Raw genomic sequence first — 56,264 nt, 5'->3', positions numbered from 1 at the left:
TGTCGCCGAACAAGAAGGTCGCGATGCTGCCGATCCGGTTCGCCTCGGAGAACGCCTTCGGCGACGCCGAGGTCACCGAGGGCGTCAAGACGATCCGCGACGAGCTGGGCAGGGTCCAGGGCGATCTGAAGACCTACGTGACGGGCGACGCGGCGGTCAACTCCGACTCCGAGGAGTCGTTCAAGAAGAGCGACTCCGTGACGCTCACGGCGACCGCGATCGTCATCGTCATCCTGCTGCTGCTCACCTTCCGCGCGGTCATCGCGGCGCTGCTGCCGCTCGTGACGGTCGGCCTGGTGATGATGGTCGCGTTCGCGCTCATCGGCACCGTCAACAAGATCTTCGATCTGAAGGCCGACAACACCACGCAGTCGCTGATGCCGATCGTCCTGCTGGGCATCGGGACGGACTACATCCTGTTCCTGCTCTTCCGCTACCGGGAACGGCTGCGCGCCGGCGAGGACTCCAAGACCGCGATGGTCAACGCCGTCCACAAGGTCGGCGAGGTCATCACCAGCGCCGCCGCCGCGGTCATCATCGCCTTCCTCGCGCTCCTGCTGGCCTCCCTGGGCATGCTGAAGTCGCTCGGGCCCTCGATGTCCATCGGCATCGCCACGACGCTCGTGGCGGCGCTCACGCTCATCCCCGCGGTGGTGTCGCTGCTGGGGCCGAAGGTGTTCTGGCCGTCCAAGAACTGGATGCGCGAGCCCGAGGGCAGGACGGCCGGGCGGATCGGCGCGGTCATCGGCCGCCGTCCCGGCGTGGTCGCGCTGGTGTCGGGACTGGTGCTGGCGGCCTTCGCCGTGCTGGCGTCCGGCTACCAGCCGAACTTCGACCTGGCCTCCGCGCCGAAGGGGACCGAGTCCGCGGACGGTCTCGTCGCGCTGGGCAAGGGCTTCCCGCCGGGCGCCCAGCAGGTGACCCAGCTCTACGTCACCGCGCCGCAGCCGCTCGACCCCGCCGAGGTCACCAGGGTGAGCGACGCGGCCGAGAAGGTGCCCGGCATCGGCGCGGTCGGCGAGCCGGTCTACAGCGCCGACAAGAAGACCGCGCTGGTCGAGGTCCAGCTCGCCACCAACCCGCTGTCGACCGCCGCGATGGACACGATCGAGCCGCTGCGCGATGCCGTCGACGGCGCGACGCCCGCGGGGAAGCAGGCCTTCGTCGGCGGCGCCACGGCCATCTTCACCGACCTCCAGTCGGCCATGAACCGCGACTACGCCATCATCTTCCCCGTCGCGGGACTGCTCATCGCGATCGTCCTGGGGCTGCTGCTGCGCAGCATGGTCGCGCCCGTCTACCTGATCCTCGCGGTCGTGCTGAGCTTCCTCGGCACCATCGGGGCGTCCGTGCTGGTGTTCCAGCACATCCTGGGGCACAGCGGCGTCATCTTCATGCTGCCGCTGCTGGTGTACCTGTTCGTGGTGGCCCTCGGCACCGACTACAACATCCTCATGATCGCCAGGCTCCGCGAGGAGGCGCGGGCGGGCCATCCGCCGCGCGAGGGCGTGGTCAACGCCTTCCGGCAGGCGGCCCCGACCATCGCCTCGGCCGGGCTGATCCTCGCGGGCAGCTTCGGGACGTTCCTGCTGGCCAGCTCCGACGCCATGCAGGAGATCGGCACCTCGGTCGCGATGGGCGTGCTGCTGTCGGCGTTCGTGATGTCGCTGTTCCTCGTGCCCGCGATCACGGTGCTGCTCGGCCACAAGGCCTGGTGGCCGGGGCACGGCGACGCCCCCGTCCACGACGCTCCCCTGGTCGAGGCCAAGACCATGCCCGAGCAGGAACGGTCCCGGCGAGAGGGGACCTGACACTCCCCAGAGTCGGGGACCGCTCACTCCGGGTTGATCAGATCGAGAACCAAAAGTGAATATCTCCGGGCCGATTCGGGCCCATCGTGCGACTCTCGGCCGGTGAGCAGACACGCAGCGTCGCGCCCGTCCCCCCAGCGCAGGAGGCTGGCCCTGTCGGCCTTCGTCCCCGTCCTCGCCGTGACGGCCTGGGCCGCGAGCGGGACCCTCGGCCGCGGACCGTCCGTGACGCCGCCGCTGGAGTACGCCCAGGCGGCCCCTGACCCCTACGCGACCGCCGCACCCGAGCCGCCGGCGCCGTCCTCCTCGCCGCCGCGCGATCTGCGCATCCCGACCCCGGTGAGCCCGGGTCCCGCGACCCCGGCTCCGGCTCCGGCCGTCCCCTACTCCGCCGACACGGCACCGCTCGTCCCGGGACGGCCGGGCCCCTCCCCCGCGCAGCCCGCACCCGCGCAGCCCGCACCCGCGCAGCCCGCACCCGACGGCCATGACCCGCACGTCCCCGATCCTGCCCTGGACCCCGCCCCGGCCACCACCACTCCGCAGCCGCGCCCCGAGCCCGCCCACCAGAGCGCGCCCCAGGCGGCCCCGTCCCCGGCACCCGAGCAGGCGGCGCCCTCGCCGAAGCCCCACCCGCACCGCCCGCCGCGCCCAGGCCCTTCCACGGCCCCGTCCCAGGACGCGCCGGACCCGTGCCCCGGCATCCTCACCAGGCTCCTGGGCTGCCTGCTCCCCAAGCTGCTCGGCTAGCCGCGGTAGTCGTCGATGAGCTGGGTGAGGACGGCCGTGTAGTGGACGAGGATGCGGTCCAGCTCGGCGGCGTCGGCCATGTCGAGGAGGTCGCGCTCGAGGAGCACGAAGTCGCAGCGGGTCTCCCAGTCGCGGATCCGCGCCGTGTCGGGGCAGGGCTTCAGACGCTCGCGGCCGGCCTCCCCGAGGTACCAGCACGCGACGTCCCGAAGCAGCCTGCTCGCGGCGTCGACCATGCCCGTTTAGGTATCCAGGCGATCACTGTGCGAAACCCCGATCATGGCAAGATCGGCGTCAACATGCGGTCATGCGCCGTAGTGCTCGGCGACGGCGTCCCACTTGGCCGAGCGCCGTTCGAGGGCGACGATCCGCCGCAGGAGCTCCCGGTCGCCGTAGTAGGCGCGCAGCGACTCCGCGACCGTGACGCCCCCATCCGGGCGGTCGACGATCTCGACGGAGTCCCCCGCGCCGATCGTCCCCGTCTCGAGCACCCGGAAGTAGGCGCCGGGCCGCCCCTCGGCCGCGAACCGCTTCACCCAGCCGCGCTCGTCCAGCCAGGCCTTGAACTTGCCGCAGGGGACGCGCGGCGACCGGACCTCCAGCAGCGCTCCGCCGACCCGCCAGCGCTCGCCGAGCAGGGCGCCGTTCACGTCGACGCCGCGCAGCGTCAGGTTCTCCCCGAACCTCCCGTCGCGCAGTTCGCGCCCCAGCTCGCCCTCGAAGTGGTCGAGATCCTCCCGCGCGTAGGCGTAGACCGCCTGATCCGGCCCCCCGTGGTTCCGCCGGTCGGCCTGCTCGTCCCCGTCGAGCCCCAGCTCATTGATGGCCACCGGCCCCGCAACCGGCCTCTTGTCGATCGCCGAAGGCCCCCATTCGACGTCCCTGACCCGCCCCACGTTCACCGAAACGACGATTCCCATACCGCCGACCCTAGGGGCTGTTTCAAAGTCGGCGCCCGTGGCGAGCGGCGTCCAGGTGCGTGCCTGGGCGCCGCGCAGTAGGGCAGTTGACTTTGAAACAGCCCCTAAGCGCCGTGGGAGCGGGCCGAGGGGCCCTACCGTGGACGCATGGACGACACGGGGCCGCGGACCGCGGACGGCAAGGTTCTCTGGCACTTCACGATGTCCCTGGACGGATACGTCGCCGGTCCCGGGCACTCCATGGACTGGATGACCGGCATGACGTTCCGGCCCGGGCTCGTCGCGGAGTACACCGCGACGACCGGGGCCGTCCTCGGCGGCCGCGACGGCTGGGACGTCATCAACGGGGCCCGCCCCTACGGAGGCTCCTGGGAGGGGCCCATCTTCGTCCTCACCCATCATCCCGAGGACGCCGAGCCCGCGCCGGGCGTCACGTTCCTGGACTGCGACGTCGCCGAGGCCGCCCGGATCGGCCTCGAGGCGGCGAAGGGAAAGAACCTCGAGGTCTTCTCGCCGAGCATCGGCGGCCAGCTGCTGGAACGCGGGCTCATCGACGAGATCGATCTGCACATCGCGCCCGTCCTGCTCGGCGACGGCATCCGCCTGCACCACGCTCCGGGCGGCCCGCCGATCCGGCTCCAGCACGTGGAGGGCGACGAGCCGACCGCAGCGGTCAACGTCCGCTATCGCCCGGTCTAGAGGCGTTCGAGGACGGTGGCGTTGGCGAGGCCGCCGGCCTCGCACATGGTCTGGAGGGCGTAGCGTGCGCCGCGTTCCTCCATCGCGTTGACGAGCGTGGTCATGATGCGGGCGCCGCTCGCGCCGAGGGGGTGGCCGAGCGCGATGGCGCCGCCCTTGACGTTGACCTTGGCCGGGTCGGCGCCGGTGTCGCGCAGCCATGCCAGGACGACGCTCGCGAACGCCTCGTTGACCTCGAACAGGTCGATGTCGCCGAGCGACAGCCCGGCCCGCCGCAGGACCTTCTCCGTCGCCGGGACGACGCCCGTCAGCATCAGCAGCGGGTCGGAGCCGGTGACGGCGAAGCTGTGCAGCCGGGCCCTGGGGGTGAGGCCGAGCCGGGCCGCGTACTCGGAGGTGGTGATGAGCAGCGCCGCCGCCCCGTCGTTGATCGGGCTGCTGTTGCCGGCCGTCACCGACCAGCGGATCTCGGGGAACCGCTCGGCGTAGAAGGGCCGCTCGAACGCCGGCCGGAGCGCGGCGAGCGCCTCCAGGCTGGTCGAGGGCCGCACCGACCCGTCGACCGAGACGCCGTCGATCGGCACGATCTCCTTGGCGAACGACGCCGCGGCGGCCTTCTGGTGCGAGGACAGCGCGAACAGGTCCTGCTCCTCGCGGCTCAGGCCCCACCGGGCGGCGATCAGCTCGGCGCTGACGCCCTGCGGCACCAGCCCGTCGGGGTAGCGAGCCGCGAGCGTCGGCCCGAAGGGGTCGCTCCCGGCCAGGACGTTCGACCCCATCGGCACCCGGCTCATGGACTCGAGCCCGCTCGCCACCACCAGGTCGTAGGCGCCGGAGATGACGCCCTGCGCCGCGAAGTGGACGGCCTGCTGGGACGACCCGCACTGCCGGTCGATCGTGGTGGCGGGCACCGACTCCGGCAGGCCCGCGCCGAGCCAGGCGTAACGCGTGGTGTTCGCGGCCTGCTCGGCGACCTGGGAGACGGTTCCGCTGATGACGTCGTCGATCAGCGCGGGGTCGACACCGGAACGCTCGATCAGCGCCCGGAACGTGCGCCCCAGCAGGTCGACGGGGTGGATGCCGTGCAGGGCCCCATCGGGCCTGCCCTTGCCGACCGGGGTTCGTACGGCTTCGACGATCACTGCGTCCCGCATGACGGGCCTCCTCATGGGCTACTTGCCAGTACGAACGATCGTACTATTTGTGGTCACGGTTGATAAGGGTGAGGTAAACCACACGTGCTGATTCGTCTTATCTGCTGGACAGGGGGCGCGTGATCAGTTCGTCCTGTCTAGGATCGTCGCGTCCTGAACGGGCTTCGCTATCGGGGGTTGCGATGGGCAGATCGTGGGCCGGGCGGCAGGTTTTGAGGCCGCGCTGGCGCTGCACGCACGAGCGGACACCGCTCGGCGACACCTATGATCCTGACGTTTTCCGGCTGGTGCCCGCCGAGCCGTCCCTCACGCTGGAACAGCTCGCCGCCGCGGCCGATCCGCAGGGCGGCGTGGCCTGGCGGTCCGTCGCCGGCGTCGTGTGGAACCGCGAGGAGTTCCTCGACCTGCAGTGGGTCACCGACTGGGTGGCCGACTGGGAGGAGGGCGAGCGCTACGCCTGGTCGATCCTGGAGCGCTACGGCGACTTCATCCCGGCCGACCTGGCCGTCATCGAGGCCGTCTCCGCCGACTTCCAGGGCATCGAGACCTTCGGCCACGAGGCGACCTTCGTCCACGAGTGCCACGTCCACGCCTTCGCGGAGATCGACGATCTTCATCTGGCGCTGCTGGCCCTCTACCGGGACGGCTGGATCGTTCCGCTCGACGACGGCACCGTCGTCTCGCCCCGCCTGGTCCTCGCCCCCGCGTTCCTCTGACGCGGGCGGCCCCGGGCCGGGCGCGGGCGCCCGGCCCACCGCGCGGAACGCGTCCGGGACAATACCGCTCATGTCCCAACGCGAACTGGTCGTCCTGGGCACCGCCAGCGCGGTTCCCACCCGCCGCCGCAACCACAACGGCTACCTCCTGCGCTGGGACGGCCACGGCCTGCTCTTCGACCCCGGAGAGGGCACGCAGCGGCAGATGTCGTTCGCCGGTGCCGCCGCCAACGACCTCGACTGGCTGTGCATCACCCACATGCACGGCGACCACTGCCTCGGAGCGCCCGGCATCGTCCAGCGGCTCGGCCGCGACGGCGTCGCCCATCCCGTCACGGTGACCTATCCCGCCAGCGGCCACGCGTACTGGGAGCGGCTGCGCGACGCCACCCCCTACTGGGGCAGGCCCGACCTCGTCGAACGCCCCCTCGAAGGCGACCTCGTGACGTTCGACGGCCCCGGCTTCACCCTGTCGGCCCGCCCGCTGGAGCACGGCCTCGACGCCTACGGCTACCGCCTCGAGGAGCCCGACTCCCGCGCCTTCCTCCCCGCGAAGCTCCGCGAGCACGGCATCCACGGGCCCGCGGTCCGCGAGCTGACCGGACCGCTCCTGGAGGAGGTCACGACCGTCCGGCGCGGCCAGAAGTTCGCCTTCGTCATGGACACCCGCCTGTGCGACAACGTCTACGAGCTCGCCAGGGACGCCGACCTGCTCGTCATCGAGTCCACCTACCTGGACTCCGAGACCGCCGAGGCGCACGACCGCGGCCATCTCACCGCCCGCCAGGCGGGCGAGGTCGCCCGCGCCTGCGGGGTCCGCCGGCTGCTCCTCACCCACTTCTCCGAGCGCTACACCGCGGCCGACGACCCGCTCTTCCTGGAACAGGCCGGTTTCGACGACACCGTCCTGGCCACCGACCTCCTCCGGGTCCCCGTACCGAGGAGAAGGACCGGCTGAGACCGGGTTTTCCCATAGAGGGACCCTTCCGTTAACAGCGCCGCGTTGATCCTCCGCACCAGTGTCATTACTTTCGGTGACAATCTAAGGGGGCTCAGCTCACATGAAGGCGTTGTTGCTGACGGTCGGGTCGCAGGGCGACGTCCAGCCGTTCGTGGCGCTGGCGGACCGGCTCAGGAAGGGCGGGCACGAGGTTCTGCTCGCCGCCCCGCAGCTCTTCCAGGGGCTCGCCGAGGCGCATGAGATCCCCTTCGCGCCGCTCGGCCTGGACATGCTCAAGGTCTCCGACGCGATCGAGGACGCCCACGGCGTCCGGCAGTTCCTGCGGTTCGCCCGCGCTCTCGGCCGGATCGCGCCCGACGCCCTCGACGCCGCCCACGCGGCCGCCCGGGGCGAGTTCGACGTGGTCGTCCACCATCCGCTGCTGCCCATCGGCCACCACCTGGCCGAGTTCGCGGGGGCCAGGTCCGTGGTCGCGCTGCCGACGCCCGCGGCGCTGCCCACCCGCGCCTTTCCCTCGCCGGTGTGGGCGATGCCCGTGCCGTTCCCGCGGGCGTCCTACCGGATGGCCTCGCGGCTGGTCCGCTCCCAGTGGGGCGGCGACCTGGACCGCTGGCGGCACGAGACGCTCGACCTGCCGCGCAGGCCCGGCTGGCGGGACCCGCTGCTGCGGCCCGGCGGAGAGCCCGCGACGGTCCTGCACGCGTTCAGCGCGCACGTGCTGCCCCGCCCGAACGACTGGCCGGCGGCGGCGCACATCACCGGCTACTGGAACCTCGGGGCCAGGGAGCACCTGCCCGGACGCCGTCTGCGCGAGTTCCTCGACGCCGGAGAGCCCCCGATCTTCATCGGCTTCGGCAGCACCCCCCTCAAGGACCCGCAGGGCACGGCCGCGGCCGTCGCCGAGGCGGCCGGGCGGGTCGGGGCCCGGGCCCTGATCTCCGGCGGCTACAAGGGGATGCGCGGGATCACCAGCACCGACCGGCTGCACGTCATCCGGTCCGTCCCGCACGACTGGCTCTTCCCGCGGTGCGCGGCCGTCGTCCACCACGGCGGCGCCGGCACCACGGGCACCGCCGCCACGTGCGGGATCCCGCAGGTCATCACCCCCGTGGGCATCGACCAGCCGTTCTGGGCCCGGCGCATGCGCGACCTCGGGGTCGCGCCGAAGGCACCGAGGCTGCGGGCGATCTCCGCGCGCACCCTCGCGCCCGCGCTCGACCAGGTGCTGCACGACGAGGAGATCCGCTACCGCGCCCAGGACCTGGGCCGCCGGATCCGCCTCGAGGACGGCACCGGCCGCGCCGTCGCCCTCCTGACCGAGCTCCTTCAGCCGAAACTGGCGGTCCAGCGATGATCCTGCCCCTGCCCGGCACCTTCGAACGGCACACGCTGCGCACCCGGCGCGGGACCGTCAAGGCCCTCCACCACCCGGCCGTGAACACCCGGGCCACGGTCGTCATGACATGCGGCTACTTCGGGACGAAGGAGGACTACCGGCTGGTCATGCCGGAGCTCGCCGCCGCCGGATACGACTGCTGGGCCTACGACTACGTCGACCAGTTCGGCGGCGACGGCCTGAGCTCCGCGTCCGACTACGAGATCGCCCTTCTCGCCGACGACCTCGCCGAGCTCGTGGACGGGCGGCGCGTCCACTACGTCGGCCACTGCCTGGGCGGTCTGGTCGCCCGGCACGCCGTCCTGGACGCCCCCGGGCAGGCGCTCAGCCTGACCCTGCTGTGCACCGGCCCGCACCTGCGGGAGCTGCGGCACAAGGCCATGTGGCTCGCCGTCGACAAGATGCTCTCCGACGGCGGCCTGATGAACCTGTGGCCGACCGTCCGGCGGCTGCTTCCCAAGGACGACGTGATCCTCGGCGAGTTCTGGCAGAACAAGCTCGCCACCATGAACCACGCGTTCGTGCAGGGGACGTCGCTGTCCATGCGGGCCGCCCCCGACCTCACCGAAGCCCTGCGCGACAGCGGAGTGCCGGTGCTGACGGCCTACGGCTCCCGCGACCGGCGCCTGTGGTCGCAGGACACCTACCACGCCATGGCCGAGCGGCTCGGCTCGCGGGAGGTGGTCTTCAAGGGCGCGGCGCACAGCCCGAGCCTGGAGACGCCCGCCGAGACCATCGCCGCGCTCCTGGAGCTGTGGTCGAGCGTGGAGGTCCCGGCATGACCGTCCTGGCCCCGGAGAACCTGTCCCAGGAAGCACTGCGGATCTTCCTCAGGATGATCCGGCCGCGTCCGCTCGCCGACCCCTACCCGATGTACCGGCGGCTGCGCGAGATCGCGCCGTTCCACACGATCCGGCTGCCCGGGCTCGCCGCCACCTATGTCGCGGCCACCCACGCCGAGGTCTCGGAACTGCTGCGGCGCAAGGAGTTCGGCCCGCTGACCCCCGGCCACCTCGACCTGCTGTCGCCCGGCTGGCACGGCCACCGCTTCACCCGCGTCATGTACACCTCGATGGCGTTCAAGCACGGCGCGGACCACCGGACGCGCCGGGACCTGGTCTTCAAGGACTTCACCCCGCGCCGCACCGAGGGCCACCGCGCCGCGATCGAGCGGGCCGCCGACGCGATCCTGGACAGGCTGGGCGGCGAGGTCGACCTCGAGGAGGCGCTGGCGCTGCCGTTCACCGCCCTGACGATCGGCGAGGCCCTCGGCATGCCCGGCTCCGTCGCCCTGGAACTGGGCCGGCTGGCCCGCGCCGCGGGGACGGTCTTCGAGCCGATGGCCTCCGCCCGGCAGCGCGCCGCCGAGATCGAAGCCGGGACGGGCCTCGTCGACGGGTTCGCCGCGCTCCTCGACGAGCGCCGCAGGAAGCCGGAGCGCGACCTCCTGACGTTCCTGGTGAAGCACCACGGCGAGGACGAGGAGGAGGCGCTCGTCCAGGCGGTCCTGCTGTTCGGGGCCGGATTCGACTCGCCCGTCAGCATGGTCGGGCTCGGCAGCCGCCTGTTCATCGAGCACCCCGACCAGGCGTGGCTGGTGCGCGAGGACCCCTCGCTGGCCAGGAGCGCGGCCGAGGAGATCCTGCGGTACGAGTCGCCGGTGCAGCTCGTCGTCAGGGCCGCCTACGCCGACACCGAGCTCGCCGGGACGCCCGTCCCGGACGGCGGGGTCGTGTTCGGCCTGCTCGCGGCCGGGAACCGGGATCCCCTGGTCTGCCCCGACCCGGAGCGGTTCGACGTGGCCCGCGCCCCGATCCAGACCCTCAGCTTCGCGGCGGGCGCCCACTACTGCCTGGGCGCCCCGCTGGCCAGGCTCCAGGCGGAGATCCTCTTCCCGAGGCTGCTGCGCCGCTTCCCCGACATGCGCCTGACCGGGGAGCCGCGCTACCGGTCCCCCGGCTCGATGCTGCGGGGCCTGGAGTACCTGCCCGTCCATCTGTCCTGAGACCGCCGACGTCAGAGGCGTTCGGGCGTCAGAGGAGGTCGAGGGCGCCGGGCTGGGCGGCGAGCCGCGAGGCCAGCTCGGAGAGCTTGATGTTGAGATGCTGCGAGGCCCTGCTGAGCAGCGCGAACGCCTCGTCCGCCGAGACCCCGCGGCGTTCCATCAGGATGCCCTTGACCTGGCCGATGAGGTCGCGGGCCTCGATCGCCTGGTGGAACTGGTCCGCGATCCGGGTCGCGGCGACGGCCAGCGACGCGTGCGTGGCCAGGAGCAGGGCGATGTCCCGGGAGCGTCCGTCGAGGCCGTACCTGCGCCGTCCGTAGATCGTGAGGGCGCCGCCGAGACCGAGCCGGGGCGGCGCGGGCAGCAGCGACGCCGACAGCACCGAGGCGTATCCGTACCGGTAGGTCGCGGCCGAGAACGCGGGCCAGCTCCGCTCGGCCGACAGGTCCCCCGACATCCGGTAGCCGCAGCCGGGGGCGCGCGCCGCCTCGACGCTCGGCCCGTCGTCGTGGTCGTACTGGACCTGGTCGAGGGCCGCGGCGACCGGGCTGGTCCGCGCGGGCGTGTACAGGTGGCCGTCGCGCTCGCGCAGCGTCACGCTGACGAGATCGGCGCCGGGCACCATTTCGTGGGCCGCCTCGGTGACCGTGCCGAGGACGGCCGTCATATCGTCTTCGTCCAGGAGCGCCAGGGTCAGCTCCCGGAACTCGCGGAGCGGAACGGCTGTCATGTCCTCTCCTCTTTCAGGGGGTTCTTCCCCTACCCTGAAAAACGAGAACCGTGCGGTCCAGAGAAGCGGCCGTCCCTTGAAGCGACCCCGGGGGACAGCGATGACCGGCACCTTGAGCATTCGCGACCGGCGTCTCGGCGGCTGCCATCTGGTGGTGCTGGACGGTGAGATCGACCTCGGCAGCGCGCCCGTCCTGCGCTCCAGGCTCTCCGCCACGATCGCGCTCGCCGAGGAGCCCGTGCTGCTGGACGTCTCGGGGGTCGGGTTCTGCGACGCCGCCGGGCTGAACGTCTTCGCCGTCGCCATCAAGGACGCCGCCGCCCGGCCCGTCCCCCTTCACCTCGTCGGGTTGCGGGGGCGGCTCGCCAACGTGTTCACGCTGACCGGGCTCGATCAGGCTCTTCCCGCCCATCCCGATCTGCGGCGGGCACTGCGAGCACTACGGGCTGGAGCAGACGGACCTCACGGGGCGGCGGTTCGGCCCGAGGACGGTCGTCCAGTGCCAGGGTGAGCAGCCGGGCCAGGAGCTCGGAGACCACCGAGGGGTACCAGCCGGACGGCGGCGTCTCCACCGCGCCCAGCTCGTGCTCCCACCGCGCCACCTCGGAGTCGGGGTAGGGCCAGGCGGGCAGGTTCGTCCGCAGCCGCACCTCGCGGACCGTCGCGGCGATCTCGGCGGCCCGCCGGTGGTCGTACCGGGCCAGGTCCAGCGTCAGGAACGCCAGCCGGGTGCCGGTCAGCACGTCCTGCTGCTCGACGCAGCGGCGCAGCCCGCGCAGGGTGTGCGACCAGGCCTCGTCGAGGTCGCCGCCGAGCCGGGCCGCGTGCGCGAACGCCTCCTGGAAGTCGGGCAGCACGGCCAGCGTCTGGGAGCGGCGGATCCGGTCCTCGCCCCGGTGCAGCGCCGCCCGGGCGCCCGGCAGATCGCCCTGGACCATCAGCGCCCAGCCCTCCGCGAGCAGGGCCTGGGCGCCCACGAGGCCGCCGCGGCCGGTCAGCGCGGCCGTGCGGGCGAGGGTCTCGGCGGGCCGGCCGGTGCGCAGGTACACGAAGGCCGCGTGCTCCGGATGGGCCAGCCGCCCCGCCGCCTCGGCCTCGCCCACCAGCGCCAGAGCCTGCTCGTCACGGCCCAGCCAGGCGAAGGCCAGGGCGAGGAAGGGCAGGCTCCCGGTCAGCGCGCGGACGTCGCCGGAGGCCCGCGCCTCGGCGGCCGCGCTCGTCACGAGGACCTCGATGCTCGGATGGGCCTCGGTCAGATCGAGCGCGACCAGATGGCGCAGCACCTCGGCCCGGCGGCGCAGCCCCTCGGCGCCGAGGTCGAACAGGGTCACCGCCCGGTCGAAGTGCGGGCGGGCCTTGGCAGGGCGTCCCATCCGCATCTGGAGGCGGCCGGCCCGCAGGTTGAGCAGGCCGCACAGGTGGGTCGGCAGCCCGGCCGGATGGTCCAGGGCGCGCAGGGTCCAGGCCAGGACGGGCTCCGCCCCGGCCTCGCCGTCGGTGAACACCCGCCAGCCCGCGTCGATCAGCTCGGCCCCCGCCTGGACGGCCGCGGGCCCGCTGCCGGGCCGCAGCGCCCATGACAGCGCCGTCAGCGCGTCGGTGGTGGAGGAGGTCCGCCCGTTGAAGGCGCCGACCAGGCAGTGCGCGAGATGCCGGTCCTTCATGGTCGCCAGGTCGTCGGCGCGGGCCGCGCACAGGTCGCGCAGGCCCGCCCGCACACCGCCGTCGGGCCCGATCAGCCGGCCCTCGGCGAGGGTGGTGAGCAGCCCGGGGATCTCCTCCGCGGTCAGCGGGGGATGCGAGCAGACCTCCCGGACGGCCTCCCGCCCGGCGCCGCCGGGGAAGACCGTCAGCCTGCTCAGCAGCAGCCGCTCCCGTCCGGGCAGCAGATCGGGCACCCAGTCGAGGGTCGGCCAGGGCAGGCCGAACGCCTCGTGCAGGTCACGCCGCCGGACCAGGTGGTCGCGGATCCGCTCGGCGGGCAGGTCGCGCAGCATCGCCCCCGCCAGCTCGATCGCGAGCGGCAGCCCGCCGAGCGCGTCGACGAGCTCGGCCATGACCGGTGTCTCCACGACGTTCGGGCGTCCGTGGAGCAGCTCGACCGCGGCGTTCGTGGCCAGGGTCGGGACCCGCCAGACCTGCTCTCCCGGCGTGCCCAGCGGCACCCGCGAGGTGATCACGACATGGGCGGACTCGCCGGCGTTGGCGTGCGCGGTCCTGACCGTCCGCACGATCTCCTCGACGACCTGGCGCGCTCCCCCGGTGAGGTGCTCAGCGTTGTCCAGCACGAGCAGCACGTCGCCGGTCCGCAGCGCGCGCAGCACGGCGGGCAGCGCGCCGTCCCGGTCGCGTTCGACGCCCAATGCCGTCCTGACCAGTTCGGCGGCGGTGTCGAGCGAGGCGTCGGGCGGCAGCGGGCCGAGTTCGACCAGCAGCACGCTCCGGTAGCCGGCGCCGAGCCGCGCCGCCAGCTCGCGCGACAGCGCGGTCTTGCCGACGCCGCCGGGGCCCACCAGCGTGACCGCCCCCCACGAGGGGACGATCTCCGCCAGGTACCGCAGGTCGACGTCGCGCCCGACCAGGGCGGCGTCCAGCTCGCGCAGCCGCGCGGTGAGCCGGTCGAAGGTCTCCCTCAGCTCCACGTCGAGGCGCCCGGCCTCGGGCCAGGCCGTGAGGTCGAGGCCCTCCAGCAGGGTGCCGCGCCGCTGCGCCAGCGCCTCGATGAGAAGCAGCCGCTCGCGGCCCGCGTCGGCCCTGCGGCGGGCGTCGGCGGCCTGCTCGGCGAGGGCGCCCAGCGCCGCGAGATCGGACCTTCCCGCGCGCAGCGCGTAGCCGCCGTCGGCGTTCACCAGCAGCCGGGACGTCCCACGCGGCGGGAGGCCCGGTTCCAGGAGCCGCCGCAGCCGCCCGACGTATCCGTGGACGGCCTTGTGCGCGCTCAGCGGGGCGCCGCCGGGCCACAGCGCCGCGATCAGCGACTCTCGGGCGACGGTCTCCCCACCGGCCATCAGCAGCCGGGCCAGGACCTGCCGCTGCTTGGGCGGGCCCAGCGGGATCGCCTCGTCACCGCGCCATGCCTGGAGCGGACCCAGCACGCAAAATCGCAGATCGGTGTCCACGGATCACCCTCCACTGGTCGGTCCCGGCCGGTACCCCACACGTCCCGCTTTTCACATTATGGACAAGGGTCACGCCAGGCACCGAGCTCCAGGCGCTTGCGCATCGAACTGAAGCCCTTCCTCCCGCAGAACCTCCCGAGGGGCAGGGCGTACTCCACGTGCAGCACGGCCTTCCCCGCGGTCACAAAGGGCTCCAGACGCTCACATTCACCGTACTCCGCGCACTCCTCATTGACCGCGAAATCGAAGTACCGGACGAGCTCCTTTATCTGGTCGAGATCATTCTTCAGCCCCACCGACAAGCCGCGCAAATGGGCCAATTTTGCGATCATTCGGTTGTATTTGAGTTGGTCGGCGGCGGTGAGCGGGAAGCCCGTCTTGTTGACGTAGGCGTCGGTGAGATCGGGCTCGACGGCGTCGAATCCCTTGTCACGGCACATGTCGAACCGCCGGGCCATGATCGGCTTCAGCACGTCGACGCGGCGGATGTCGAGCCAGCGCTCGCCCTCCCACCCGTTGGACTCGCCCATGACCTCCGGCGGGAAGGCCTTGTAGTCGGGGCGGAAATTCTCGGCCGAACCGACCGAGATGTAGCAGATCACCTTTCGGCCGCGTTCGTGCAGGGCGTCCACGACGGCGGCGGAGTTCTCGAAGCCGTCGATGTCGTAGACCGGGACGTCCACGCTCCGGTCGACCGGGACGTCGAGCTGCCACTGCCAGGCCGTGCCCGGCTCGGGGCTCCAGCGCTCCCGGTGCTCCCCCTTCTTCTCGGCGGGCGGGCCCGCGTGCTTGGGCAAAAGCGGCGGAGGCGGAGGTTCCGCCGCCCCCTCAGGAATGCAGGAGGCCGTCCCCGTGGCAAGGAGGACGGCCGTGAGCAGGCTTCGGATCACAGGGTGAGCAGCCTCGGGAAGTAGGACGGCAAGCCGCCGTAGGGATTGGATCCGGTGTGGTCGGTGACGTAGACGACACCGGTGTTGCGCCGGCGGGCCAGGGTGAGGACGGCGTCGACCTCGGGTTCGGCGACGCCGTAGACCAGGTGGCAGAAGCGCTGGCGCGGACCGGTCATGGTCCACGCCGGCGGCTGGACCGCCGGGTAGCTCGCGAGCGGGCCCTCGAAGGTGACGAGGAGGTCCGCCAGCGCGCCGTAGCCGGGATCGGGGTAGACGCCGTGGTTGAAGGCGATGAACTCCGCGTCCGCCCCCCGGAGCCGGTCGCTGACCTGCTGCATGATCGGCAGCATGTCGGGTCCGGCCGGCACCTGGTCGCAGAAGATGTCGGCGACGTGGTACCAGCTCCGGTAGCGCCGGACGTCGGCCTCGATGAGAGCGGGATCACGCCTCCCGTAGCCGACGTCGACATAGCCCGCGACCGTCCCGCCGCGCTCCTCGATCCGGCGGACGGCCGCGGCGAACACCGGGTTCGGCGCGTCACCCGGGCCGTTCGCCACGTTGAGGATCACCGCGTAGATCCGCGGATCGGCCAGCAGCTCCCACTCGGCCGGGAAGTAGTCGGGGCCGAAGTAGGCCGGGACGATCGCCGCGTCCGGGCGGGCGGCCCGCGGCGAGGCCATCCCCAACGCCGCCGAGATCGCCCCCGCGCGGAGCACCGTGCGCCGGCTCAGCATCCTTCCTCCTCGCACCAGGAGCGCCACAGGTCGCCGACGCTGGCCGTCCTCGGGTAGAGCGGCTTCCAGCCGAGCGCGGCGGTCGCGGCCGTGATGTCGGCCCGGTGCCAGGGCACCGCCGCCGAACGCTCCGAACCGGACCTGACCTCGGCCAGGGTCCGTCCGGGGACGAGCGAGACGAGATCGGTGACCAGGTCGCGGGAGAGCGTGGCGGTGCCGCTGCCGATGTTGAGCACGCCCGTGACCTCGGCCTCGGCCGCCGCGATGGCGGCGTCGGCGACGTCTCGGACGTCCACGTAGTCACGGACCGCGCCGAGGTCCCCGGTCCTGATCTCGGTCTCGCCGGAGCCGAGCTGAGTGGCGACCTCGCCCATCAGCGAGGTCCGCGGCGAACCGGGCCCGAACGGGTTGAACACCCGCAGGACCACCCCGTTCGGCAGCCGGCGGGCCAGCGCGGTGCCCGCCAGCTTGGTGACCCCGTAGGCGCCCACGGGCTGGGGCTCGTCCCGCTCGGTGATCGGGACGCCCTCGGTGACCCTGCCGTACTCGGCGGACGAGCCGAGATGCACCACCCGGGTGTCCCCGACGACCTCCGCCAGGGTGGCGACGGTCGTCACGTTGCCCTCGACGAGGCAGGAGACCGAGCCGGCGACCGCCCCCGCGCAGTTGATGACCGCGTGCGGGCGGACGACGCGCAGCGCCTCGCGCAGCGCGTCGCCGTCGAGCAGATCGAGACGGAGGTCGGCCGCGCCGGGCCGCCGGGAGGTCGTGACGACCTCCCGGTCACCGGCCCGGGAGGCCACGTGCCGTCCGATGAATCCGGTCGCTCCGAGAACGAGCAGGGGCTTCAAAGGGTCACTCCGGAAGCAGGACGGGACGCAGGGCGTCGAACTCGGCGTTGGCACGGTCATAGTCGTCGGGACGGCCGATGTCCAGCCAGTAGCCGTCGAAGGCATAGTCCAGCGGCCAGGTGCCGTCGGCGAGCAGATCCAGGACCAGCTCGTCGAAGCCCAGCGGCAGCCCGGGGGTGTACCGGGACAGAACCTTCCTGTTCAGGGCGTACACGCCCATGCTGACCCGGTAGTCGAGGGTCGGTTTCTCCGCGAACTCCCGGATCCTTCCGCCGGTCGTCGTCAGCACCCCGAAGTCGATCTTCACTTCGCGGCGGTAGGTCGCGACCGACAGCGGGGCCCCGGCCGCGCGGTGCGTGGCGAGCAGCTCGCCGAAGCACAGATCGGTCAGGATGTCGCCGTTCATGACCAGGAAGTCCTCGGGGAGATCCTCCAGGGAGAGCAGCGGGCCCATCGTGCCGAGCGGGCTCTCCTCCGTCCGGTAGTCGATCTCCAGGCCCCAGCGGGAGCCGTCGCCGACGTAGGAGCGGATGAGGTGGCCGAGATGGCCGATCGCCAGGGTGACGGTCGTGAAGCCCTGGCTGCTGAGCTGCTTGAGGACGATCTCCAGGATCGAGTACTGGTCGCCGATCGGGACCAGCGGCTTGGGCAGCGTGGAGGTGTAGGGGCGCAGGCGCACGCCCTTGCCGCCCGCGAGGATCACAGCGTGCATGGGAGTCGTCCTCTCAGACGGCGTAGACGCCGGGGCGGTAGCGGTCGAGGTTGCCGGTCAGCCAGGTGATGGTCTCGGCGAGACCGTCCTCGAGGGTGTGGGCGGGCTTCCAGCCGGTCGCCGCCTGGAACTTCGAGCTGTCGCAGACCAGCCGCAGGACCTCGGAGCCGGCCGGGCGCCGCCGCTGGGTCTCGGAGACGAACTCGACGTCGCGCCCCATGGTCGCCGCGATCGTCTCGGCGAGCTCGCCCATCGAGACCTCGCCGCCGACGCCCGCGTTGAACAGCCCGCCCTCGATGCCGTCCGTGGTGGCCGCGGCGTAGAAGGCGGCGGCGGTGTCCTTGACGAAGGTGAAGTCGCGGGTCGGTTCGAGCGAGCCGACCTTGACGGTCGTGGCGCCCGCCGCGATCTGGGAGATGACGGTCGGGATGAACGCCCGCGCCGACTGCCGCGGCCCGAAGGTGTTGAACGGCCGCAGCGTCACCACGGGCAGCCCGAACGACAGGTGGTAGGACTCGGCGAGCTTGTCGCCCCCGGCCTTGGACGCCGCGTAGGGCGACTGGGTCTGGAGCGGGTGGGTCTCGGCGATCGGCACGGTGAGGGCCGTCCCGTAGGTCTCCGAGGTGGAGGTGTGGACGATCCGCGGCGTCTCCGCGTCCCGGCAGGCCTCCAGCACGTTCATGGTGCCGAGCACGTTGGTCTCCACGTAGGAGCGCGGCGCCTGGTAGGAGTACGGGATCGCGATGAGCGCCGCGAGATGGTGGACCGCCTGCGCGCCGTCCACGAGGGCGCGCATCGACCCGGGATCGCGGACGTCGCCGAGCTGCACCTCCACCTGCGCCATCACCTCGGGATCGAGGGTGTCGAGCCAGCCCCATGACCCGAACGAGTTGTACTGGGCGAGCGCCCTGACCCGATGGCCCCGCTGCACGAGCAGTTCCACGAGATGGGAGCCGATGAACCCGTCGGCCCCCGTGACCGCGACGAGTGATTCCATTGCCGAACTCCTTAACGATGGGCCGTGGCGCGTCCGAGGACGGTCACGGTGTGGACGAGCAGGACCGTGAACAGCACCACGGCCCCGGTGAGCTGGACCTTTGACGGGTCCGGTCGCGCGACGAGGAGAACGCCCGCCTCGAGCGCGAGAGTGGCGGCGCAGACGCCCAGCGAGACGGCGTTGCGGCCGCAGGACTGCAGCATCAGCGCGATCACCAGGGCCCCGCCGAGCAGCAGGTAGCAGACGAACGGGCCGATGCTGGAGTCCGGAAGGTCGGCGACGACGATCGCGCCGCCGATGAGGACGGCCAGCGCCGCCATGAAGCGCCCCATCAGATCGATGAGGGTGAGCCTGACCCGGAACCGGAACTCCCGCACGCTCCGGCTGGCCACGAGGAGTTCGTGGCCGCGCGCCCGGAAGGCGTACAGCACCCATTCGGCGGGTCCCATGGACGCCGAGAGGGCGACCATGGCGGCGCTCGTGGCCTCGGGCGGGGCTCCGTACCCGCCGTAGGCCGAGACGATGGTGAAGGTGAGCAGACCTCCCGCGACCAGCCCGAAGAGGGCGTTCGGGGTGATGGTCCACACCGCGATCCAGGAGATCCCGCCGTTCGCGGTGCGGTGCGCCTTCGGCACACGCGTCCGGTCGACGGCGATCAGGAGCACGCCGAGCCCGGTGACGGCCCAGCCGACGATCAGGAGCTGGCCCGGCAGCCCCGCGAAGGTCGCGACGACGCCCGGCAGCAGCGCGAGCAGCAGCAGGAGCTCGCCGCCCGTCACCAGCGCCGCCGACGCGCTGAGCAGGTAGAAGCTCTGCGCGCAGGCCACCACGACCACCGCGGCCGACGCCCCGTGCCAGAACCCGATCCCGACACTGACCACGATCATGAACGGCAGCCCGTAGACCAGCCCGAGCCGCAGCACGCGCTTGGTGTCCTCGAACTCCCGCCGCGAGTAGGCCAGCGCCGCCACGCCCTGGCTGACCGGCCAGCACAGCACCAGCGAGAGGGTGAGGACCAGACCGGCCGACCGCTGCCCGAGCAGGCCGTGCACGGCCAGGTATCCGGCGCCGGGCAGGCCGAACAGCAGCCCGCGCAGCGCGTACCTGCCGGCGTCGTGCAGCACCCCGGTCCCGTTGACCCAGGGGTTGGCCGCCTTCTTCGCCCGCGACGGCCGCCGTACGCTGCCCTCGTACAGCCGCTCCGCGAGCAGGAACACATCGTCGTATCCGTACAGCCGGGCCGCTCTGTCCCCGATGCCCTCCGCTTCGAGCCCCGCTGTCACCTCCAGCACGTCCACCGCCGAGGCGAGAAGATCCGCCATCTTCTCGGCCAGTTCGCCGACGTCTCGCGTCAGCGGCCTGACCAGTACTTCCGTCATGCTTTAACGACCCCCGATGCCAGGTTCGAATAGATCTCCCGGAAGGACGCCACCGCCTGGTCGACGGTGAAGAACTCCAGGGCCTTGCGACGGGCGACGGTGCCCATCCACGCTCGTTCCTCCGGATCGCGCAGCAGCCGCACGGCCGCCGCGGCCATGGCCTCGGGGTCGCGCGGCGGCACGACCAGGCCGCACTCGCCGTCCTCCGGCGAGTTGGGATTGGGGGCGACGGCCTCGGTGACGCCGCCCACATCGGTGGAGACGGTGGCCCGCCCGCAGGTCATCGCCTCGATGAGGGTGTAGGGAAAGCCCTCGGAGATGCTGGAGAGCATCACCACGGTCCCCGCGACATAGGCGTCGCGGATCTCCTCGACCCGGCCCTCGAACGTCACGTGGCCGGTGACGTCCAGGTCGGCGGCGAGTTTCAGGCACTTCTCGCGGTACTCCGCGTTGCCGCCCCCGAACAGGCGCAGGACCGCCTCGGGAACGTCGTCGCGGACGATCGCGAACGCCTTGATGAGCGTCTCGAGGTCCTTGATCGGATCGATGCGGCCCGCCCAGGACAGCGTCGGGCGATCCGGCTCCCCGGCCGCCTCCGGGAACTCGTGCGGGTTGACGCCGTTGTAGACGGTCTGGATCAGCCCGGGATCCGCGCCGCATCGTGTCTCCCACCGCTGGTTGTAGCGGTTGCCCGGGGTCACGAGGTCGGCGGCCTGGTATCCGGCGGCGCACAGCATCCGCAGGAACGCCAGGATGAGCGCCTTCACCGGCCAGGAGTAGCCCTTGCCATAGCCGAGATAGCGTTCTCGCAGGTAGATACCGTGTTCGGTGAGGCAGAACGGGGTGCCGTGGGTCCACTTCGCGGCGAGCGCCGGAAGCACCGTCACCCCGTTGGACACCGCGTGCGTCAGGTCGGCCCGCGGCACGTGCCTGGCCAGCGGCCGCAGCGCGTGCTCGAGCAGGCTGATCGCCGTCAGCGCGTCGTGGACGGTCGGCTCGACCCCCTCCGGGAGGTCACGCCCCTCCCACGCCGCCATCAGCCACTCGACCGGCCCCTCCCCGGCGAGCAGCTCCGACAGCCCGCCGAGGTCGTAGAGGCCCCGCAGGACCGAGGGGAACAGCTCGCCCGCCGACGGCGTCCCACCCGTCAGGCAGAGGTCGAGCAGCACCCGGAACAGGCCCTCGAACTCGCGGGAGGCACCGCCCCGCCCCGGGGGCCGCGGCCCCCAGAGCGGAACGGGCTCGACCGTGACATTTCCCGGCGGCTCCCAGGCCAGCGCCTCCGTGCCGGTGCCCGTGAGCGCCACCACGTGGAAGTCGTGCTCCGGCATGCCCCGCACCAGCTGGTCGCACCAGACGCTCACCCCGCCGTAGGCGTGGGGATACGTCCCTTCGGTGACCAGAGTGATGTTCATACCGTCTGAGCACCCACCTGGAAGGTCAGGTTGCCGGTCTTGTAGTCCGACACCTCACCCGCGTAGGACGTGCCGAACGGGCTGGTCATCGTGATGAGGCCGAGCAGGTTCAGGACGATCTGGTCGGTGCCCGCCGGCAGCGTGATCGGCACGTGGACGCTGGCGCCGCCGCCGCTGATCGTGACCCGGCCGTCCTGCAGGTAGGCGGTGACCGCACCCTGGGTGGTCTTCCAGGACGCCTGGCGCTTCAGCTCGGCGCCGTTGGCCGCCATCCGCTGGTTGACCAGCGGGGAGTTCTCCGCGAAGACCGACCGGTAGTCACCGAGGACCCTGTCGAGCAGCGGGTAGAGGATGCGGTCCTCGGCCATGTTCGACTGGTGGACGTAGTGCGGCCGCGGGTCGTTCTTGATGATGTGCGACATCTCGATCCGCGCGTCCAGCGGGACGATGTGGTTCTGGTAGCCCGTGGCCGGGTCCAGCGGCTGGATGCAGGTGACCGTGAGGGGGTTGTCCTCGCAGATGCCCGAGCCGCCGTCGGCGCGGCTGGTGTAGATCCAGTTGTACTCGTCGACCATCTCGGCGACGGTGGCCGTGTTGAAGTAGTTGGCCATCGGGTAGCGCGGCACGGTCAGCGCGTTGTTGACGGCCCGCTGGTCGAAGTCGCGGGAGGCGTCGGAGCCGAGCCACTTGGTGCCGGTGTCGTTGACCGCGAGGCCGAGGTTCGGGTTGTCCTGCGGCTGCTGCGGCAGGATCTTCAGCCCCGAGTGCTCGCCGGTCACCAGCTCGGTGGTGTCCTGGCCGAAGCCCTTGGCGTTGCCCCAGTTGCGGTTGTCGGTGATCTCGTTGCGGATGTAGGGCCGCGTCTCCCACAGCGTGTTGTTGTTCGCGTCCTTCTTGCAGACCCAGGGGATGACCGTGACGTCCTGCTGGCAGCCCAGGTAGGTGTGCTGGAAGGTGTGGTTGGCGAAGCGGAACTTCGCCTTGTTCGCCTGCACCGCGGTGAGCAGCGGGTCGGAGCCGTTCTGCTCGACGGCCTCGTCGCTGCCGAAGCCGTTGAAGTACATGTCGAACGTGAAGTCGTTCTGGGTCGACCAGTTCGCCGCCGCGGTGACGTCGTCCGCGGTCATCCGGATGTCCGGGGTGGTCACGTTCGGGTCGGTGCAGCCCTCGCCCGGGGTGCAGTTCGCCGTCGTGGACCAGCGCGCGTCCGGCAGGAACAGGTCGTCGACGTGGACGCTGAAGTACTGGCGGTTGTAACCGAGGTGGACGCCCTTGGTCAGCCAGGTGATCAGGCCGTGCCCGATGAGCCGGAACTGGCTCTGGAAGTGGTTGGCCGCGAAGGTCATGACCATCTCGGTGCGGCCGTCGTGGGTGTAGGCGCCGGCCAGGACGCCGCCGTCCTTGGTGAGGTACGGCTCGAAGTGCGTCGCGGGGGTGGTGCCGGCCGCGGGAACGTCCGGGAGCGGCGTCGAGAGGTAGCCGTAGGACTCGTTCGGGGCGTTCGGGTCGTTGTCCTCGAACGCGACGTCGCCCTTGAGGTAGCGGAACGCGCCGGCCTTGGCCGAGGGCGTCAGGGTGCCGGTGATGCCGTCGAGCTGCCCGGCGTAGGTCGGGTAGTTCAGGCCGGCCTCGGGGGTCGGGTAGATGTAGGAGCTGAGCTGGCGGATGCCGAACTGCTTCTCGAAGGCGACGATCGCGGCCATCTCGGCCGAGCCGGTGCCGAACGGGTTGGTGTTCGGCAGCACGACGGCCTGGTACTTGGCGCGGGGCGCGCCCGACACGGTGTCCTGAAGGAACGCCGTGGTGATGGTGGGACGCGCGGCGTCGGCGAGGTTGACCAGCTTGTACGGGACGCCCTCGGTCTTGAGCTGCTCTGTGACGGCGACGACGTTGGCGCCGCCGTCAGTCACGACGAGGACCTTCAGGTCGATTCTTGGCCCTGCTGCATGCGCTGCGGTCGGCAGGCCGACGAGGCCGGCCGTGAGCGCGAATACCGACAGGGTCCTGATGACAGGACCTTTCAAGAGTGAACTCCCCTGGTTCTGCGTTCAAACGCGTGAGGTTGCGGCGGAATCGCCGTCGCCAGCGTCTGCCATTGAACGCTCAACCGGAGGGGAAACCAGGGCCTGACATTACAAATGGGCCGGTCCTAGGACCCACCACAGAAAATTAATCGACGATCGGATGTTTAGTGGAAAAATCGTTGATTTCACGCCATCTCTGGACAGCATGGTCGCGACTGTCCGCCTTGAGCCGCCGATAGATCTGATGGACGTGGTTCTTCACTGTCTTCTCGGATATGAACAGCTGTGATGCGATCCTGCGGTTACTGTGGCCCTCGGCGATCAATTGCATGATCTCCACCTCGCGCGGTGTGAGCTCGTGCGCGAAAGACCGAGTGCGATTCGGTCTCGTACTGGCGGTCCCGTGGAGCCAGCCGACCAGAGCCGTCACCACCGGCGGTGAGAGATAGGCCTGGCCGATCGTGGCCGACTTGATGGCCCGCTCCAGCTCAGCGCCTCCGAAGTGGCCATAGACGAGACACGCGAAGGCACCCGCCGAGAGCGCTTTCACATAGAGCGCCGGGCTTTCCAGCGCCGTGAGGACGACTATCCGTCCGGTGAGTTTGAGCCGCTCGATTTCCTGGAACGCGCCATGATCCGCCACCCCGATCACGATCACTTCGGGGTCCTTCTCGTCAAGCACAATTTCGGACATATCACTCAGTAGCGAGGTGATCCCCAGGAGCAGTACGGGGTTGTGCTCCACCACTCGGACTCTTGTCACGAAATATAGACACCTTCCCCGCCCATGCGGTTTACCTCCTGTCACCTTGGGTTCATCTGATCTCACCAGAGAGCAACTCATAGTGCCTCAGGAAGGACGCTTCGGTCGGCCCGTTGGCCGAACGAGGTCGGACTCGACCGGCGAAGCTAGAGAACCTCACCGTGCAAAATGTCCTGATTAGCAGAGAATGACAGAAATGCCCGTTGATTTGAGCGCCTCGACCATTGCGGGGTCGGCGGCCGCGTCCGTGACCAGGGTCGTGATCGCCTCGGCGGGACAGATCCGGGCGAAGGCCCGGGTGCCGAGCTTCGAGGCGTCGGCGACGACGATCACCCGCGCGGCCCGGTCCGCCATGAGGTGGTTGATCTCCGCCTCGCCCTCGTGGTGGGCGGAGGCGCCGAAGACCGGGTCGAGGGCGTCGACGCCGAGGATCACCTCGTCCAGCGCGAGGCTCCGCAGCGTCGCGGCGGCCAGCGGGCCGATCAGCTCGTAGGAGTTGGGACGGGCCGCTCCCCCGGTCATCACGGTCTTGATCTGCGGCCGGACGGTCAGTTCGGCCGCGATGTTCACGGCGTTGGTGACGATCGTGAGGTCGGTGCGGCCGGCCAGCTCCCGCGCGACCTCCGAGGTGGTGGTGCCGCCGTTGAGCCCGACCACCCGTCCCCGGCCGACCAGCGCGGCGGCCGTGGCGGCGATGCGCTGCTTCTCGTTCGCGGCACGGGCGGCCTTGTAGCGCAGCGGCAGGTCGTAGGCGACCTCGGCGGCCACGGCCCCGCCCCTGGTGCGCCGGACGAGCTGCTGATGGGCCAGGCGGTCGAGATCGCGGCGGATGGTGGCGGGCGAGACGTCCAACGCGGCGGCGGCCTCTTCGACGTCCAGGGAGCCCCGCTCGGCGAGCAGGTCGAGGAGCCGGGTGTGCCGGAGATGAGAGGAGGCCATGTCCGCATTCTTGCACCTATCTGCTCATTCTTGTACGTTGATGATTGATATCGAGCATTTTTAAACATCTGGAGTAGGGCATGACGTTCGTCGCCGAGGAGATCGCCAGCCAGCCGCGGTGCTGGGAGCGCGCCGTCGAGCTGGCCCGCACGGCCCGGAACCTGCCCGTCGCCGGGGAGCGGGTGGCCGTGGTCGGCTGCGGGACGTCCCTGTTCATCGCCCAGTCCTACGCGGCGCTGCGCGAGTCGGCCGGGCTCGGGGAGACCGACGCCTTCCCCGCCTCGGAGTTCCCGCACACCAGGAAGTACGACCGGGTGGTCGCGATCTGCCGCTCCGGCACCACGACCGAGGTCCTCGACCTGCTGCGGGCGACCGAGCTGCCGACCGTCGCGGTGATCGGCGACCCGGACACCCCGATCACCGGCCTGACCCCCGTGGTCGTGCTGGACTTCGCCGACGAGCGGTCGGTGGTGCAGACCCGCTTCGCCACCACCGCGCTGACGCTGCTGCGGGCCCACCTCGCCCTCGACCGGCCGGGCCTGCTCCCAGCCGACCTGATCGCCCAGTGCGAGCGGGCCGTTTCCGAGGCGCTGCCCGCCGGGGCCGTCGAGCGGACCCAGTTCACCTTCCTCGGCGCGGGCTGGACCAACGGGATCGCCCACGAGGCGGCGCTGAAGGTGCGCGAGGCGTCGGGGTCCTGGACGGAGTCCTACCCGGCGATGGAGTACCGGCACGGGCCGATCAGCGTGACCGACTCCAGCAGCGTGACCTGGTTCTTCGGCGGTGCCCCCGAGGGCCTGGCCGGCCAGGTCGAGAAGGCCGGGGCGATCGTGTCGGTGTCCGACCTCGACCCGGTGGCCGACCTGGTGCGGGCGCAGCGGCTCGCCGTCGCCGTGGCCGAGGCGAAGAACCTCAACCCCGACGAACCCAGGAACCTCACCCGATCCATCATTCTTGACGCATGAGCACCTATACGAACGCACGGCTGGTCACCCCCACCGGAGTGATCGGCAACGGCTGGCTGACGACCGAGGACGGCCGGATCACCGGCCTCGGCGAGGGCCCCCGCGAGGGCGGCCGCGACCTCGAAGGCGCCTTCCTGGCCCCCGGTTTCGTCGACATCCACGTCCACGGCGGCGGCGGCCACTCCGCGATGACGTCCAAGGACTCCATCCGCGAGGCGGTGGCCTACCACCGCACCCGCGGCACCACCACGATGCTGATCAGCCTGGTGACGGCCCCCCTCGACCACATGGAGAGGGCGGCGGGCTGGATCGCCGACCTCACCGAGGAGGGCCTGATCGCGGGCGGCCATTTCGAGGGCCCCTTCCTCTCCCACGCCCGCTGCGGCGCCCAGGACCCCGACGCCCTGCGCCTGCCGGACGTCGCCGAGCTGCGCCGCCTCCTGGACGCCGGACGCAGGACCATCCGCCAGGTGACGATCGCGCCCGAGCTGGTCGGCCCCTCCGGTGACACCGGGCTCGACCTGATCAGGGAGTGCGTGTCCCGCAACGTGGTCGCGGCGATCGGGCACACCGACGCCACCTACGAGCAGGCCGCCGCGGGATTCGAGGCGGGCGCCCGGCTGGTCACCCACACCTTCAACGGGATGCGCGGGCTGCACCACCGCGACCCGGCCGTCGTGCTGGCCGCCGCCGAGCGTCCCGACGTGATCCTTGAAGTGATCAACGACGGGGTGCACCTGCACCCGTCGGTGGTCGCGATGCTCGACCGGATCGCCGCCCGCAGGCTCGCCCTCATCACCGACGCGATCGACGCCACCGGCATCGGCGACGGCGAGTACCGGCTGGGCGCGATGTCGGTCGTGGTGAAGGACGGGGAGGCGCGGCTCGCGACGAACGGCTCGCTCGCCGGTTCCACCCTCACCATGGACGTCGCGTTCAAGCGGGCCGTGCAGGCGGTCGGGGTGCCGATCGAGATCGCCTCCTTTTACGCCTCGGCGATCCCCGCCCAGGTCCTCGGGCTCACCGACCGCGGCCTGCTCGCCGAGGGCCAGCGCGCCGACCTGGTCGTCCTCGACGACGCGCTCGACCTGGTCGAGGTCCTCTAGATGATCCTCACGGTCACGCTCAACCTCGCCCTGGACGTCACCTACGAGGTCCCCGCCCTGGTCCCGCACTCCACCCACCGGGTCTCGGCCGTGCTCAAGCGGGCCGGCGGCAAGGGGATCAACGTCAGCCGGGTCCTGCGCGCGCTCGGCGAGGAGACCCTCGCCACCGGGCTGCGCGGCGGGCCGACCGGGGACCTGGTCCTCGCCGACCTCACGGCGGGCGGGGTGCCGCACGACTTCGCGCCCGTGCGCGGGGAGACGCGGCGGGTCGTGGCCGTGGTCGCCGGTGACGCGACCGTCTTCGCCGAGCCCGGTCCCGTCGTGAACGCCGAGGAGTGGGCGGTCTTCCAGCGCCACTTCACCCAGAACGCGAGGGCCGCCTCCGTCGTGGTGCTGTCGGGCAGCCTGCCGCAGGGCGTCCCCGAGGACGCCTACGCGGTCCTGACCCGGCTCGCCCACGAGGCCGGGGCGAAGGTCCTGCTCGACACCAGCGGCCCCGCGCTCACCGCGGGCGTCCTCGCGGGCCCCGACCTGGTGAAGCCGAACCTCGGAGAGCTGCGCGAGGCCGGGCTCGACCCCGCCGCGCTGCCCGGCGCCCTGGTCGTCTCCCGCGGTGCCGAGGGACTGCTCGCCGCGGTCGGCGGCCGGTACTTCGAGGCCCTGCCGCCCGAGGTGCTGCACGGCAACCCGACCGGCGCGGGCGACGCCGCCGCCGCGGCCCTCGCCGTCGCCCTGCGCGACGGCGCCCCGTGGGAGAGCGCGCTGGCCGAGGCCGTCGCGCTGTCCGGGGCCGCCGTCGTGACGCCCGTGGCGGGCGAGGTCGATCTCGGCCTCCACCGCAGGCTCCGCCCCCTCGTGAACGTGAAGGAAGTCCCATGCCCCTGGTGAAGACCGCCGACCTCGTGACCCCCGGCACGGGGATCGCCGCGTTCAACGTGATCACCCTCGAGCACGCGGAGGCGATCATCGCAGGCGCGGAGGCGGCCGGACGCCCGGTCATCTGCCAGATCAGCGAGAACGCGGTGCGCTTCCACGGCGGCAGGCCCGGCCCGATCGCCGCCGCCACCGCCGCCGTCGCGCAGGGGTCGTCGGCGCGGGTCGCGCTCCACCTCGACCACGTGATGGACACCGGCCTGCTGTACCAGGCCGCCGACCACGGCTTCGGCTCGGCCATGTACGACGGCTCGCACCACCCCTACGAGGAGAACGTCGCCCTGACGGCCGCTGCCGCCGAGTGGGCGCACTCCCGCGGGCTGTGGCTGGAGGCCGAGCTCGGCGAGGTCGGCGGCAAGGACGGAGCCCACGCGCCCGGAGTGCGGACCGACCCGGACGAGGCCGTGGCGTTCGTCAAGGCCACCGGGGTGGACGCGCTGGCCGTGGCGGTCGGCAGCTCACACGCCATGACCGACCGGACCGCGGCCCTCGACCACGACCTCATCGTGCGACTGCGCGACGCCCTCGCGGTGCCGCTGGTGCTGCACGGCTCCTCCGGCGTCCCCGACGCCGAGCTCCGCCGCGCCGTCGCCAACGGCATGGTGAAGATCAACATCGGGACCGCGCTCAACATCGCCTTCACCGGCGCCGTCCGCGAGGCCCTCGGCACCTCCGTCGACCCGCGCAAGTACCTGGCCCCGGCCCGCGACGCCATGGCCGAGACCGTCAGGCACCTGCTGACGGTCATCGCCTGACGGTCGCGGGCTGACGGTCATCGGCTGACGCCGCCGTTCAGCGGGTGAAGAACTCCTCGTCGGGACGGGTGCCGATGGCGATGGTCAGCCGGTTGGTGTAGTTGAAGAACGAGATCACCTCGATGATCTCGACGATCTGCTCGTCGGTCAGGCCGAACTCGCGCAGGCCCAACTCGCGCAGGCCCAGGACGTCGGCGTCGCCCACGTGCGAGGGCTCGCGGGTCAGCTTGACGGCCAGGTCCACGATGGCCTGCTCGCGCGGGGCGAACCCGATGATGTGGTGGTCGTCGGCGATCCGGTGGGACAGCTCCCCGTCCTTGGTGACGGCGGCCAGGCCGGCCGCGGCCGGGCTGCTCGGCATCGCGGTGCCGCGCGAGCACGGTGGCGGCGGGGTGCGGCCGAGCACCGTCGGCGAGGTGTTCCGGCTGCTGGCCGTCGGCGACCCGGCCGTCGCCCAGCTCCTGCTGGCGCACTTCGTGCTGCTGGAGATCCTCGGCGCGGCCGCGACCGGCGCGCGGCGGGAGTTCTTCTACGGGGAGGCCGTGCGGGGCGTCCGGTTCGGCAACGCCACCGCCGAGCGCGGCGGCGTCCCTGGCCGTCGCCGAGGCCAAGGCCTTCGCCCAGGAGGACGCGGTCGGGATCGCCTCCGACGTCATCGAGCTGGCCGGGACCAGCTCCGCGGACGCCGCGCACGGCCTGGACCGGCACTGGCGCAACGCCCGCGTGCACACCCTGCACGACCCGGCCCGCTGGAAGTACCACCACATCGGCGACCCGGCCAGGGCCCTTCACGCCTAGGGGCTGTTTCAAAGTCGGCGCCCGTGGCGAGCGGCGTCCAGGTGCGTGCCTCGCGGGGGCGGAGGAGGGAGTCGACCTGGTTGGGTCGGCGACCGACGACAACCTCGCGAGGTGCGTGCCTGGGCGCCGCGCAGTAGGGCAGTTGACTTTGAAACAGCCCCTAGTCCGCCCGGCCCTCGGCGTTCAGGGTGAGCCAGACGCGGAGGGACATCTCGAAGGCCATGCGGGTGTCCGGGTCGTACAGGGCCTCGCCGAACAGCTCCTCGAGCTGGTGGAGCCGGTAGCGGACGGTCTGGGGGTGGACGTGCAGGCGTGCGGCCACCTCGGTGGCGTTGAAGCCGTTCTGGAGGCAGGCCAGCAGGGTGCGGGCCAGCCGGTCGCGGTGGCGGGCCCGGATGTCGAGCAGCGGGGCCAGCCGGGATTTCGCAACGGTCCAGACCAGCTCCTCGTCCTTGAAGATGACGAGGCTGGGCATATGGTCCACGCAGCGGATCAGGCCCTCGTCGGCGACGACGCCGCGCTGGGCCAGGCCGAGGACCTCGCGGGCCCACCGCAGGGAGCGGCCGACCTCGGTGATCTCGACGGTCGGGCCGACGGCGGCCGACCAGTCGCGCAGGGCGTGCTCGAGGACCTGGCGGCGGCCGGGGCCGTCGGGGTCGGGGACGATCAGGCAGGGCTCGTGCCTGCTGAGGTCCATCAGGACGTCGGGCGGGAGCGCGGGCTGCAGGAACTCCTCGGTCCTGCGCTCCTGGAGGGCGATCGCGGCGACCGTCTTGGGGATGCGCCACTCGGCGTTGCGGGCCGCCTCGGCGACGGCGCCCTGGCTGGCGGCTGGCTCGGCGAGCAGCAGGTCCAGCAGCCGGCGACGGCGGCGGCTCTGCTCGCCCGCGACCTGCTCGCTGGCGGTGTGGTAGCCGGCGGCGGCCGAGGCCGCCAGCTCGTCGAGGAACAGCAGGATCGCCTCGGCGAGCTCGCCGAGGGCCGAGCGCGGCAGGTCGTGGCGCTCGGACTCCACCGTGATGCGGCGCAGCGCGACCCGCGCGCCCAGCCGCATGGCGATCTGGAGGTTGTCGAGGCTGCGGCCCTCGCGGGCCTCGCCCCAGCCGATGAAGCGGTAGACCTCCGTCAGCTTCTCGAGCGAGGTCTCGGAGTCGTCGAGGAGGTTGACGAAGTGGCTGACCGCCCCTTCGACCGCCTCGCGCATGTTGGCGATGTAGGCGGGATCGACGCGGGAGTACTCGGGGACCTTCGCCTTGATCTCGTCGATCATCTCTTCGACGAGGCTGGGAAGGAACGGCTCGAAGAAACCGGATCTGATCGACGGTGTGTCCATCGCGATGGACATGCGACCTCCCGGGGTGGTTTCGGCGCTTGGTAACGAAAGTTACCCGCGCGACACTCACCCGGTCCCCTAGCTGGGCGACAAAAGTTACCGGGGCGTTGTCACGATGATGACAAAACTCAGCGCTCTCCGACGATCAAGCGCGCCGCAGTACGCACCATCGCCATGACCTCCTCCTTCGGCCGGGCCAGCGCGGTGAGGCTGACGAGGGCCGCCAGCACCATGTGACCGATCACGCTCTCGACGTCCTCCATCGACACCCCGGAGACCGAACGGGTGGTCTCCTCGGGGTCGATGGCCGCGCCGAACTGCTGCCGGACGTAGCGGAACAGCTCGGTGCGGGCGTCCTCGACCCCCGAGTCCTGCGAGGTGGTCGCCTGGACCACCGCGGACGTGAGGTTGATGTTGGTGGAGGCCACCTCGACCAGCGCCTCCAGCAGCCCGCTGAGCCGCGCGGTCGGGCTCTTCCCCGGCACGTTCAGCTCGGTGAACACCCGCGCCCAGTCGGCCGCGACCTCGGTCAGCAGATGGTCCTTGGACGCGAAGTAGCGGTAGACGGTCGCCCTGGCCACCCCGGCCCTGTCCGCGACGTCGTGCATGGTCACGGCCGCGTACCCGCCTTCGGACGCCAGCTCGTGCGCGGACGCGATGAGCCGTGCGCGCCGCGCCTGCTGGTCCTTGGTCAGAGTCCGCGTCACAGTGATCCGAACATCGCCCGTCAAGGCAACCTCCTGATGGTTCGGGTCACATCCTCCCGCAACCGAAGGCCACCGGATGACCACGCGGCCCGCCCGTCGACGTTGGTCGGCCTATCGCTTGCTTGGTTGAGCCGAGTACGCTCGTGATCCTCTCCAGTGAAGGGAACGTGGCATGTCCGTATTGAAGGGGACATCGGCGCTGGTCACCGGCGGTGGCAGCGGGATCGGCCGGGCCTGCGCCGCCCGGCTGGCCGCCGACGGCGCGGAAGTGACCATCATCGGCCGCACCGAGTCACGGTTGCAGAACGTCGCGAAGGAAATCGGCTGCCGGTACTTCGCGGCCGACGTCACCGACGAGGAGCAGATCGCGGCGGCCGTCGCCTTCGCCGCCGAGGCCGCCCCGCTGCGGTCGGTCGTGGCCAGCGCCGGCGGCTCCACCTCGATCGGCCCGATCCGCGAGCTGGACGCCGCCGCCTGGCGCGAGACCCTCGAGCTCAACGCCACCGGCACGCTGCTGACCTTCAAGCACGCGGCCATCGCCATGACGTCCGGGGGAGGGACGTCCGGGGCAGGGACGTCCGGCGGGGGCACCGGCGGCGCGCTCGTCGCGATCTCCTCGATCGCCTCCAGCAACACCCACCGGTGGTTCGGCGCCTACGGGCCGTCCAAGGCGGCGGTCGACAACCTGGTCGCGCTCGCGGCCGACGAGCTGGGGCCGCACGGCGTCCGGGTCAACGGCATCCGGCCCGGCCTGGTCGCCACCGAGCTGGTCGCGGGCATCACCCAGGAGGGCCCGGTCCTGGAGGACTACCTGGCCTGCATGCCGATCTCCCGCGTGGGACGCCCGGAGGACATCGCCGACGCCGCCGCCTTCCTGGTCGGCCCCGGGTCCACCTGGATCACCGGCACCGTCCTCAACGTCGACGGCGGCCACCACCTCCGCCGTGGACCCGACTACTCCTCCCTGTTCGGGGAGATGTTCGGAGCCCTGTAAAGCCTCTGTCATAGGACTTTGCTCCACATTTGCCCAGGTAGAACGGGTTCCAAGCAAGGACTTACTGTTTGGCGGAAGTAAGTACTTGGGGGTAACTTGACACCGCTCGTCACCTCAGGTGACGAGCGTCACCCCTATCCCTCCTTGAGTTGGGAACCCCTTACATGTCCGACTCCCCCACGACCGGCAAGGTCTCCTGGAAGCGCTTCGCCGCCGTCATGGTGCCGTCCACCCTCGCGGTCGGCGCCCTGGTCTTCGGCACCGCCTCCGGCGCCATCGCGGCGACCTTCGCCGTCTCCGGCAACGCCTTCAAGGTGTCCGCCGACAAGATCGAGGCCGACGGCTTCACCCAGTACGGCAGCGCGGTGCAGAAGGGCGACGGCACCCTCGTGCCCGTCACCAACGCCGTGATCAACCAGGCCAAGATCACCAAGATGTGCCAGTCGGTGACCCAGGACTTCTTCGGCAAGAAGATCACCCTGCGGCTCGAGGCCGGCCCGAACGAGAGCAACAAGGTCGTCGCCGACCACCTCACCATGGGCATCGACAGCCTCAAGGCCGACGCCGTGTTCAGCGACATCAAGATCGGCATGGACGCCTCCAAGCTGGACGCCGCCAAGATCGGCGACGGCGGCAAGTGGGACGCCGCCCCCGTCGGCCAGGCCGGGGCCTTCGGCCAGCAGGCCACCTCCGCGGTCCTGACCAAGGTCCAGCAGAGCGCCTGGTCGACCACGGCGGGCACGTTCAACCTCAAGGGCCTGACCATGTCCTTCGGCGCGGAGTGCTACTAGGCATGAGCACCACCGAACCCACCGGGTTCCGTCGCTGGCGGCGGACGCGTCCCTTCTGGGGTGGCGCGTTCGCCGTCCTCGGCGGTCTCGAGCTGCTGTCCATCCCCCTGGCCCCGCTCGGGGTGACCATCCTCCAGGGCGCGATGCCGTGGCTGGCCGGCATCCTCCTGATCGTCTGCGGCCTTCTCTCGTGGGTGCAGCCCTCGCAGCGGATGTTCTTCGGCGTCATCACCGTCCTGGCCGCGCTGGGCTCGTTCGTGACGTCGAACCTCGGCGGGTTCCTGCTCGGCATGCTGCTCGGGCTGGTCGGCGGCGGGCTGATCGTCGCGTGGACGCCGGGACACGCCAAGGGGAAGAAGCAGCCCGCGGAGATCCTTCCCGGGCTCGTCGAGCGGCAGCTGGAGGCGTAGTGCGTGGGAAGCTCCTGGCGGCGGCCGTGGTTCCGGCCGTGCTCGGGACCGGGTTGTTCGCGACGGCGGCGGCCGGGGATCCGGCGCCCTCGCCCTCCGTCTCACCCTCGGTCTCGGTCTCGCCGGGCGCCGGCCCATCGGTGAGCCCCTCGCCCGCGGTGACGCCCGAGGCGCCGGAGCCCGAGGCCACCGGCCCCGCGCCGGACGCCACTCCGGCGCCGGAGGAGAGCGCGGCGCCGCCCGAAGAGGCGGAGAAGGCCTGTCCCGAGCTGCCCGAGGACACCTCGGGGCTGTCGAAGAAGGAGCTCATGGAGCTCCTTGAGGCGTGGGAGAAGAACGCCTGCGAGAGACCGGGCAAGAAGCTCAGGGCCGGACGCGGAGGCCTCGACGGCGCCACCTACACCGAGGACGTGACGCTCACCGCGAGCTCCCTCACCCAGACCGGGCTGTCCTACGAGGGCGTGGCCAAGCTTCCGACCCGGTCGGGCACGATCGACGTCCTCAAGTTCACGATGGACACCGCGACGCTCACCGACCTCGTGCAGAAGTCGGAGCACGGCACCCTCAAGGCCGACAAGATCGTCTTCAGGGACGGCGTCACCATGTACACGACCCACATGGTCGGCTGGGCGTTCGGGCTGCTGAAGATGGACCTCACCCCCGAGAACCCGCCCGTCCTGGTCCCGCCCGCCATCACCTTCACCGGCCACGGCGGCGTGGACGTCGAGCACACCGTGGTGACCGCCGGCTCCTCGACGATCACCGGCCTGCGCCAGAGTTAGCGGTTCTCCTCCAGCGCGCGCAGGCCGGCCGTGACGCTGCGGAGGGCCGAGCGGACCCGGCCCTGCCAGGCGGTGTCCCCGAGGAGCAGGACGGACTCGCCGCCGAGGAAGGCCAGGCCGACGAGGCCCGCGACGTCGGCGGGGCTGAAGACGCCGAGTGATCCGAACCGCTCCTCGGCCTCGCGGGCGACCTCCTCGAGGACGTCCATCCAGCCCTGGAGCATCGCCAGCACCTGCCGCGCCACCTCGGCGTCCGACCACCCGGCGGAGATCATCTCCTGGAGCACCCGGACGTACCCCGACGCGAGGTCGTCCTCCAGGAAGTCGCAGGCCTGCTCGTAGCGCTTCCACAGCGGGGTCCGCGCCGAGTACATCTCCCGCTGCCGCCCGACCAGCAGCCTGTTCTCGTAGTCGAGCAGCGCCAGGACCATGCCCTGCTTGCCCTGGAAGTGGTAGTGGATCTGACTCAGCGGCACCGAGGCGCGCTCGGCCACCTTGCGGGTGGACAGCTTCGCGTAGCCCTCGGCCAGCAGGCACGCCCTGGCTGCCTCCATGATGCGGTCGGCGGTCTGCATGGCCCCATCCTTTCCCGGGCCGCCGGGCCCTTGTCGGTCGGTCGACCGAATGTTACTTTGACCGCGATCGGTCGATCGACCGAACGAAGGGGAATCCTCTCATGTCGCGAAGGGCACTGGCATTCGGCTACGCGGGGGCCGCCTATCTGGCGTTCCTGGCCGTCATCCTCTACACGATCGGCTTCCTGGCCGGCGCCGTCGTTCCCAAGGGCGTCGACGACGGACCCGGCGGGCCCGCCTGGGCTGCGGTCCTCGTCGACCTCGTCCTGCTCGGGCTGTTCGCGGTGCAGCACAGCGTCATGGCGCGGCCGTGGTTCAAGCGCTGGTGGACCCGCCGGGTGCCCGCGCACCTGGAACGCAGCACCTACGTGCTGGCGGCCAGCCTGCTGATCGCGCTGCTGCTGTGGCAGTGGCGGCCGCTGACCTCGGAGGTCTGGTCGGTCGGGCCCGGCTGGGCGCGGGGCCTGCTGTGGACCGTCTACCTGTTCGGCTGGGCGTTCCTGGTGCTGAGCACCTACCTGATCGACCACTTCGAGCTGTTCGGGCTGCGCCAGGCCGCGGCCGGGGGGACGCCCGCCGAGCCCGCCTTCCGCCGGCCTCTCCTCTACCGGCTCATCCGGCATCCGATCATGACGGGGTTCCTGATCGCGTTCTGGGCCGCCCCCGACATGAGCGCCGGACGGCTGCTGTTCGCTCTGGCCTCCACCGGATACATCCTGATCGGCGTCCGGTTCGAGGAGCACGACCTGCGCGGCCAGCTCGGCGAGAGCTACGAGCGGTACTCCGCCGAGGTACCGCGGTTCGTGCCGCTTCCGGGCCGGGCGGCGAAGGCGGAGGGGGCGGCCGATGCGCGCCAGGTCGGCTGACGGCGAGGGCTTCGTCGAGCGGGACGGCGTCCGGATCCACTACGAGGTGTACGGGGACGGTGAGCCGGCCGTCCTGCTGATGCCGACCTGGACGGTCGTCCACAAGCGCTTCTGGAAGGCGCAGATCCCCTACCTCGCCCGTCACCACCGGGTGATCGTGTACGACGGGCCCGGCAACGGGGAGTCCGGCCGACCGCTCGACCCGGCCGCGTACACGCCCGAGGCCCAGGTCGGGTACGCGACCGCCGTCCTGGACGCCGCGGGCGCCGGCCGGGCCGTGCTGGTGGCGCTCTCCAAGGCGGCGAACTGGGCGCTCTGCCTCGCCGCCGACCATCCCGAGCGGGTGCTCGGCACCGTCCTGATCGGCCCGACGGTGTCGCTGAGCGGCCCGTCGACCGCCCGGGGGACACGGCTGAGCCTCGACGGTCCCGCGCCGGTCCTGGAGCCGTCGCGCGTCCCGGATCTCGCCGCCGACCCGCCCGGGCACTGGGCCAAGTACAACCGGGCCTACTGGCGGGAGGGGTATGAGGACTTCCTCTGGTTCTTCTTCGGGCAGTGCTTCCCCGAGCCGCACTCGACGAAGCAGATCGAGGACGCGGTGGCCTGGGGCCTGGAGACCACCGGCGAGGTCCTGGTGGCCGACAGCCACGGCGGGATGCCGCCCCAGGCGGACGTCCTCGCCTGGTGCGGCCGGATCGCCTCTCCCCTGCTGCTCCTGCACGGCGACGACGACCGGATCAGCTCCCACCACCGCAGCGAGCGGCTGCGCGAGGAGACCGGCGCCGAGCTCGTCACGCTGGCCGGAGCCGGGCACATCCCCCTCGCCCGCGACCCGGTGAAGGTGAACCTGCTCCTGCACGACTTCATCACCCGGCTGAGCCCCCCGCGCGAGCACCGCACCCTGCGGCGCTGGGACCACCGGCCCCGGCGCGTCCTCTACCTCTGCTCGCCGATCGGCCTCGGCCACGCCAGGCGCGACATCGCCATCGCCGGTGAGCTCCGCAAGCAGCGGCCGGGCGTCGAGATCGACTGGCTCACCCAGCATCCCGTGACGCGCCTGCTCGAACGGGCCGGGGAGCGGATCCACCCGGCCTGCTCCTGGCTGGTCGCCGAGTCCGCCCACATCGAGGCCGAGGCGGGCGAGCACGACCTGCACTGCTTCGAGGCGCTGCGCCGGATGGACGAGATCCTCGTGGCCAACTTCATGGTCTTCCACGACGTGGTCCGCGACGGGGACTACGACCTGGTCGTCGCCGACGAGGCCTGGGACGTCGACCACTTCCTGCACGAGAACCCGCGGCTGAAGACCTTCGCCTACGCCTGGCTCACCGACTTCGTCGGCCTGCTGCCCATGCCCGGCGACGGCCCCCGGCGGCGGCTGGTGACGGCCGACTACAACGAGGAGATGATCCGGCACGTGGCCCGCCATCCGCGGGTGCGCGACCGGGCCCTGTTCGTCGGCGACCCCGAGGACGTCGTCACCGACCGGTTCGGGCCCGAGCTTCCCTTCATCCGCGAGTGGACCCGGGCGAACTACGACTTCACCGGCTATGTCACCGGGTTCGACCAGGCGTCGCTCCCCAGCCGGGCCGCACTGCGCGAGGAACTCGGCTACGGCCCCGGCGAACGGGTCTGTGTCGTGACCGCCGGCGGATCGGGCGTGGGACGGCATCTGCTGCAGACCGTCGTCGACGCCTACCCGGAGGCCGCCCGGCGGGTGCCGGGCCTGCGGATGATCGTGGTGACCGGCCCGCGCGTCGATCCCGGCGATCTGCACCGCACCGAAGGGGTGGAGCTGCGGTCCTTCGTCCCCGACCTGCCGCGGCATCTGGCCGCCGCCGACCTCGCGGTCGTCCAGGGCGGCCTGACCACCTGCATGGAGCTGACCGCGGCGGGACGCCCCTTCCTCTACGTCCCGCTGCGCAACCACTTCGAGCAGCAGTTCCACGTCGCCCACCGGCTCCACCGGCACGGCGCGGGCCGCCGCCTCGACTACGCCGGCCTGACCGCCCCCGCCCTCGCCGAGGCCATCTCCACCGAGATCGGCCGCGACGTCACCTATCTGCCCGTCCCCGCCGACGGCGCCACCCGCGCCGCCGCCCTGCTGGCGGAGCTTCTCTGAGCCCGGCTTCTCCAGGCCTGACTTCTATGCCTGACCGGAGACGATGTAGACGACGAGGGCCAGGGCCACGACCGCGATGACGATCGACAGGACGATGATGATCGTCGTCCTGTTGCCCTTGTCCGGGGGCTGGTAGGGGGCCGGGGTGGAGTAGCCGCCGAACGGTGAGGAGGGCTGCTGGAAGGAGGCCGCCTGGTCGTCGCGCCAGGCCAGGTGGTGGCCCGCCTGCGGCTCCAGGATCGTGCGGGCCTCCGGCTCGACCTCGGGACGCCGGTGCGGGGGCTGGTGCTGCGGTCCCTGGTTCTGGGGGCGCTGCGCCTGCGGGATCTGCATGGACGCCTGGCCGAGCTGGGCCGGGTCCAGGATCGTCTCCATCGCCCCGGCCACCGGCGGACGCTCGGAGGGCCGGTCGAGGATCGTCTCGTCGAACTGGGTGGCCTGGGAGAGCGGAATCGGGTTCGGCCGCGACGCCGAGACGTCCTGGAGCAGCGGAAGCGCCTGCTCCGACGTCATCCGGGCGGCGGGCTCACGGACCAGCAGCCCCTCGAGCACGCGGGTGAGCTGACCCGCCTGCCGCGGCCGCGGCACCGGCTCCGACAGCGCCGCCGACAGGGCGGCCATCGCGTCGGCGCGCTCGAACGGCGCGTGGCCCTCCACCGCGGCGAACAGGGTCGCGCCGAGCGACCACAGGTCGGACGCCGGGACGGCCCGCTCCCCCTGGACGCGCTCCGGCGGGATGTAGGCGGGCGAGCCCATGACCAGGCCCGTCTGGGTGAGGGTGACGTCGCCCTCCATCTGGGCGATGCCGAAGTCGGTGAGCACGACCCGGCCGGAGTTCTTCGTGATCAGGATGTTCGACGGCTTCACGTCGCGGTGCAGGATGCCCCGCTCATGAGCGGCCTTCAGCGCGGAGATGACATGCCGGCCGATCTCGGCGGCCCGCCACGGCTCGATGATCCGCTCGATGTCGAGGATGTCCTGGAGGGAGTCGGCGTCGACGAACTCCATGACGATCCACGGCCGGCCGTCCTCCTCCACGACGTCGTGGACGGTCACCACGTTCGGGTGGTTCAGGCGCGCCGACGCCCGCGCCTCGCGCAGGGTGCGCTGCTTGAGCACGTCCTTCTCGTGACCGCTCAGCCCGGGGCCGAAGGTCACCTCCTTGACCGCGACCTCGCGATCGAGCATGACGTCCTTGGCCCGCCACACGACGCCCATGCCGCCGCGACCACGTACCGTGACCAGTTGGTAACGATTGCCCAGCAATCGTCCCGAGTCCTGACCCATCTGCTCGTGCTCCCCCGACCGTCTTTGGAGAACTTCTCAGAGGTGCGGACCCCCGTCCCCTGACCTCTGATTGGTCTTACCTGGGACGCGTGAGCCCCCCAGAAGGTTCAATCGTGCCTCACGGCTTGAACGACCTGAGAATATTGTCCACTGTTGTCTCCATGTCGGTCCAGTTCTCCGACGGGATGGCCGCGAACACGGCGATACCGGACGGCGTCCGGACGCGCAGAACCCGCCCGCGGCGCGGCGAGTTCGTGGTTCCGTTGTTGAAAGTGAAATCCACCACAGCGGCCTTGTAGCCGCCCACCTGCTCGTTCCGCAGGGGCGCGAGCAGCTTGAAGTCCGGCAGCGCGACGCCCGCGGGCAGCTCCACCGACATCCAGTACTCCAGCGCCTCGCGAGGTGTGCCCTTCCAAGGGGTCTTGTCCACCTGCACGTAGGCGTCCGTCGCGGGATCGTCCCAGGTGATCGCGGGGCGCTTGGCCCACGGGACCCTCTTCCAGCCCTTCGGGACGTCGATGGAGTAGCCGTCCTCCTCGTAGGTCACGAGCCCGTTGTCGACGGGCGTCACGACCGTCGTGGGCGTGCTCTTCGGCCCGCCGTTCTTCGTGTCGCCCTGGTTGAGGACGACGAAGAGGGCGATGAGGACGGCGGCGACGCCGAGTACCGCTCCGATGATCACCGACAGGCCGGTACCGCGCTTCTTCGGGGCGGGCGGAAGGCCCTGGTCGAGGTTCTGGATCCACTGCTCGTCGGCGGAGGGCGGAGGCGGCACCGCGGCGCTCGCCGCGGGCGGGATCTGGACGCGCGGAGCGGCCGGGAGGGTCGGGGACTCGTCGCGGTGGACGGCGGCCGGGCGGAAGAGGTTGTCGTAGGTGGTGCCGGTGCGGACGGAGTCCAGGGCCACCGGGGCACGGACGGCCGCCGTGGGGGCCGGCTCGGGGACGCGCGTCCGGTCGAAGGAGGTCAGCTCGGCGCGGGCGCGCTTCGGGGCCTCGGCGTGGTGCAGGAGTTCGGCGGCGGCGGCCGCGTCGAGGCGCTCGGCGGGCTCCTTGGCCAGGAGGCCGATGATCACCGGGGCGAGGGCCTCGGCGCGGGCGAACGGCGGGATCGGCTCCATCATGACGGCGGCCAGGGTCGACAGGACCTCGGGACGCTCGAACGGCGGCTTCCCCTCGACGGCGGCGAACAGGAGCGAGCCGAGCGCCCACAGGTCGGCGGGCGGGCCCGGCTTGATGCCCTGGGCGCGTTCCGGCGCGATGTAGGCGGGCGAGCCCATGACGATGCCCGTCTGGGTGAGCGAGGCGTCGCCCTCCACCTGGGCGATGCCGAAGTCGGTGAGGATCGCCCGGTCCTCGGTGAGCATGACGTTGGCGGGCTTGACGTCCCGGTGCAGGATCCCGGCCTGGTGGGCGGCGCGGAGCGCGCCGAGGATCTGGCGGCCGATGTCGGCGACCCTCTCCTCGGGCAGCGGACCGCTCTCGTCCAGGACCTCCTGGAGGGACCTGGCGTCGACGAACTCCATGACGATCCACGGGACGCCGTCCTCCTCCACGACGTCGTGGACGGTGACGATCCCCGGATGGCTCAGCCGGGCCGCGGCCCTGGCCTCGCGCAGCATCCGCTGGTGCAGGACGTCGCGCGCGGCGTCGTCGAGACCGCGGGGGGTGAGCACCTCCTTGACCGCGACGACGCGGCCGAGGACCTCGTCGCGGGCGCGCCAAACGGTGCCCATGCCGCCACGGCCGAGCACCCCGTCGAGCCGGTAGCGGCCGCCGAGCAGCCGCTCCTCCCCCTGTGTCATGGGCGGACCCTATCGAGTTTTGTTCACGATTCCGTAAAGGCCCGTACCCGCCGCGAACGCGTCAGGACTTGCCCTTGAAGCTCTCGAACACCGGCCGCATCCGCTCCAGGGTCTTCGTCCACTCACTGTCGGGCGCCCGCAACAAGATCGCGTAACCCATGCCGTTCAGGAGGAATCCCCGGTTGAGCGTGTGCATGCGCACGCCGTTCACCACTGAGATGAACTCCCAGTCCGCTGAGTTCGCACCGTTCTTGCCGAGAACCGGCGGCTGGTCCGGAGTGGCGACGATCGCGACCTTCTCGTAACCCGGAATGGCGTTGCCCGCGGCCTGCTGCTCCCAGTCGGCGATCGCGCTCTCGCCCGGATCGTCGGTCTGCCCGATCTGGATCATGGTGCGCTGGTCGTCCGGCGAGTAGAAGTAGTGGTTCTCGGCGTTCCTGCGCTCGGGCCCGGTGAAGTCCGACGGCACCTGGAGGGAGTAGCCCGTCGGGTCCTTGTACTCGCGGAACCCGGCGGGGACCGCACCGGACGCCGGGGTGCTCGGGGTCGCCGAGGGCGACTTGGACGGCGGCGCGCTGCTCTTGGAGGCACTGGCGGACGGCGAGGACGACGGCTTGCCGCTCTCCGGCTTCTGGGAGGTCCCGGTCGTGGGCTTCGCCCCGTCCTCCGGCTCGCCGTCGCGGGTCTGCATCCAGAAGATCCCGCCGACGACCAGCGCCGTGACCAGGACGATCGCCGCGACGATCGCGAGCGTCGGGCCGCCGCCGCGTGCCCGGGAGGCCACCGTGGCCGCGCCCAGCCGCACGGCCCCGTCCCGCGGGCTCGCGGGCGGCGGGACCACGGGCGGCGCGGGCTGCTCGAAGACGACCGGCTCCGGCCGCGGGACGGGCCTGGTCGCCGCGCCGCCCTTGCCGTTGGCGATCTCGTCGAGCAGCACCCCGGCCTCGTGGACGGTCATCCGCTCGTCGGGCTCCTTGCGCAGCAGCCCCGCGATGACCTTGTTCAGCGGCCCGGCCTGCTCGGAGACCCTGGGCTCCTCGGAGATGATCGCCAGCAGCGACGCCATCGGCTCCGACCGCTCGTAGGGCGAGCGCCCCTCGCACATGGCGTAGAGGGTGATCCCGAGCGACCAGAGGTCGGAGGAGGGCCCCGCGATCCGCCCGCGCGCCCGCTCCGGGGCGATGTAGGCGGGCGAGCCCATGACGAGGCCGGTGGCGGTCAGGGTGGCGTCGCCGGTCGCGTGGGCGATGCCGAAGTCGGTGAGGACGGCGCGGTCCCCCTCGGCGAGCAGCACGTTCGACGGCTTGACGTCGCGGTGCAGCACACCGGCCTCGTGCGCGGCGTGCAGCGCCGACAGCATCTGGGCGCCGATCCGCGCGGCGCGCCTGGCCGTGAGGGTGCCGCCGTCCTTGATGACCTTGTCGAGCGACGGCGCCTTGATCAGTTCCATCACGATCCACGGCCGGTCGTCCTCCTCGACGACGTCGTAGACGGTGACCACGCCGGGGTGGGCCAGCCGGGCGGCCGTCCTGGCCTCCCGGAAGGTGCGGCGGTGCTGGAGGTCGCGTTCCTCGTCGCTCAGCCCGAACGGGAGGATGACCTCCTTGACGGCCACGTCCCGGCCGAGCACCTCGTCGAAGGCCTGCCATACAGTGCCCATCCCGCCCCGTCCGACCTGCGCGTCGAGCCTGTAGCGGCGCGCGAGGAGGCGGTGGTGGGTCTCGTTCGGCATAGAAGTGACCATATCCATAGTCGAAGGGGCATATCGGTAGCCGCGCCAGGGCTGATGCCCTCTCTGCGGCGTTAGATGCGAACCACCGGACCGAAGTTCCGAGGGCAGGCGATGGAAATGTGGGTATGGATCATGACGGGGGGATCATGGGAAGCCTATGGGTGCGGCTGACAAAACCCGTGCCAACGGTCGTTTTCTGGTACGTCCGGCTTTCGGGCATCGTCTCGATCGTCGCGTGGTTGTCGTCGAGCCTCATCGAGGAGCTCGCCGGCATCTGGGCGCTGCGCTGGCTGACGGTGCTCGGGTGGGCGCCCAGCCTCGCCTACGGGCTCCTGCTGATCCTGCTCTCCTACGGTATCCGCCGCAGGAAGCGGTCCGCGTGGCGGATCGTCACCGTCGTCTTCGGCCTGTTCTTCCTGGTGGCCGTGCTCACGGCCGTCAGCCCCACCGACGGCGGGCTCGTCTGGAGTCTCGTCGCGGTCTGCTTCGGGCTCGTGTTCGCCGGCCTGATCGCCTGCCGCGGGCGGTTCAACACCCTGCCCGACCGGGCCAACCGGCGGCTCGCGCTGCGGGTCTTCGTCTTCTTCCTGCTGTTCACCCTGGTCGTGGGAACCCTCCTGGTCGGGATCACCGACCAGGACGCCGCGGGCGCCGCCTGGACCTACACCGCCTACGCCTTCTTCCAGTCGGCCCTCGGCGCCGCCGTCACCGGCGACCCGATCAACGTGCACGTGCCCGGCTGGGTCGACCTCGTCCTCGACTTCCTCGGCGGCGGCCTGTTCATCCTGACCGTCTGGGCCCTGTTCCGGCCCGGCCGCGGCGACGCCGTCCTGCGCGCCGAGGAGGAGCTGCCCGCCCGCGCCCTGCTCGCCGAGTACGGCGAGCAGGACTCCCTCGGCTACTTCGCGCTCCGCCGCGACAAGGACGTCCTCGTCGGGCCGTCCGGCCGGGCCGCGATCTCCTACCGGGTCGAGGGCACCGTCTGCCTGGCCAGCGGCGACCCGCTCGGCGACCCGAACGCCTGGGACGGCGCGATCGGGGGCTGGCTGGAGATGTGCCGGGCCCACGCCTGGATCCCCGGCGTGATGAGCGCCGGTTCCAGGGCCGCCCAGGCCTACGCCCGGCACGGCATGGACGCCCTGGAACTCGGCGACGAGGCCATCCTGGAGACCGCCGACTTCAACCTCGACGGCCGCGAGATGCGCCAGGTCAGGCAGGCCGTCCGGCGGGTGCAGCGGGCCGGGTACTCCGTCCGGATCCGGCGGCACGGCCAGATCCCCGCGGCCGAGATGGCCCAGGTCATCGAGGACGCCGAACGCTGGCGCGAGGGGGCCGCGGAACGCGGTTTCTCGATGGCGCTCGGCAGGCTCGGCGACCCCGCCGACGGCCGGTGCGTCATGGTCGAGGCCTTCGACCGCGACGGGACCCGCCGCGGGATGCTCAGCTTCGTCCCGTGGGGCCGCAACGGCCTGTCGCTCGACCTCATGCGCCGCGACCGGGCCGCCGAGAACGGCCTCAACGAGTACATGGTGGCGATGCTGGCCACCAACGCCGGGACGGTCGGCGTCTCCCGGATCTCGCTGAACTTCGCCGTGCTGCGGTCGGTGTTCGAACGCGGCACCCAGATCGGCGCGGGCCCCCTGCTCCGGCTCGGGTACGGGCTCATGTCGTTCGCCTCCCGTTTCTGGCAGCTCGAGTCGCTCTACCTGGCCAACGCCAAGTACCACCCCGACTGGCTGCCCCGGTTCATCTGCTTCCACAACTCGCGCGACGCCGTCCGGATCGGGCTGGCCGCCGCGAAGGCCGAGGGGTTCCTGCCGACCCTCCGCAAGCCCCCGCTGGCCGCCGCGACCGCCACCCCCGCCCTCCTCGCCCAGATCGCCCTGGTCGAGGAGTCGGCCGAGGCCGCCAGGACGCCGCAGCGGCGGCTGTCGGAGCAGGAGCGGGTCAGGCACGCCAAGCTCGACCGCCTCCGCGCCGCCGGGATCGACCCCTACCCGCTCGGCTACGACCGCACCGACTACGCCGCCGGGCTCCGGGAGCGGTACGGCTCGCTGGCCCCCGACTCCCTCACCGGCGTCACCGCCGCCGTCGCCGGACGGGTGGTGTCCTCCCGCGAGCACGGCCGGCTCTGCTTCGCCACCCTGCGGGACGAGACCGGCGACCTCCAGATCATGCTCACCTCCGAGCTGCCCGACCTGCCCCGGTGGAAGACGCTCATCGACCTCGGCGACCAGGTCGGCGTCACCGGCGAGGTCATGACGACCCGGTCGGGCGAGCTGACCGTCCGGGCGGCGTCCTGGGCGCTGACGGCCAAGTGCCTGCACCCGCTGCCCGCCCCCGGCGGCCTCGGCGAGGAGACCCGGGTCAGGCAGCGGTACGTCGACCTGATCGTCAACGACGAGGCCAGGAGGATGGTGCGGACCCGCGGGACGGCCGTCGCGGCCGTCAGGGACGCCCTGCGCGCCGGCGGCTTCCTCGAGGTCGAGACGCCGATGCTCCAGCCCGTCCACGGCGGGGCGACGGCCCGGCCGTTCACCACCCGGATGAACGCCTACAACCTCGACCTCTACCTGCGGATCGCGCCCGAGCTCTACCTGAAGCGGCTGCTGGTCGGCGGCGTCGGCAAGGTCTTCGAGCTGAACCGCAACTTCCGCAACGAGGGCGTCTCGCCGCGGCACAACCCCGAGTTCACGATGCTGGAGGCCTACGAGCCCTACGGCACCTACGACACGATGGCGGCGCTCACCCGGCGGCTCGTCGTGGCCGCCGCCACCGAGGCCCTCGGCACGACGGTGATCGACCGTCCGGGGATGGCGTTCGACCTGGCCACGGACTGGTCGGAGATCACCGTCTACGGCTCGGTCTCGGCGGCGCTCGGCGTGGAGATCACCCCGGGCACGCCGCTGGCCGACGTCCGCGAGCACGCGACCGGGGTGAACCTCGAGTTCGACTCCGCCTGGGGCCAGGGCAGGCTCGTCCAGGAGCTGTACGAGCTGCTGGTGGAGCACACCCTGATCGCGCCGACGTTCGTCCGGGACTTCCCCGCCGAGACCTCGCCGCTGACCCGCCCGCACCGCGACGACCCGCGGCTGGCCGAGAAGTGGGACCTGATCGTGGGCGGCATCGAGCTCGGCACCGCCTACTCCGAGCTGATCGACCCCGTCCTCCAGCGCCGCCGCCTCACCGAGCAGTCCCTGCTGGCGGCGGGCGGCGACCCCGAGGCCATGGAGATCGACGAGGACTTCCTGCGGGCGCTGGAGTACGCCATGCCCCCCGCGGGCGGCATGGGCATGGGCATCGACCGGCTGCTCATCACCCTCACGGGCAAGAGCATCCGCGAGACGATCCCCTTCCCGCTGGTCCGTCCCACCTGAGCGCGGGAGGGTCAGGGCTTGCGGGCCACCCAGAGCGCCCAGGCGATCAGCGGGATCTGGAGCGGCAGGCGGGCACGGGCGGCGGCCCGCATCGGCCCCGGCTTGTCCTTCCAGTCCCGGGCCATCTTGACGTTCGCGGGGAACACCGCGGCGAACAGGCCCGCCGCGCCGAGGGCGCCCAGCCGCCGGGTCGACGGGTTGAGGACCGCCGCCCCGAGGGCGAGCTCGGCGATCCCGCTCAGATGCGTCCAGCTGCGGGCCGTCCCCGGGAGCGACTCGGGGATGATCGCGTCGAACGGCTTCGGCGCGGCGAAGTGAAGAATCCCCATGCCGGCGAGCAGAGTCCCGAGACGTCGGGTGGAAGCGTCCATGGAGGCGACCCTAGGGTCGGCCGGGCCACCGGGCAATGTTGCCCTCGCAACAATGATCGCCGGTGTTTCAGCGGGTGAAGTAGCGCTCGGGGTTGGTGACGAGCATCTGGTCGACGTCCTTGGCGGAGACCCCGGCGTCCCGGAGGGCGGGCACGACGTCGGCGAGGACGTGCTCGTAGTGCCAGTTGGGCAGCAGGGCCGGGCGCAGGGTGTCGTAGTCGGGGCCGAACCAGTCGAGGAAGCAGGCGGCGTCCTGGCTGAGGACCATGCGGTCGGCGTAGCCGCGGGCGGCCAGGGCCGCGACCGTCTCGACCCGGGCGGGGGTGTCGCGGGTGGCGTCGACGCCGAAGCGGTCCATGCCGAGGATCGCGCCGGTGTCGGCGAGCTCCATCAGATGGTCGAGGTCGCCCGAGTCGCCGCTGTGGCCCAGGACGACCTTGGTCAGGTCCACGCCCTCCGACCGGAACAGGTCGAGGGCCCAGCGGCCCGTGTGCGCGGCGGGATGGGTGTGGACGGTGATCGGGGCGCCCGTCTCGCGGTGGGCGTACGCGACGGCCTTCGCCGTCCGCTCGACGCCCGGGGCGACCCGGCCGTCCGCGCCCGGCGGGTGCTCGACCGCGCACTTGAGGAAGGCGGCCTTCACCCCCGTGTCGGCGATGCCGACCGTGAGATCCCGGACGAACTCCAGGGCCAGCGGGTCGGGCCCGCCGTCGTCGAGGAGGCCGCCGGGGGCGCGCAGGAAGAACGGGGTCGGGGCGCCGTCGTAGTCGTAGTAGCCCGTCGCCACGACGATGTTCAGCTCGGGGACCTCGGCGTTGATCCGCTGGATTCTGGGCAGGTAACGGCCGAGGCCCCAGACCGTCGGATCCACGAACGTCCGCACACCCTGGGCGGCGACCGAGCGGAGCCGGGTGATCGCGTCGGTGATCCGGAACTCCTCGTCCCACCAGGAGCCGTTCCCGTAGTTCTGGATGTGCTCGGTCGAGACGGCGAAGACGTGCTCGTGCATCAGGGTGACACCCAGCGCGGCCGCGTCGATGGGCCCGCGCACACTCTCTACAGTGGCCATGGGGGCAAAGTAACCCATGAGTCAGTTAGCGGATAGAGTTCCCCCGAATCGGATTCTGGGAGGCGTTCGTGGAGACTGGACTCGCTGGAAAGACCGCTCTGATCACCGGAGCCTCGCGCGGCATCGGCAAGGCCATCGCCTTCGCCCTCGCCGCCGAGGGCGCCAACGTGGTGCTGTCCTCGCGCAGGCAGGAGAGCCTCGACGAGGTCGCCGCCGAGCTGCTGGCAGCGCACCCGGGCGCGAGGGTACTGGCCAAGGCCGCCCACGTCGGCGACGCCGACCAGGCCGCCGCCTGCGTCGACGCGGCCGTCGCCGAGTTCGGGCGGCTCGACGTGCTCGTGAACAACGCCGGGACGAGCCCCCACTACGGGCCGCTGGTCGACATCGACGCCCGTGCCGCGGAGAAGACCGTCCAGGTCAACCAGTTCGCGGTCGTGCAGTGGACCCAGCTCGCCTGGCGGGCCTCGATGGCCGAGCACGGCGGCTCCGTGGTCAACATCGCCTCGGTCGGCGGCCTCGTCACCGAGCACGGCATCGGCTACTACAACGCCACCAAGGCGGCCGTCATCCACATCACCCGGCAGTTCGCGATGGAGCTCGCGCCGAAGGTGCGGGTCAACGCCATCGCCCCCGGGCTGGTGAAGACGCAGCTCGCCCGCGCGCTGTGGGCCGAGAACGAGGAGGCCATCAGCAAGGACCTCCCCCTCGGCCGCCTCGGGGTGCCCGAGGACATCGCCAACGCCGCGACGTTCCTCGCCGGTGACGCCGCGAGCTGGATGACGGGGCAGACCATGGTCGTCGACGGCGGATCGATCATCCGACCGGCAATCGCTTAGGAGCCTGCGATGAACTGGGGACTCACCATTCCGCTGCCCGGCGTCGGCCTCGCCGACCACCGGGCCATCGTCGAGGAGCTGCCCGCTCTCGGCTACACCGACGTGTGGTCCGCCGAGACCAACGGCACCGACGGCTTCACCCCGCTCGCCCTGGCCTCCCAGTGGGCGCCGACGCTCCGGCTCGGCCCCGCGATCGTCCCGGTGTACACCCGCGGGCCCGGGCTGCTCGCCCAGCAGGCCGCGACGATCGCCGATCTGGCCCCCGGCAAGTTCGTGCTCGGCATCGGCACCTCCAGCGACACGATCGTCGAGCGCTGGAACGGCATCCCGTTCACCGAGCCGTACGCGAAGGTCCGCGACACCCTGCGGTTCCTGCGCCGCGCCCTCGCCGGTGAGAAGGTCACCGACGAGGCGCTGGGCGTCAAGGGGTTCAAGCTGGAGTCGGCCCCCGCGGTCGCGCCCGGCATCGCCCTGGCCGCGCTCCGCCCCGGCATGCTGAAGCTGGCCGCCCGCGAGGCCGACGCCGCCATCACCAACTGGCTCGCCCCGCACGACGTCCCGACGATCAGGGCCGCGTTCGACGCCGAGAAGGAGCTCATCGCCCGGATCTTCGTGATCCCGACCGATGACGCCGAGGAGGCCCGCAACCTGGGCCGCTGGCTGATCGCCGCCTACATGAACGTCCCGGTCTACCGGGCCTTCCACGAGTGGCTCGGCCGCGGCGACGCCCTGCGGCCGATGAACGAGGCCTGGGCGGCGGGCGACCGTCAGGCCGCCCTCAAGTCCATCCCCGACGAGGTCGTGGACGACCTGATCGTCCACGGCTCCGCCGACGCCTGCCGCGACCGCATCAAGGAGTACGTCGCGAACGGCCTCACCACGCCGGTGCTGGCCCTGCTGCCCAACACCCAGCTCAACGGTCTCGAGGCCGTCCGCGCCGTCGCTCCGGTCAAGCTCGGCTGACCGGTGGGCCCGGGGCGCTCAGCCCTCGCCCGGGAAACTCGGGTGGGGGCCGAGCGCCCAGTACTCGTACAGCCCGTAACCGACCTGGCCGTCGTACTCGAACCGGGCGGCCGCGTCGACCAGGCCCCACATCTCGGGGGACGACGCGTCGCGGCGGTCGCCCTGGACGACCAGGTCCTTCCCCTGGTACATGCCGTGCTTCCAGTTCGGCTCCAGGCCGTACCCCGTGCCGATCATCAGATGGACGGGCAGCAGGCTCGTCACCCGGATCTCGAACGGCTTGCCGCCGGGCGGCGCGAAGGCCAGCGTCGCCGACGGGGAGTTCCGGGTGCCGGGGTCGTAGTCCGGCCGGTACTCAGGACGGCCGAGGTACTCCTCGCCCCGCCCGTCGTTCCAGATGCGGGTGGCCTCCTCCAGGACCCGGCGGCCCTGCTCGTCCTCCTGGATGATGACCAGGATCGAGTGGTCGTCGAACTGGACCGGGCAGTAGGTCCAGTAGAACGTCCCGGCGTTGTTGGCCTGGATGCCCGGGGGCTCGGACTCGCCCACCGGGCGGACGCCCCAGGAGCGGTCGCGGGTGCCCCACCAGGTGCCGGGGGTGACCTCGACGCGCTCGCCGTCGGTGACCAGATGGCCGGTCCAGCGGCCGGTCTGGGCCATCCGGGTGGAGTCGAACATGACGCGTTCCTGCCAGCGCACGTAGTGGCGCGGTTCCAGGGTCGCGGGGATCGAGCCCTCCCAGGTGAGGTCGAAGCTCAGCCCGTGCTCGTTCTCGTCGAGGACCACGCGGAGCCGCTTCAGCCCCTCGATCACCTCGACGTGGAACGGGCCGATGTCGGTGTTCATCCGGTCGTTCCCGAGCTCGCGTGAGGCCCGGACGACCTGGTGGACGTCGCCCCTGCGCAGCACCGCGAACGCGTCGGTGACCCCGAGGTTCGGATACTGCCCGACGCCGATGATCAGCATCATGTCGCCGGAGACCGGGAAGCAGTTGAAGTAGTACCGGTCGTAGAAGTTCCGGTCGGAGGTGCCGACGTGCCGCATCACCCCGGAGATCTGGTGGATCGGGTAATCATCGAGCGGCGAGAGACTCACAGTTCCTCCATGACCTTGCCGAGCAGCTTCGTCGCGGTGTTGGTGTGCGGGAAGGGGTCGTCCGGGCCGACCAGCTCGTAGCTGATGAAGAGCTGGCCGATGCGGGCCATGACGGCCGTGAACTTCAGTCCCGAGAGCACCTCGTAGTACTTCGTGTGCTCCATCGGGCGGCCGAGCATCCGGCCGTAGCGCTCGACGGTCTCCTCGGGGGTGGGGAAACCGGGCAGCCGCGGCAGGTCGAGGCAGTCGGAGTGGTGCCGGTCGAGGTAGAGGTACCAGGACAGGTCCTCCTCGGGCTGGCCGAGGGTGACCATCTCCCAGTCGAGGATCCCGGAGACCGAGAAGTCGTCGGCGAACAGCAGGTTGCCGATCCGGGAGTCGCCCCACAGCAGGGACGGCGGGCGGGTCTCGGCGGGCTGGTTGTCGCGCAGCCAGGCCAGGGCGGTCTCGGCGAGCGGCACCTTCCCCTCGTAGGCCCAGCGGAAGTAGTGCTCGTAGTAGTTGAGCCGCTGGGTGAGGCCGGTGGGCCCGTGGCCGGTCTGGTCGACGAACTCGAGCCCGGCGACGGGCTGGGCGTGGACGGAGGCCATCGCGTCGAGGCCGTTGTTCCACAGCAGGGCCCGGTCCTCGGGCGCGATCTCGGTGACCCAGCCGGCCTGGTGGTAGGGCGGGTTGTCGCTCGGGGCACGGCCCTCGACCGCGCCCATGACGAAGAACGGCGCGCCCAGCAGGGAGGTGTCCGGTTCGTACCAGAACACCTCTGGCACGTTGAGGCCGCGCCCGCGCAGCGCGCCGAGCACCCTGTACTGCTCCTCGAACCGCGGTTCGGGGAAGATCTGGTAGCCGGTCGGTGCGACCTTGGCCACGAAATCGCGTCCGCCGGCACTGAAGATCAGCGTCTCGGCGGAGAATCCGCTGGTGGCGGGGGTCTGCAGCTCCTCCACCCGGGCTCCGGGCAGCCGCTCGTCCAGCCAGCGGGTGAGGACGTCCCGGGTGATCTCGGGGTCTCTCTGGTCGGGTACCGGCAAGGCGCCTCCTCGTAGAAAACCAAGCGCTCGGTAGGTTTCTGGAAACCTAGCCCGCCGGACCGGGCGGGGGGAAGTGTTGCCTACCATCGGATTCGTGACGATCAGGGCGGTTTTCTTCGATGTCGGCGAGACCCTCATCAACGAGGGACGGATCTACGGCGCGTGGGCGGACTGGCTGGGCGTGCCCCGGCACACCTTCAACGCCGTGCTCGGCGGGGTGATCCAGCGCGGCGAGAACCACATGGCCGTCTTCGAGCACTTCCGGCCCGGATTCGACCTCGCCGCGGCCGAGGCCGCCCGCGCCGAGGCGCGGATCCCCAACGGCTTCGACGCCGGAGACCTCTACCCCGACGTCCGGGAGACCCTCGCCGAACTGCGCAAGATGGGCCTGTTCGTGGGCATCGCCGGCAACCAGCCCAGGACGGCCACCGCGGCGCTGGCCGCGATGGACCTCGAGTACGACCTGCTGGCGACGTCGGAGGAGTGGGGCGTCGAGAAGCCGCTCCCGGCGTTCTTCGACCGGGTGGTGGCCGAGTCCGGGTTCGCGGCGTCCGAGATCCTCTACGTGGGCGACCGGATCGACAACGACGTCCGGCCGACCCTGGCCTACGGGATGCCGGTGGCGTTCCTGCGCAGGGGCCCCTGGGGGCACGTCCAGGACGATCCGGAGCTGCTGGCCCGGTGCGCGTTCCGGATCGACGCCCTCGCCGAGCTCCCCGGCCTCCTCCGGACCTCCTGAGCAGGGCCCCTTAAGGGGGAACCCTTACGCCTGAAGTAGCAGGCCGGAACAGTCCTCCCGGCGGATCCGAGACCGGTTCGCGGTACTTAGCGTGAACAGTGTCAGAACGATTTCCCAAGGGGGATGCAATGGAAGGCCTGTACCGTCCGAGCAACGGCAAGATGTTCGCCGGCGTGTGCGCCGGGCTGGCCCGTCGATTCGGGATGAGCGCCGGCCTGGTCCGTGTACTGTTCTTGATCTCCTGCCTGCTGCCCGGTCCGCAGTTCATCGTGTACCTGGTTCTGTGGATCATGATGCCGACCGAGTCGAAGTACCGCACCAAGGCCACCTACTCGGCGTGACCCGTCACCCCGGATCGGCCGACTCTGTTGGACAATGGGGCGGAGCCGTGTTAGATCGAGCCTGGGCAGGCGGTCGATCCGAGGGAGGGGTGTGAGCGGCGAGCTGAACGCCGAGGCGGTGCAACTGCTGCGGTTCGTCCGCGACCTGACGCGCTCCAGACGGGCGCGCGTTCTGGACGTGGCCGGGTACGACGAGGTGCACTGGCTGGCCGAACTGCCGGGTGAGCTGCGCGTCCAGCTGGACGCGCGCGGCGGGGAGGTCCTGTTCGGCCTGCCCCCGATCCCGCTCAGCCCGCCGGCCGCGCTGGAGGAGTTCGACGGCTGGCTGGCCCTGCGCCGCTGGTACCGGACCCTGCGCGGTCTCGCCGAGGTCCCGCGCGACCGCGAGCTCGTCCTCGCTGTGGGATTGCTCACGTGGCAGGCCGGTGACGGCACGGGCGTCCGCAACCATCTCCTCGCCACCCCGGTGCGCGTGACCGTCGATCCGGCGACCGAGCGCGTCGACGTGGTGCTCTCCACGCGGCCCACATCGCTCCAGGACCGCGATCTGCTGGAGGACCTGCCCGGGTTCCGGCCCGCCCGCACCGACTGGCTCCGCGACGCCGTCAGGACCGGCCAGGGCGCGGGTCTCCAGGACTCCGTCGCCGACGTGCTCCGCAAGTGGTGCTCCTTCGCCTTCGACGAGCCGATCGACTTCCGTGAGGACTGGACCGACGAGCAGGCGGCCAACGGCTCAGCGGCGGGCGCCCCGCCGCACGCCAAGGTCCGCCTGGCGCCCGCGCTCGTGCTGCGGCCGCACTCGGAGACCGCGCTGGTCGACTATCTCGACGGGATGCTCGCCGAGCTCGCCGACGGTCCCGTCCCGGCGGGGCTGGCGCACTTCCTGCGGCCGACCGGCGAGGACCGTCTCGCCCATCTCCAGGACCGCGCGTCCTTCGGCGGGCTGCTCACCGCGCTGCTGGCGCGCGGGCAGCGGATCCTGGTCACCACGCCATCGCCGACCGAGATCCGCGACGCCCTGCCGCCGGAGCTCGCGGGCCTGGCCGTGACCGTGGACGGCGACCGGTCCGACCTGCCGGAGCGGCTGGCGGCGCTGGCCGTCCGGTACGGGTCCTACGATCCCGAACGCTACGACCGGGCTCTGGGCGACCACGCCGACCGGCTGCACCTGCTGGAGCACGAGTCGTCCGCGCTGCGGGCCAGGCTCGGCGGGATGCGTCACGCCGAACGCCTCGACCTCGGCCACGGGTACGCGGGGACCGTCGAGGAGATCCAGGCCGCGCTGCGCGAGGGCTTCCCGTGGATGCCGGTGATCAACGGCCTGCCGGAGCAGCCTCCGCTGACGACCGCCGAGGCGGCCGAGCTGGTCGGGCTGCTGGCGACCCAGACCGCCGAGCGGCGGGCCAGGGCGGTGCAGAACCTGCCCGACCCGTCGATGCTGCCGAGCGTCGAGCAGGTCAGGGCGCTCATCACCGTCGCCCAGGTTCCCGCGCCCGATCCGGCGGGCGACCTGGCGCAGCGGCTGTCGGACCGCGATCCGGCCGTGATCGACCGGCTCGAGGCCTGCGCGAACGCCGTGGGCGCCGCGATGAGCGAGATGGGCGTCGACTGGAACACCGGCGACTGGACCGTCCGGGCCATCGCCGACGGCCTGGGCGGACGCTCCGCGGGCTGGGAGCACGTCGCCGAGCTGGCCTCCCGGGCCGCCGCGGCCGACCGGGCGCTGCGCACGCTGGGCAACCGCTGGGTGGTCCTGCCGCCCGGCGAGGAGGGCGAGCTGCTCGGCGCGGCGCACGAGCTGCACGCCTATCTGGCCGGCGGCGGCACGCTGAAGCGCGGGCCGCTGCGCTCGGCCGCCCAGAAGCGGGCCGAGCCGCTGCTCACCGAGGCGACCGTCGACGGCGAGACCCCGGTCACCACCGAGCTGCTCGACGCCGTCATCGCGGCGCTCGAGGGACGGCTGGCCGTCGAGGAACTGCTGGACGGCTGGGCGAAGGTCGGCGTCGAACTGGTCGAGGGCAGGCCGCTGGACGGCATGGTCGCCCAGCTCGCCGTGCTCTACACCCGGCTCGGGCAGGTCCGCACCGCGCTGCTGGCCGTCGCCGAGTCGGCGAACCTGCTGCGCCAGCTCGGGCTGAGCGTCCCGCTGCGCAACCCGGCCGAGTGGCAGGCCTACCGCGCGTCGCTGGAGACCGTCAGGATCCGGCGGCGCGCGTCCACGGCGTGGGCGGCGCTCGCCTCGCTGCGGCAGGCGATCGAGCTGGAGGTCGGCAAGGGCCAGGCGCCGCCGGAGCTGAGCGCGGCCGCCGCCGCGCTGTCGGCGCGCGACCTGGCGGGCTACGAGCGCTGCCTGGCGGCGCTGGGCGAGGCGCACAACGAGCGCGCCGCCCAGGCCCGCTGCGACCAGCTCCTGGCCAGGCTCGCCGAGGCCCATCCGGTGCTGGCCGCCACGCCGATGATCGTTCCCGAGGAGTGGGAGCGGGCCTGGCACTGGGCCTACGTCTCCTCCTTCCTGGAGGACCGGCCGCGCACCCCGGCCGAGCAGTCGATCGAGGAGCACCTCGACCAGACCACGGCCGCGACCGAGGACGCCGCCGCGTCGCTGGCCGCCGCCGAGGCGTGGGGCTGGACCCTCTCGCGCGTGCACGGCCGTCCCAAGGCCGAGGCGCTCCCGGTGTGGATCATGCCGCTCGCGCAGGTGGCGACGGTCCTGCCCGCCGCCAAGGACGCCTTCGACGTGATCGTGATCGACCACAACGACGAGGGCGCCGACGCCCTCTACCTGCTGTGGATGGCGCCGCGGGTCATCGTGGTCGGCGAGGGCGGCGAGATCCCGCCGGACGCGACCGTCACCCCCGACTCGACCCTGTTCGGCGCGCTCGCCGCCCGCTTCCCGCTGCTGGAGTCCGGCGTCCCCGCCCGCCAGCCGACCCTGCCGTCGTCGGAGCCCGAGCCGGTCCCCGAGCCGCGGCCCGAGCCGATCGCGATCGAGCGCGGCCGGTCGATCGTCACCTACCAGCGCGAGGACCTGGTCGACCTGATCACCCGGCTGGCCGCCGACGACCCCGATCTCACCGACGACCAGCTCCTGGAGTACGCCAAGGCGCTCCTGGACTGCCCCGAGGACGAGCATCTGATCGTCGACGCCCGGCTGCGCTACGCCGTCGACGCCCTGGCCCGCGAGAAGCACTGAGCCGCGGGCCAGGGCACGCCCTCGTAGTCCGTCAGCGGACGACGACGGTGGCCGATCCGTGGCCGAACAGGCCCTGGTTGACCGCGATCCCGACGGTGGCGTCCTCGACCTGACGGCCCTCGGAGCGTCCCTGGAGCTGGCGGGTGAGCTCGCAGATCTGGGCGATGGCCTGGGCGGGGATCGCCTCGCCGAAGCTGGCGAGACCGCCGGAGGGGTTGACCGGGATCCGGCCGCCGATGGTCGTCTCGCCCGCGCGCAGCAGGGACTCGGCCTCGCCCTTCGCGCAGAGCCCGATGTCCTCCATCCAGTCCAGTTCCAGGGCCGTGG

The 56,264-nt window shown here is 71.6% G+C and carries 52 protein-coding genes and 1 pseudogene (2 of these 53 running past the window's edge); 26 read left to right on the top strand and 27 right to left on the bottom strand.

The features are described from left to right. A protein-coding gene (locus ABD785_RS32270) for an MMPL family transporter (protein WP_344835841.1) crosses the window boundary here: on the top strand, positions 1-1,811 show its 3' portion. It extends 334 nt beyond the left edge of the window; only the last 1,811 of its 2,145 coding nucleotides appear in the window; its start codon lies off the left edge, out of view; the stop codon is at positions 1,809-1,811. 102 nt (positions 1,812-1,913) lie between these two features. Further along, entirely contained in the window at positions 1,914-2,561 is a 648-nt protein-coding gene (locus tag ABD785_RS32265) for a hypothetical protein (RefSeq protein WP_344835839.1), read from the top strand. Here ABD785_RS32265 and ABD785_RS32260 read toward each other — a convergent pair. Both ABD785_RS32260 and ABD785_RS32255 read right to left on the bottom strand, forming a co-directional pair. Then, positions 2,558-2,797, bottom strand: a complete 240-nt coding sequence (locus tag ABD785_RS32260; protein WP_344835838.1) for a hypothetical protein — start codon at positions 2,795-2,797, stop codon at positions 2,558-2,560. The two genes, ABD785_RS32265 and ABD785_RS32260, sit on opposite strands and share 4 nt — an antisense overlap. A 69-nt stretch (positions 2,798-2,866) precedes the next feature. Further along, positions 2,867-3,481: an MOSC domain-containing protein gene (locus ABD785_RS32255; protein WP_344835837.1), complete on the bottom strand. Its 615-nt coding sequence runs from the start codon at positions 3,479-3,481 to the stop codon at positions 2,867-2,869. Positions 3,482-3,628: 147 nt separating this feature from the next. Between ABD785_RS32255 and ABD785_RS32250 the strand changes: the two genes are divergently transcribed. Continuing rightward, positions 3,629-4,180: a dihydrofolate reductase family protein gene (locus ABD785_RS32250; protein WP_344835835.1), complete on the top strand. Its 552-nt coding sequence runs from the start codon at positions 3,629-3,631 to the stop codon at positions 4,178-4,180. Here the strand turns inward: ABD785_RS32250 and ABD785_RS32245 are convergent. Next, a complete protein-coding gene (locus ABD785_RS32245; protein ID WP_344835833.1) occupies positions 4,177-5,334 on the bottom strand; it encodes a thiolase family protein in 1,158 nt (385 codons plus the stop codon). The genes ABD785_RS32250 and ABD785_RS32245 overlap by 4 nt on opposite strands. Before the next feature lie 182 nt (positions 5,335-5,516). Between ABD785_RS32245 and ABD785_RS32240 the strand changes: the two genes are divergently transcribed. The 5 genes from ABD785_RS32240 to ABD785_RS32220 all read left to right on the top strand — a co-directional run bounded on the left by ABD785_RS32240 (position 5,517) and on the right by ABD785_RS32220 (position 10,412). Then, positions 5,517-6,050, top strand: a complete 534-nt coding sequence (locus tag ABD785_RS32240) for a hypothetical protein (protein WP_344835831.1) — start codon at positions 5,517-5,519, stop codon at positions 6,048-6,050. A gap of 70 nt (positions 6,051-6,120) precedes the next feature. Then, on the top strand, positions 6,121-7,008 hold the full coding sequence (locus ABD785_RS32235; protein WP_344835829.1) for a ribonuclease Z: 888 nt from the start codon (positions 6,121-6,123) through the stop codon (positions 7,006-7,008). 103 nt (positions 7,009-7,111) lie between these two features. Then, entirely contained in the window at positions 7,112-8,365 is a 1,254-nt protein-coding gene (locus tag ABD785_RS32230) for a glycosyltransferase (RefSeq protein WP_344835827.1), read from the top strand. After that, a complete protein-coding gene (locus ABD785_RS32225; protein ID WP_344835825.1) occupies positions 8,362-9,189 on the top strand; it encodes an alpha/beta fold hydrolase in 828 nt (275 codons plus the stop codon). Before ABD785_RS32230 ends, ABD785_RS32225 begins: the two co-directional genes overlap by 4 nt. Continuing rightward, positions 9,186-10,412 (top strand): cytochrome P450, encoded by a 1,227-nt coding sequence (locus tag ABD785_RS32220; RefSeq protein WP_344835823.1) that lies wholly within the window; start codon positions 9,186-9,188, stop codon positions 10,410-10,412. Before ABD785_RS32225 ends, ABD785_RS32220 begins: the two co-directional genes overlap by 4 nt. Positions 10,413-10,440: 28 nt before the next feature. Here ABD785_RS32220 and ABD785_RS32215 read toward each other — a convergent pair whose 3' ends face one another. Beyond that, a complete protein-coding gene (locus ABD785_RS32215; protein WP_344835821.1) occupies positions 10,441-11,142 on the bottom strand; it encodes an ANTAR domain-containing protein in 702 nt (233 codons plus the stop codon). Between the two features lie 100 nt (positions 11,143-11,242). Between ABD785_RS32215 and ABD785_RS32210 the strand changes: the two genes are divergently transcribed. Beyond that, complete coding sequence (locus ABD785_RS32210) at positions 11,243-11,653, top strand: STAS domain-containing protein (RefSeq protein WP_344835819.1); 411 nt, start codon at positions 11,243-11,245, stop codon at positions 11,651-11,653. A 1,717-nt stretch (positions 11,654-13,370) separates the two neighbouring features. Here ABD785_RS32210 and ABD785_RS32205 read toward each other — a convergent pair. The 11 genes and pseudogenes from ABD785_RS32205 to ABD785_RS32155 form a co-directional block, all read right to left on the bottom strand. After that, a pseudogene (locus tag ABD785_RS32205) lies at positions 13,371-14,150 on the bottom strand (AAA family ATPase); the annotation flags it as partial. 167 nt (positions 14,151-14,317) lie between these two features. Next, positions 14,318-15,058 carry an endo alpha-1,4 polygalactosaminidase gene (locus ABD785_RS32200; protein ID WP_344835817.1) on the bottom strand — a complete coding sequence of 247 codons (741 nt, stop codon included), beginning with the start codon at positions 15,056-15,058 and terminating at the stop codon, positions 14,318-14,320. A gap of 89 nt (positions 15,059-15,147) precedes the next feature. Beyond that, positions 15,148-15,885 carry a spherulation-specific family 4 protein gene (locus ABD785_RS32195; RefSeq protein WP_344835816.1) on the bottom strand — a complete coding sequence of 246 codons (738 nt, stop codon included), beginning with the start codon at positions 15,883-15,885 and terminating at the stop codon, positions 15,148-15,150. Continuing rightward, positions 15,879-16,736 carry an NAD-dependent epimerase/dehydratase family protein gene (locus ABD785_RS32190; protein WP_344835813.1) on the bottom strand — a complete coding sequence of 286 codons (858 nt, stop codon included), beginning with the start codon at positions 16,734-16,736 and terminating at the stop codon, positions 15,879-15,881. Before ABD785_RS32190 ends, ABD785_RS32195 begins: the two co-directional genes overlap by 7 nt. A 4-nt stretch (positions 16,737-16,740) precedes the next feature. Then, entirely contained in the window at positions 16,741-17,448 is a 708-nt protein-coding gene (locus ABD785_RS32185; RefSeq protein WP_344835811.1) for a nucleotidyltransferase family protein, read from the bottom strand. Between the two features lie 13 nt (positions 17,449-17,461). Further along, positions 17,462-18,445, bottom strand: coding sequence for an SDR family NAD(P)-dependent oxidoreductase (locus tag ABD785_RS32180; protein WP_344835809.1), 984 nt, complete (start codon positions 18,443-18,445; stop codon positions 17,462-17,464). A gap of 11 nt (positions 18,446-18,456) precedes the next feature. Next, positions 18,457-19,824 carry a hypothetical protein gene (locus tag ABD785_RS32175; protein ID WP_344835807.1) on the bottom strand — a complete coding sequence of 456 codons (1,368 nt, stop codon included), beginning with the start codon at positions 19,822-19,824 and terminating at the stop codon, positions 18,457-18,459. Then, positions 19,821-21,239, bottom strand: coding sequence for a GT4 family glycosyltransferase PelF (pelF, locus tag ABD785_RS32170; protein ID WP_344835805.1), 1,419 nt, complete (start codon positions 21,237-21,239; stop codon positions 19,821-19,823). Before pelF ends, ABD785_RS32175 begins: the two co-directional genes overlap by 4 nt. Further along, positions 21,236-23,149 carry a hypothetical protein gene (locus ABD785_RS32165; RefSeq protein WP_344835803.1) on the bottom strand — a complete coding sequence of 638 codons (1,914 nt, stop codon included), beginning with the start codon at positions 23,147-23,149 and terminating at the stop codon, positions 21,236-21,238. Before ABD785_RS32165 ends, pelF begins: the two co-directional genes overlap by 4 nt. A 259-nt stretch (positions 23,150-23,408) precedes the next feature. Continuing rightward, complete coding sequence (locus tag ABD785_RS32160) at positions 23,409-24,008, bottom strand: LuxR C-terminal-related transcriptional regulator (protein ID WP_344835801.1); 600 nt, start codon at positions 24,006-24,008, stop codon at positions 23,409-23,411. Positions 24,009-24,203: 195 nt separating this feature from the next. After that, the gene (locus ABD785_RS32155) at positions 24,204-24,965 is read right to left on the bottom strand and encodes a DeoR/GlpR family DNA-binding transcription regulator (protein WP_344835799.1); all 762 of its coding nucleotides are present in this window, start codon (positions 24,963-24,965) and stop codon (positions 24,204-24,206) included. An 80-nt stretch (positions 24,966-25,045) separates the two neighbouring features. On the opposite strand from ABD785_RS32155, the gene ABD785_RS32150 reads away from it, so the two are divergent. From ABD785_RS32150 to ABD785_RS32135, 4 genes are read left to right on the top strand one after another with little or no spacing between them, the layout of a single operon-like run. Then, positions 25,046-25,930, top strand: a complete 885-nt coding sequence (locus ABD785_RS32150) for an SIS domain-containing protein (RefSeq protein ID WP_344835797.1) — start codon at positions 25,046-25,048, stop codon at positions 25,928-25,930. Then, positions 25,927-27,036 carry an N-acetylglucosamine-6-phosphate deacetylase gene (nagA, locus tag ABD785_RS32145; RefSeq protein ID WP_344835795.1) on the top strand — a complete coding sequence of 370 codons (1,110 nt, stop codon included), beginning with the start codon at positions 25,927-25,929 and terminating at the stop codon, positions 27,034-27,036. The genes ABD785_RS32150 and nagA overlap by 4 nt, the downstream gene beginning before the upstream one ends. Next, entirely contained in the window at positions 27,037-27,924 is an 888-nt protein-coding gene (locus ABD785_RS32140) for a 1-phosphofructokinase family hexose kinase (RefSeq protein WP_344835793.1), read from the top strand. It abuts the gene before it with no gap. Next, positions 27,912-28,724: a class II fructose-bisphosphate aldolase gene (locus ABD785_RS32135; RefSeq protein WP_344835791.1), complete on the top strand. Its 813-nt coding sequence runs from the start codon at positions 27,912-27,914 to the stop codon at positions 28,722-28,724. Before ABD785_RS32140 ends, ABD785_RS32135 begins: the two co-directional genes overlap by 13 nt. Before the next feature lie 37 nt (positions 28,725-28,761). Here ABD785_RS32135 and ABD785_RS32130 read toward each other — a convergent pair whose 3' ends face one another. Beyond that, positions 28,762-29,085, bottom strand: a complete 324-nt coding sequence (locus ABD785_RS32130) for a carboxymuconolactone decarboxylase family protein (RefSeq protein WP_344835789.1) — start codon at positions 29,083-29,085, stop codon at positions 28,762-28,764. Between the two features lie 20 nt (positions 29,086-29,105). On the opposite strand from ABD785_RS32130, the gene ABD785_RS32125 reads away from it, so the two are divergent. Beyond that, a complete protein-coding gene (locus ABD785_RS32125) occupies positions 29,106-29,522 on the top strand; it encodes an acyl-CoA dehydrogenase family protein (RefSeq protein WP_344835787.1) in 417 nt (138 codons plus the stop codon). A gap of 160 nt (positions 29,523-29,682) precedes the next feature. Here ABD785_RS32125 and ABD785_RS32120 read toward each other — a convergent pair whose 3' ends face one another. After that, the gene (locus ABD785_RS32120; protein ID WP_344835785.1) at positions 29,683-30,867 is read right to left on the bottom strand and encodes a PucR family transcriptional regulator; all 1,185 of its coding nucleotides are present in this window, start codon (positions 30,865-30,867) and stop codon (positions 29,683-29,685) included. A 116-nt stretch (positions 30,868-30,983) separates the two neighbouring features. Beyond that, positions 30,984-31,562 carry a TetR/AcrR family transcriptional regulator gene (locus tag ABD785_RS32115; RefSeq protein ID WP_344835784.1) on the bottom strand — a complete coding sequence of 193 codons (579 nt, stop codon included), beginning with the start codon at positions 31,560-31,562 and terminating at the stop codon, positions 30,984-30,986. A gap of 172 nt (positions 31,563-31,734) precedes the next feature. On the opposite strand from ABD785_RS32115, the gene ABD785_RS32110 reads away from it, so the two are divergent. The 4 genes from ABD785_RS32110 (at position 31,735) to ABD785_RS32095 (ending at position 34,539) form a co-directional block, all read left to right on the top strand. After that, positions 31,735-32,556: an SDR family oxidoreductase gene (locus ABD785_RS32110; RefSeq protein ID WP_344835783.1), complete on the top strand. Its 822-nt coding sequence runs from the start codon at positions 31,735-31,737 to the stop codon at positions 32,554-32,556. A gap of 164 nt (positions 32,557-32,720) precedes the next feature. After that, on the top strand, positions 32,721-33,347 hold the full coding sequence (locus ABD785_RS32105) for a DUF6230 family protein (RefSeq protein WP_344835782.1): 627 nt from the start codon (positions 32,721-32,723) through the stop codon (positions 33,345-33,347). A gap of 2 nt (positions 33,348-33,349) precedes the next feature. Beyond that, entirely contained in the window at positions 33,350-33,757 is a 408-nt protein-coding gene (locus ABD785_RS32100; RefSeq protein WP_344835780.1) for a DUF6114 domain-containing protein, read from the top strand. Next, the gene (locus ABD785_RS32095) at positions 33,757-34,539 is read left to right on the top strand and encodes a hypothetical protein (RefSeq protein ID WP_344835779.1); all 783 of its coding nucleotides are present in this window, start codon (positions 33,757-33,759) and stop codon (positions 34,537-34,539) included. The genes ABD785_RS32100 and ABD785_RS32095 overlap by 1 nt, the downstream gene beginning before the upstream one ends. Here ABD785_RS32095 and ABD785_RS32090 read toward each other — a convergent pair. Continuing rightward, positions 34,536-35,114 (bottom strand): TetR/AcrR family transcriptional regulator, encoded by a 579-nt coding sequence (locus ABD785_RS32090; protein WP_344835777.1) that lies wholly within the window; start codon positions 35,112-35,114, stop codon positions 34,536-34,538. The two genes, ABD785_RS32095 and ABD785_RS32090, sit on opposite strands and share 4 nt — an antisense overlap. 101 nt (positions 35,115-35,215) lie before the next feature. Here ABD785_RS32090 and mddA point away from each other — a divergent pair, with 101 nt between their 5' ends. Both mddA and ABD785_RS32080 read left to right on the top strand, forming a co-directional pair. Further along, positions 35,216-35,980, top strand: coding sequence for a methanethiol S-methyltransferase (gene mddA / locus ABD785_RS32085; protein ID WP_344835775.1), 765 nt, complete (start codon positions 35,216-35,218; stop codon positions 35,978-35,980). Beyond that, positions 35,961-38,102: an alpha/beta hydrolase gene (locus ABD785_RS32080; protein ID WP_344835773.1), complete on the top strand. Its 2,142-nt coding sequence runs from the start codon at positions 35,961-35,963 to the stop codon at positions 38,100-38,102. Before mddA ends, ABD785_RS32080 begins: the two co-directional genes overlap by 20 nt. 24 nt (positions 38,103-38,126) lie before the next feature. Here ABD785_RS32080 and ABD785_RS32075 read toward each other — a convergent pair whose 3' ends face one another. From ABD785_RS32075 to ABD785_RS32065, 3 genes are all read right to left on the bottom strand, one after another. Continuing rightward, complete coding sequence (locus ABD785_RS32075) at positions 38,127-39,320, bottom strand: serine/threonine-protein kinase (RefSeq protein WP_425547847.1); 1,194 nt, start codon at positions 39,318-39,320, stop codon at positions 38,127-38,129. Between the two features lie 187 nt (positions 39,321-39,507). Further along, positions 39,508-41,193: a serine/threonine-protein kinase gene (locus ABD785_RS32070; RefSeq protein WP_344835769.1), complete on the bottom strand. Its 1,686-nt coding sequence runs from the start codon at positions 41,191-41,193 to the stop codon at positions 39,508-39,510. Between the two features lie 61 nt (positions 41,194-41,254). Then, positions 41,255-42,925, bottom strand: coding sequence for a serine/threonine-protein kinase (locus tag ABD785_RS32065; RefSeq protein ID WP_344835767.1), 1,671 nt, complete (start codon positions 42,923-42,925; stop codon positions 41,255-41,257). 146 nt (positions 42,926-43,071) lie between these two features. Between ABD785_RS32065 and lysX the strand changes: the two genes are divergently transcribed. Beyond that, positions 43,072-46,302 carry a bifunctional lysylphosphatidylglycerol synthetase/lysine--tRNA ligase LysX gene (gene lysX / locus ABD785_RS32060; protein WP_425547846.1) on the top strand — a complete coding sequence of 1,077 codons (3,231 nt, stop codon included), beginning with the start codon at positions 43,072-43,074 and terminating at the stop codon, positions 46,300-46,302. A gap of 11 nt (positions 46,303-46,313) precedes the next feature. Here the strand turns inward: lysX and ABD785_RS32055 are convergent, their stop codons facing one another. Then, positions 46,314-46,673 (bottom strand): DoxX family protein, encoded by a 360-nt coding sequence (locus ABD785_RS32055; protein WP_344835763.1) that lies wholly within the window; start codon positions 46,671-46,673, stop codon positions 46,314-46,316. Between the two features lie 67 nt (positions 46,674-46,740). Beyond that, the gene (locus tag ABD785_RS32050; RefSeq protein WP_344835761.1) at positions 46,741-47,742 is read right to left on the bottom strand and encodes a phosphotriesterase family protein; all 1,002 of its coding nucleotides are present in this window, start codon (positions 47,740-47,742) and stop codon (positions 46,741-46,743) included. A 68-nt stretch (positions 47,743-47,810) separates the two neighbouring features. Between ABD785_RS32050 and ABD785_RS32045 the strand changes: the two genes are divergently transcribed. Beyond that, positions 47,811-48,578 (top strand): SDR family oxidoreductase, encoded by a 768-nt coding sequence (locus ABD785_RS32045; RefSeq protein ID WP_344835759.1) that lies wholly within the window; start codon positions 47,811-47,813, stop codon positions 48,576-48,578. 9 nt (positions 48,579-48,587) lie between these two features. Further along, a complete protein-coding gene (locus ABD785_RS32040) occupies positions 48,588-49,541 on the top strand; it encodes an LLM class F420-dependent oxidoreductase (protein ID WP_344835757.1) in 954 nt (317 codons plus the stop codon). A gap of 18 nt (positions 49,542-49,559) precedes the next feature. On the opposite strand, the gene ABD785_RS32035 is transcribed toward ABD785_RS32040, so the two are convergent. Next, positions 49,560-50,636: an Rv3169 family protein gene (locus ABD785_RS32035; protein ID WP_344835755.1), complete on the bottom strand. Its 1,077-nt coding sequence runs from the start codon at positions 50,634-50,636 to the stop codon at positions 49,560-49,562. Further along, positions 50,633-51,664, bottom strand: a complete 1,032-nt coding sequence (locus ABD785_RS32030) for a phosphotransferase family protein (RefSeq protein WP_344835753.1) — start codon at positions 51,662-51,664, stop codon at positions 50,633-50,635. The genes ABD785_RS32035 and ABD785_RS32030 overlap by 4 nt, the downstream gene beginning before the upstream one ends. Before the next feature lie 94 nt (positions 51,665-51,758). On the opposite strand from ABD785_RS32030, the gene ABD785_RS32025 reads away from it, so the two are divergent. The 3 genes from ABD785_RS32025 (at position 51,759) to ABD785_RS32015 (ending at position 55,937) form a co-directional block, all read left to right on the top strand. Then, the gene (locus ABD785_RS32025; RefSeq protein WP_344835752.1) at positions 51,759-52,403 is read left to right on the top strand and encodes an HAD family hydrolase; all 645 of its coding nucleotides are present in this window, start codon (positions 51,759-51,761) and stop codon (positions 52,401-52,403) included. A gap of 128 nt (positions 52,404-52,531) precedes the next feature. Next, complete coding sequence (locus ABD785_RS32020; protein ID WP_344835750.1) at positions 52,532-52,744, top strand: PspC domain-containing protein; 213 nt, start codon at positions 52,532-52,534, stop codon at positions 52,742-52,744. Positions 52,745-52,835: 91 nt separating this feature from the next. Beyond that, positions 52,836-55,937: a hypothetical protein gene (locus ABD785_RS32015; protein ID WP_344835748.1), complete on the top strand. Its 3,102-nt coding sequence runs from the start codon at positions 52,836-52,838 to the stop codon at positions 55,935-55,937. A gap of 31 nt (positions 55,938-55,968) precedes the next feature. Here ABD785_RS32015 and ABD785_RS32010 read toward each other — a convergent pair whose 3' ends face one another. Further along, positions 55,969-56,264, bottom strand: partial view of a lipid-transfer protein gene (locus tag ABD785_RS32010; RefSeq protein ID WP_344835747.1) — the 3' portion only. The gene runs 895 nt beyond the window's last position; only the last 296 of its 1,191 coding nucleotides appear in the window; its start codon lies off the right edge, out of view — the gene reads right to left on this strand; the stop codon is at positions 55,969-55,971.

Source organism: Actinocorallia longicatena (genome assembly GCF_039534125.1).
Taxonomy (GTDB): domain Bacteria; phylum Actinomycetota; class Actinomycetes; order Streptosporangiales; family Streptosporangiaceae; genus Actinocorallia; species Actinocorallia longicatena.
The sequence above is the reverse complement of the archived record's forward strand: the minus strand, read 5'-3'. Positions and strand labels throughout refer to the sequence as shown.

Bases quoted from the DNA above. Each gene is read 5' to 3' on its own strand.
- ABD785_RS32210 (WP_344835819.1), top strand. From the start codon at position 11,243: ATGACCGGCACCTTGAGCATTCGCGACCGGCGTCTCGGCGGCTGCCAT.
- ABD785_RS32065 (WP_344835767.1), bottom strand. From the start codon at position 42,925: ATGCCGAACGAGACCCACCACCGCCTCCTCGCGCGCCGCTACAGGCTC.
- ABD785_RS32090 (WP_344835777.1), bottom strand. From the start codon at position 35,114: ATGCAGACCGCCGACCGCATCATGGAGGCAGCCAGGGCGTGCCTGCTG.
- ABD785_RS32255 (WP_344835837.1), bottom strand. From the start codon at position 3,481: ATGGGAATCGTCGTTTCGGTGAACGTGGGGCGGGTCAGGGACGTCGAA.
- ABD785_RS32260 (WP_344835838.1), bottom strand. From the start codon at position 2,797: ATGGTCGACGCCGCGAGCAGGCTGCTTCGGGACGTCGCGTGCTGGTAC.
- ABD785_RS32100 (WP_344835780.1), top strand. From the start codon at position 33,350: ATGAGCACCACCGAACCCACCGGGTTCCGTCGCTGGCGGCGGACGCGT.
- ABD785_RS32070 (WP_344835769.1), bottom strand. From the start codon at position 41,193: ATGACACAGGGGGAGGAGCGGCTGCTCGGCGGCCGCTACCGGCTCGAC.
- ABD785_RS32220 (WP_344835823.1), top strand. From the start codon at position 9,186: ATGACCGTCCTGGCCCCGGAGAACCTGTCCCAGGAAGCACTGCGGATC.
- mddA (WP_344835775.1), top strand. From the start codon at position 35,216: ATGTCGCGAAGGGCACTGGCATTCGGCTACGCGGGGGCCGCCTATCTG.
- ABD785_RS32245 (WP_344835833.1), bottom strand. From the start codon at position 5,334: ATGCGGGACGCAGTGATCGTCGAAGCCGTACGAACCCCGGTCGGCAAG.
- ABD785_RS32250 (WP_344835835.1), top strand. From the start codon at position 3,629: ATGGACGACACGGGGCCGCGGACCGCGGACGGCAAGGTTCTCTGGCAC.
- ABD785_RS32225 (WP_344835825.1), top strand. From the start codon at position 8,362: ATGATCCTGCCCCTGCCCGGCACCTTCGAACGGCACACGCTGCGCACC.
- ABD785_RS32180 (WP_344835809.1), bottom strand. From the start codon at position 18,445: ATGGAATCACTCGTCGCGGTCACGGGGGCCGACGGGTTCATCGGCTCC.
- ABD785_RS32155 (WP_344835799.1), bottom strand. From the start codon at position 24,965: ATGGCCTCCTCTCATCTCCGGCACACCCGGCTCCTCGACCTGCTCGCC.
- ABD785_RS32140 (WP_344835793.1), top strand. From the start codon at position 27,037: ATGATCCTCACGGTCACGCTCAACCTCGCCCTGGACGTCACCTACGAG.
- ABD785_RS32120 (WP_344835785.1), bottom strand. From the start codon at position 30,867: ATGTCCATCGCGATGGACACACCGTCGATCAGATCCGGTTTCTTCGAG.
- ABD785_RS32020 (WP_344835750.1), top strand. From the start codon at position 52,532: ATGGAAGGCCTGTACCGTCCGAGCAACGGCAAGATGTTCGCCGGCGTG.
- ABD785_RS32105 (WP_344835782.1), top strand. From the start codon at position 32,721: ATGTCCGACTCCCCCACGACCGGCAAGGTCTCCTGGAAGCGCTTCGCC.
- ABD785_RS32080 (WP_344835773.1), top strand. From the start codon at position 35,961: ATGCGCGCCAGGTCGGCTGACGGCGAGGGCTTCGTCGAGCGGGACGGC.
- nagA (WP_344835795.1), top strand. From the start codon at position 25,927: ATGAGCACCTATACGAACGCACGGCTGGTCACCCCCACCGGAGTGATC.
- ABD785_RS32230 (WP_344835827.1), top strand. From the start codon at position 7,112: ATGAAGGCGTTGTTGCTGACGGTCGGGTCGCAGGGCGACGTCCAGCCG.
- ABD785_RS32195 (WP_344835816.1), bottom strand. From the start codon at position 15,885: ATGCTGAGCCGGCGCACGGTGCTCCGCGCGGGGGCGATCTCGGCGGCG.
- ABD785_RS32040 (WP_344835757.1), top strand. From the start codon at position 48,588: ATGAACTGGGGACTCACCATTCCGCTGCCCGGCGTCGGCCTCGCCGAC.
- ABD785_RS32110 (WP_344835783.1), top strand. From the start codon at position 31,735: ATGTCCGTATTGAAGGGGACATCGGCGCTGGTCACCGGCGGTGGCAGC.
- ABD785_RS32050 (WP_344835761.1), bottom strand. From the start codon at position 47,742: ATGGCCACTGTAGAGAGTGTGCGCGGGCCCATCGACGCGGCCGCGCTG.
- ABD785_RS32135 (WP_344835791.1), top strand. From the start codon at position 27,912: ATGCCCCTGGTGAAGACCGCCGACCTCGTGACCCCCGGCACGGGGATC.
- ABD785_RS32075 (WP_425547847.1), bottom strand. From the start codon at position 39,320: ATGGGCGTCGTGTGGCGGGCCAAGGACGTCATGCTCGATCGCGAGGTC.
- ABD785_RS32055 (WP_344835763.1), bottom strand. From the start codon at position 46,673: ATGGACGCTTCCACCCGACGTCTCGGGACTCTGCTCGCCGGCATGGGG.
- lysX (WP_425547846.1), top strand. From the start codon at position 43,072: ATGGGAAGCCTATGGGTGCGGCTGACAAAACCCGTGCCAACGGTCGTT.
- ABD785_RS32215 (WP_344835821.1), bottom strand. From the start codon at position 11,142: ATGACAGCCGTTCCGCTCCGCGAGTTCCGGGAGCTGACCCTGGCGCTC.
- ABD785_RS32175 (WP_344835807.1), bottom strand. From the start codon at position 19,824: ATGACGGAAGTACTGGTCAGGCCGCTGACGCGAGACGTCGGCGAACTG.
- ABD785_RS32185 (WP_344835811.1), bottom strand. From the start codon at position 17,448: ATGCACGCTGTGATCCTCGCGGGCGGCAAGGGCGTGCGCCTGCGCCCC.
- ABD785_RS32240 (WP_344835831.1), top strand. From the start codon at position 5,517: ATGGGCAGATCGTGGGCCGGGCGGCAGGTTTTGAGGCCGCGCTGGCGC.
- ABD785_RS32235 (WP_344835829.1), top strand. From the start codon at position 6,121: ATGTCCCAACGCGAACTGGTCGTCCTGGGCACCGCCAGCGCGGTTCCC.
- ABD785_RS32150 (WP_344835797.1), top strand. From the start codon at position 25,046: ATGACGTTCGTCGCCGAGGAGATCGCCAGCCAGCCGCGGTGCTGGGAG.
- pelF (WP_344835805.1), bottom strand. From the start codon at position 21,239: ATGAACATCACTCTGGTCACCGAAGGGACGTATCCCCACGCCTACGGC.
- ABD785_RS32130 (WP_344835789.1), bottom strand. From the start codon at position 29,085: ATGCCGAGCAGCCCGGCCGCGGCCGGCCTGGCCGCCGTCACCAAGGAC.